This is a genomic window from Enterococcus gallinarum (assembly GCF_021496385.1).
Classification (GTDB): Bacteria; Bacillota; Bacilli; order Lactobacillales; family Enterococcaceae; genus Enterococcus_D; species Enterococcus_D gallinarum.
This window is the reverse complement of sequence record NZ_CP050816.1, coordinates 894,377-952,047: the sequence shown is the minus strand read 5'-3', so window position 1 is coordinate 952,047 and position 57,671 is coordinate 894,377. Positions and strand designations below refer to the sequence as shown.

The window sequence follows — 57,671 nt, the reverse complement described above, 5'->3', positions numbered from 1 at the left end:
CTGTGAAAACTGCTTCTGTCAATTCTTGAAACAAACCAGTGGCAAAGAAGAATTCTGCCGTCTCCTGTGCATAATAAAATAAGCTAGAGCCACACTGGCGGCAAAATCATCTTTGCGCCCAATTAGAAGAGTTATACCGTTGAATCAAGGATTCGCCAGTAAATGTGATTTGATCACGGGAACAAGCGGCCAGCGCTAAAAAAGGACCACCATGAAATTTCTGACACATTGAGCAATGACAAGCAGTCACTTGGGGATGAACCTCCGTTAGCTCAATCGTAACTTGACCACAAAGACACCTGCCGGATAGATTCATTTTTCCAGCTCCTCCGGAAATTCTTTTAATAACTTGGCAACCGTATTAACAGGGAAGCCAACGATCGTATAAAAATCCCCTTGGATCGCTTCAACAAACACTTTTGCTGCTCCTTGGATCCCATAGCCCCCGGCTTTGTCTTGATATTCCCCAGTTTTCAGATACTCGGTAATCATTTGCTCCGTCAACAGACTAAAGGATACTTGTGCAGAAACCAATTTTTCTCGTCGTTTTTCTTGTTTTTGTAAAACGACCGCAGTATGGACCCAATGAGTCTTTCCACTCATCTTCTGCAACATCCGTCTGGCATCTGCTTCATCAGCAGGTTTGCCGAAAATCTCCTGGCCCACCACTACGGTAGTGTCACTGGCGATCACAAGATCTGTGGGAAAGCAGGCTGTGACAGTTGCTGCCTTTTCCCGCGCCATTCGCTGCACATACTCCTCTGGTGCCTCTCCAAATACCACAGACTCATCGATATCTGCCGGCTGTATCTGAAAAGATGGGACCAATTCCGCTAATAATTCTTTTCGCCGTGGCGATTGAGAAGCTAAGACAATCATTCCATTCCACTCCTTGCACGATGCGGATCTTGGATCCGTTTAAACATTCGCTCCATATCACTATTGGTAAAATGAATCAATACCGGACGTCCATGAGGACAATTGAAGGGATTCTCACACTTTGCAAGATCCGCCAACAGGATTCGTGCTTGCGCCTCATTTAGATAATGATTGGCTTTGATCGAACGTTTGCAGCTCATCATGATCGCTGTTGCTTCCCTGAATTTCTTGACGCTGACTGAACCTGTCTCTAAAAGCATGTCGATCATTTCTCGAATGATGCTTTCTTCTTCTCCTGCTGGGTACCAAGTGGGATGCGCCCTTACAATAAAGCTGTTCGCCCCAAACTCCTCCAAATGGATCCCAACTTCTTGTAATTTTTTAGTTTGTTCCTTCAACTTGATCGCATCATTATTGGGATAATCTAAGACGATCGGTACCAATAATTCTTGCAGATCGTCACTCACTTCTCCGATTTTTTCCCGAAAATATTCATATTTGATCCGTTCTTGGGCCGCATGCTGGTCCACGATATAAAGTCCTTCGTCGCTTTGAGCAAACAGGTACGTCCCATGCATCTGTCCGAAATATTCTAAATGAGGGAAACGTTGCTTGGCAGGCGTTTCTTCTAACAAACGATCCACATATTTCGTATAGTTTTTCTGTCCGGCATGCAGTTCAGGATGCAGCCGTTCTTGCGCCTGCTCTTCGATTAACGACAAGTCCTGCTGACTGGCATCCTCGAGAACAGACGCTGCTGGTTGATCAACTTCTTGGACAATCTCTGTCACAGGTACTGTCGCAGCAAAGGGATCTCGCAACGTTTTATTGGGCAGTGTTTCTTCCAGACTATCGAAAACTGCTTGATTTTCCACAGAATATGCCGAAGACTCCGGAGCCTTTTCCCTTTGCTCCGCGCTTTCTGGAAGTTTTCCACCTTCCTCCACAGGGTTTTCCACAAAGTTATCCACAGTCTGTTGATAACCTGATGACGCCACTTGAAACTTTCCTGTCTCGCGGTTGAAAGTTAATCCCGAAGAAGTCGTAGGACTCGTTCCCAGATCCAGTTTCGTTTGTTCCACAGGTTCAGTGGTCACTTTTTTCTTAAAACGAAGATTATCGGCAGCATTCGGAATCAAATTCTCGTCTCGCAAACTGTCATTGATCGATTTACTGATCAATTTGGTCAGTTCTTCTTCTTTTGATAAACGTACTTCTTGTTTAGTGGGGTGAACATTGACATCGACTAATAATGGGTCCATCGTGATCTCCAGGACCGCAATCGGGAATCGTCCCACCATCAATTTTGAGCCATATCCAGCAACGATTGCTTTATTCAAGGCAAAATTCCGAATGCATCGTCCATTGATGATCGTGGATAGATAATTACGGCTAGCCCGGGTCACTTCAGGCAACGAGACATAACCAGTCAGCTTAAAATCAAGATCTTCACTGTTGATAGCTAACATTTTTTTAGCAGTCTCAACACCATAGATCCCGGCGATGGTTTGTTTCAAATCCCCGCTACCAGTAGTAGTCAGCATTTTATTGCCTTCATGGACCAAGCGAAAAGCAACTTCCGGGTGACTCAATGCAATACGGTTCACGATATCGCCGATATTGGCCAATTCTGTCTGCAATGTTTTGACATATTTCAAGCGCGCTGGCGTATTATAAAAAAGGTTTTCTACAGTGATCTTCGTTCCTTGGCGCAAGTTCGCTGGTATATGTTCTTCCACAGTGCCTCCCTTCAACCGAAGAAATGAGCCTTGGGAAGCATCTTTGACAGCTGTTTCGATTGTTAAAATCGAGACTGAGGCAATACTTGGCAATGCCTCACCGCGAAAGCCAAGTGTCCGTATCCGAAACAAGTCATCGCGGTTATGGATCTTACTGGTGGCATGGCGCTTGAAGGCCGTAACGACATCTTCTTCGGCAATCCCCTCGCCATTATCGATCACCTGGATTTTGCGTAGACCGGCTTCTTCAATGAAGATATCGATCTGTGTGCTGCCGGCATCCACTGCATTTTCCACAAGTTCTTTGACAACAGAGGCTGGCCGTTCCACGACTTCACCGGCAGCGATTTGATTCGCTAGACGTTCAGATAATTCTTGGATCTTGCCCATCTGTTTTCCTTCTTTCTAGATTCGTTTTTGCAATTCATAAAGCTTATTTAACGCATCCATTGGGGTCATTTCTAAGAGATTCAGTTTTTTCAACTGATCGATGACGCCAACTTCTTCTGTGGACACCTCGCTAAACAATGAAAGCTGTTGTGTTTCTTCTATCACAGGCTTTTCGATCGTTGGTTCATGTTCTTCCAGAGCTTTCAAGATCGTTGCCGCCCGTTGTAGTAATCCGCTAGGCAGTCCTGCAATTTTCGCCACATGGATTCCGTAGCTCTTGTCTGCCGGACCTTCCATCATTTTATGCAGGAAGACAACTTCACCGTCTTTTTCTACCGCTCCTACATGAATGTTCCGCAAACGCAGTAATTCTTCGTCCAATATGGTCAGTTCGTGATAATGGGTCGAAAAAAGGGTCTTCGCTTTGACTTCTTTATGGATATATTCAATGATGGCTTGAGCAAGTGCCATCCCATCATAGGTGGCTGTTCCACGCCCTAATTCATCGAATAGGATCAAACTGTTTGGTGTGGCATGACGCAACGCCTGATTGGCTTCCATCATCTCGACCATGAATGTACTTTGTCCAGCAATCAAGTCATCGCTGGCACCGATTCGGGTAAAGATGCGGTCAAAAATCGGCATTTCTGCTGATTGCGCAGGAACAAAACAACCGATTTGAGCCATAATCACTAACAGTGCCAATTGCCGCATATACGTACTCTTACCAGACATATTCGGTCCAGTGATCAGTAAAATATCGGTGTCTTCATGCATCACGATGCTATTAGGAATATATTCTTGGTGCCCCAGCACTTTTTCCACAACGGGATGACGCCCATCGACGATATTCAAGGAGCGCTCTTTTTTCAAAACTGGCCGTACATATTGATAGCGTTCAGCAATTGTCGCAAAACTTTGTAACACATCGACTGCACTAATGGCTTTGGCTAATTTCTGCAAGCGAAGGATACTTTTTTTCACTTCTTCTCGTACTTCCAAGAACAATTGGTATTCCAGATCCACCGATTTTTCTTCCGCTTCTAAAATCACTGTTTCCAGCTTCTTTAATTCAGGTGAAATAAAACGCTCCGCATTAGCAAGGGTCTGTTTTCGTTCATAACGGCCTTCTTCGAGACCAGCCAGATTGGCTTTGGTGATTTCGATGTAATAACCAAAAACACGGTTGAAGCCCACTTTTAAATTCTTGATGCCTGTTTCTTGGCGTTCTTTGGCTTCTAACTCAGCTAGCCACTGCTTGCCGTTGCGCATCGCTTCCCGATACTTGTCTAGTTGTTCGTGAAAGCCATCTTTGATGACATTTCCTTCAGTGATCTGCAGCGGTGCGTCTTCATCGATGGCGCTATCGATCAATGCCACTAACTCATCCAGTGGCTCCAATTCGATCAACAGGTCATTCCACTCTCCACGATTGATGCCTTTGATCAACTGGGCGATCAGAGGAACTTGCTGCAAAGAAGATTTCAGCTGCAGAAGATCCCGTCCATTGACATTGCCAAAGGCAACTCGCCCAACTAAGCGCTCCATGTCATATACTTTTGTCAGTGCGTCTTGTAAGTCTGCTCGTTCAAAAAAGCTGTCCAACAATGATTGAACCATTTCTTGACGTGCAAAGATCTTCTTTGGTTGGATCAAAGGACGATCCAACCACTGCTTCAATAAACGGGCACCCATTGCTGTTTTGGTTTCATCTAATAACCATAAGAGTGTTCCATGCTTTTGGCCAGTTCGAATGGATCGACTCAATTCGAGATTGAACTTTGAGTAATAGTCCATTTTCAAAGAATGATCTGGTTGATATTCTACTGCTTGCTGGATATGAGCCAAGCTGCGTTTTTGGGTGATTGCGAGATAACTCAATAATTTGCCAGTGACCGTCTTTTCATCTTCAGGCAATCCGCTAGTCAAAAAACGGAATTCAGCATTTTCTTCATATGTCTCTTGTTTTGAAAAAACAACACTCAAGCGAGTGGTCAACAGTTCTTTAAGGGAGTCAGGAACTTCGCTGCACAAAACGACTTCCTTGGTTTGTAAGGCAGCGGCCTCATTCAATACCGCATCCTCGTCTTCTAAAAGCGCGGTCTTTAACTCACCGGTACTCAAGTCTGCATAAGCAAAACTGTAACCTTGCGTCGTTTTCATCACAGCCGTCAAGAAGTTATTATCTTTGGCGGACAGCCCTTTGCTATCCATCACTGTCCCTGGAGTGATCAATTGAACGACTTCCCGTTTGACCATTCCTTTGGTGGTTTTGGGATCTTCGACTTGTTCACAGATGGCGACTTTATAGCCTTGTTCGATCAACGTATCAATGTAATTACTGGCGGCATGATAAGGGACTCCGCACATTGGGATCGGTTCTTCCGCATTTTTGTTGCGGCTTGTCAATGTCAGCTCCAAGATTTGTGCAGCTTTGATCGCATCTTCATTGAACAGTTCATAGAAATCTCCCAGACGATAGAACAAAAAAGCATCTTGGTATTGTGCCTTGATGCTTAAATATTGTTCCATCATAGGAGTGTTTTTAGTTTTTTGAGGCATGAGCATCTTCCTCCTCGATGGCTTTATTCACTTGCTTTTGGATTTCTGTTGTGACGTAGTGCAGCAATTCATCTGCTTCCTGAAGTGCCGCACGATAGGCGATCACGAGTGGATGCTGGTCATATTGTTGGGTCAACTCAGCCACTCGTCGCAAAGCATCCTTTTTTGCTTCCGGTTTATCATAATGTTCATACTGAACGATTTCTTTTTGGGTTTGCTTGATTGCTTCTTCTAACTCCAGCAGTTTTTGATTCTTTTGCGCCCGTTGTTGAATCCTTTGAAACTCTTGTACTACCGGGTGTTGTGCCAATAATTGCCGCAACGCAGCCAATTCTTGTGCTACTGCTGTTTCTTTTTCTAATGGGTCCATGATTCTCCTATTCTGTAAAAGGCCGGTCTTCGCTGATTTGGATTGGACGAATCGATTTGGCTTTTCCAGTTTGTTCATCGATCTCGATCAGACAAGCGGACAAAATACTGCGTCCGTTCTCGATCACTTCAAAGCGTTGCGGCAATGCCGTCAAGAATTTTTCGATGATAGGTTCTCGTTTCATCCCTAAAATCCCATCATAAGGACCAGTCATTCCTACATCTGACAAATAAGCCGTTCCTTGTGGCAAAATTCGGGCATCATTGGTTTGTACGTGGGTGTGTGTGCCGACGACTGCAGAAACTCGTCCGTCTAGATACCAGCCCATGGCTTGTTTCTCACTCGTTGTCTCACCATGAAAATCAACAAAGATAAATGGTGTACGCTTGCGGGCGATAGTCACCAACTCATCCATTTTACGAAAAGGGTCATCAATGTCGACCATGAAAGAGCGTGCTTGCATATTGATGACTGCTAATTCGATCGCATTGACTTTCACAAAGACCATTCCTGTACCAGGAGTCCCTTCTGGAAAATTTGCCGGACGAATCATTTTTTTTGCATCACCAATAAATTCAAAAATATCTCGATTATCCCATGTATGATTTCCTAGTGTGATCACATCGACGCCATCTTGAAGAAATTTCTTATAAATTTTCCCCGTGATCCCCCGACCCGCAGCTGCATTCTCGCCATTTGCGATCGTCACTTGCGGCCGATAGGCTTTCTTCAATTTTGGTAAATACTCTGTCAAGGTATTTCTCCCTAACGATCCAACCACATCTCCAATAAATAATACCCGCACACTTTTTCCTCTTCTCTTTTAACATCTTTCTTTATTATAAGTGTTTTCCTTGAGAAAAAAAAGAGCTATTCCATAACAGCAAACAACCTTAAACTACAGGAATTCCTTCCTACCGACTGCTCTTGTTGCTCTTCTAGGACCCTTTAGAAAATAAAACACTCTCCAAACAACGTTGGTCGTTTGGAGAGTCATCATTATTCAGCAACACGTTTCACGATCGCAACGATTAAGTCCCGCGCCTTTGCCATCGCTTCAACAGTGATAAATTCATATTGACCGTGGAAATTCTCGCCGCCGGTAAATAGATTAGGGGTTGGGATCCCTTTGTAAGTGATTTTGGACCCATCTGTGCCGCCGCGAAAAGGGGCTTCGATCGGTGTGATCCCTAAGTCTTTCATTGCTTGACGAGCAATGATAACACTTTGAGGATTTTCTTTGATTCGGTCGCCCATATTGTAGTATTGATCATACAGCTGATAGGTGATCCGCTCACCATAGTACTCATTCAACTTTTCAATGATCTGCACCATCTTCTCCTTGCGCTTTTGGAAAAGCGTTTGATCGTGATCACGAATGATGTAGGAGAGTTCTGCTTGCCCGATATGTCCAGAAAGATTGTGAAGTAAGTAAAAGCCTTGATAGTCTTTTGTTTTTTCCGGGACTTCTGCTTGCGGCAGTGCCGCATCGATCTGGTTGGCGATCTTTAATGCATTGACGAGACGACCATAAGCCGTCCCAGGATGGACGCTTGTTCCGTTGATTTGGATATCGATCCGCGCAGCATTAAAGGTTTCATACTCCATATGTCCCACACGACCACTGTCCATTGTATAAGCAAAAGCCACTGGGAAATCGGCTGGGTCAAACAGATCCGCCCCTTTCCCAATTTCTTCATCCGGACCAAAAGCGATCCAGACATCTCCCCGTTCTTGTGGATCAATCGTTTGTAAAATCCGCAATGCATCGATGATCTCAGCAATCCCGGCTTTATCGTCTGCACCTAGGAGCGTCGTTCCATCTGTAGTGATCAACGTCTCACCTATGTAGTCTTTGAGGTTAGGAAACTCAGCGACTGTCATCATGATCCCCAACGGCTCATTGAGGCAAACGTCTTTGCCATCATAATTTTCATGGATCTGGGGTTGGATGTTTTCGGCTGCAAAATCAGCGGTGTCTACATGTGCGATAAATCCGACAGCCGTTTTGTCCGGATTTCCTGCAAGACGTCCGATCACAAAGCTATTTTTTTCATGGTACAACACATCGTTAAGCCCCATAGACTGCAATTGATCCCGTAATAAAAGTGCCAGCTCAACTTGTCCAGGGGTAGTAGGAATTGTTTGGCTGCTTGCATCGGAACGGGTATTGATTTTGGCATAACGCAAAAAATCGGCGATCATTGGTTTGTCCTTCACTTTCGTCACTTCCTTCAAAAAGATAATGGTCGATGGTCCGTTTCATGGATGATCTGTCGGAAATCTGCAAATCCTGCATCTAATCCTCGGAGCAGCATTTCTGCTGTACCGATATTCGTAGCCAACGGGATTTCATAAACATCTGACAGACGGATCAATGCGGTCACATCCGGCTCATGTGGTTGCGCTGCCAATGGATCGCGCAAAAAAATCACCATATCCAACGCATCCTCCGAAATCATCGCCCCAATTTGTTGATCGCCTCCTAAAGGACCAGACTTATAGCGATGAACGGATAGTCCCGTAGCTTCTTGGATTCGTTTTCCTGTTGTTCCTGTGGCATATAATTGATGCTGTGCCAAGATTTCGCGATAAGCGGTGACCATCTTCACCATCAATTCTTTTTTGCGGTCATGGGCTATCAATGCTATTTTCATCTTCACTCCTCCTCTTTTTTCCATTGTACCAATACTTGCTGAAAAAAAGAAACTGTGCTCCCAAGAATAAGACATTGCCTAATCTTACACAGAGCTTCCATCATAGAATCAACCGGATCCCTTAGTAAAATAGGTAGGCTGCCACCTTAAGAAGGGGCACCGAAGGAAATCCTTCTGGCAATTTGCGGGGCTGATTTCTCTGATTTGGCTGTTGCAAAAAATTTCAGGTTTGTCTGTTTCTTAGGACACAGTTTGTTTAAATCAAGTCTAGTTCTTTCAATGCTTGCCAGATGCCATCCTCATCATTGCTGGCGGTGACTTTATCAGCAATCGCTTGAATCTCGGGAGCCGCGTTACCCATGGCCACGCCGACGCCGGCAGCTTGCAGCATTTCGCGATCATTTTGGCCATCGCCAAAACAAATCACATCTTTTTGTGAGATTCCTAGTTGGTGTGCCACCGAAAGAATCGTGGCTGCTTTTGAACCATCTTTTGGCACGACATCGACACTGTTTTCATGCCAGCGAACAAAACGTAATTTACTGTAGCGATCGTCAAAATAGTCTTCATACTCTTTCCCATAAAAAGCCAACGCTTGATAGACTTCTTTTTCTTCCGGAAAGTGCATGTCTAATTCAGGCAATTGTGCGCCAAAAGAGCGCATTGCTTCATCCATGATACCAATATTTAAAGAAGAAGCTCGTTTAGCCGTATCCATTCCCACAAATGCGGTATCGATCCCTAACTCGTTTGCTTCAGCAACAAATGCTTTTAGCTGTTCTTCATCTAATAAATTTTTGTACACTTGTTGGTGTGCCAAAAATGCAGCAGCGCCATTGCATAAAATATAATTATCAAAAGCAAGGGAGCGGATGATGTCTTTCGCATGGAAACGACTGCGGCCTGTAGCAACTGTCACGAAATGCCCAGCATTTCGCAGCAACTCCAATGCTTCAATCGTACTTTCCAACGGTTGCTTGTTCGAATCCAGTAACGTGCCATCAATATCAAAAGCAAAGAATTTCCGATTCATATCCATAAAAAACTAAGACTCTCTTTCTGTAAGAAATAACAAGAATTTTTACTTTTGGATCATGTTCTCTCCAAAAAGCATACCCTATTCTTAACATAAAAAGCTGTCTATTTCAATAAGTGGCGGATCTTGGTGAATGACTCTTGCTTACCAATGAAGGTGGCTCATTTTTTGGGGAAACTGAAATATTTTCAACCACATGAAGTGTTTGCCTCAATCGTCTTTGTCTATTTGGCAGTGACTGGTTGAGTGCCCCAGACTTCATCTGCCACTTCAATGATCAGCTGCAATTTCTTCCATTGATCTTCTTCTGACAGAATGTTGCCCTCCTCTGTTGAAGCAAAGCCACACTGCGGACTCAAGCTCAAACGCTCTAAGGGCACGTATTGGCTGGCTTCTTTGATCCGGGCAATCAAGCTTTCTTTCTCTTCCAGAGCCCCATTTTTACTTGTGACTAGACCGAGAACAACTTTCTTTGTTTCTGGGACAAATCGCAATGGCTGGAAGTCCCCAGAGCGATCATCATCAAACTCCAAGAAAAAGGCTTCGACCGCTTCATGTCCCAACAGCGAATCCGCAACTGGCTCATAGCCTCCCGATGCCGCCCATGTCGAATGGTAATTGCCACGGCAAACATGGGTAGTCACGTGCAGGTCGTTAGGCAGATCCACCAATGCACTGTTATTCAACCGCAGATACAATTCTTGTAATTTTTGTGTATCATACTCATCGTTGGTCCTTGACTGCCAGTAATTTTTGTCCACCAGCATCCCCCACGTACAGTCATCCAATTTTAGATGACGACAGCCAAGATCATACAAGGCTAAAATGGTTTCACGATAGGCTTGCGCAATATCAGCAAGCAATACTTCCCGATCCGGATAGATAGCGTTCACTTTTTCTTCGTTGCTGCCTCGAACAAGTTCGACAAACAATTGAGCAGGCGCTGGGATACTCTGGCGAACAGGCACCCCATCTGCTTGAGCCGCGACAAAGCGATATTCCTCAAACACGGGATGTTCTGGATTGAATGCGACTTTCCCAGCTAATCGTGCAGAATCAGCACGGGTTTCTTCCCCATGGAACAAGTAGCCTTGATCCATCAAAATATGCTCTATTCCTTGAAATCCCCAGAAAAAATCCAAGTGCCAATAACTACGGCGAAATTCGCCATCGCTGACATATTTCAAGCCAACTTCTTTTTGTTTTGCGACTAACTCACTGATCGCCTGATCCTCAACTTCTTTTAACTCGGATCGAGTGATTTTTCCTTCAGCGAACGCTTCCCTTGCTTGCTTCAACTTCTCCGGACGCAAAAAACTTCCTACAATTTCATAATGATTGATCACTTGGCACATAGTTTCTCCTCCTTTTTTGGGTAAAAAAAAATCCTTAAGAGTTATCTCTTAAGGATGTAATAAATTTACATGGTACCACCTTAGTTTGCATCCGACTTACGAAGAATGCCTCTACTCCAATGCGACGCTGTTGCGTGATATTGGGGTCTCAGTAACGGGGACATCCGTGCGCTTCTAGAACTTGCGTTCTCGAAACACCCACTCAAAAGCCATTTTCAGATTCGTTTTCTTTCACCCTTTTTCAGCTGTCGGGGCTCTCTGTTAGAAATTCCACAGAATCTTACTTTCTTTTTCTACGTGTTTACTTATTGATTTTTAACAAGGATAGCAGAATGATTTTAGTGTGTCAATATTGATTTTAAAAAAAAGAAGCATTGCTGCTTCTTTCTTCGTTTAATCCACATAAGTTGATTTTGATTGATTGAGCCATGCATAGCCCAGACCCATGATCAAGCCGCCACCGATATAGTTCCCGATAAAGGCAAAGACAAGATTGTGAATCACGCTGCCGACAGTCATACCAGCTAAGTGGCCGCCAGATGCCCAGAAAGCTAACGTAAACGCTGGGAAGTTAGCGATGACGTGTTCATAGCCTAAGAAGGCAAAGATAAAGATAATGAAAATAATCGCAGCTACTTTCCCTGCATCATCTTTCATTCTCATACTTACTAAAACAGCTGTATTAACGACAATGTTTGCGAACATTGCTTCGACGACGATTTGGAGTGTCGGCTTATCAAGTTTTGCGGTAATGGAAGTCAATAAGAAATTATCCGCAGGCAACCCTTGAAAAGGTCCAGTCAAAGAAATAATTGATCCAAAAATCAAACCACCGACTAAATTGAAGAGCACACAAGTGAACAAAATCTTCAATGCCAAAGGAACACTCAATCGTTTGCGATAAACACCGACGGTCATATACAACATATTTGATGTGCCTAATTCTGCGTTCATATATAAGATCATGACAAGGGACCAACTAAACATAAATGCATACAACATTTTTCCTAGTCCATGTGCAATGTCCTCACCTTTCATAGCAATCGCAAAGGCAATCGCTGTTCCTAGCGTCAAGAAAAGACATGCCATCATGGCCCGTACAGCATAGCGTAAATAACTGCTTTTGATCAAATCGACCTTCTTTTCAATGGAAGAATCAATTTTTTCAAATAATGGGGATACTGGATTCATTTTTCTGCTCCTTTTTATGGGTATGATAATTGAGTTCGTTATAAAGTACACAATACCTTCACATTTTAATAACCAAACGCCTATTTGTAAAGTGTTTTCTGAAAAACGTTACTTTTTATATGAAATTTTCATCACATTTTCATTGCAATTGAATTCAATCATACCTTGACTTTTCCTCTTATTTTATCGTATACTGTTCCTTGTGTAAAATAATGCAGCAGGGAAATAACAGCTCGTCACCAGTTCGTTGCCTAAAAGGTTCAATTGCGTAACCGCGGCTGCAAAGGTGAAGATTGAAGAACGAACTGCACGGATGTGAATTTTTCAACGGATTATTTTACTCCAAACTATATTTATTGGAGGAACTAAATTATGTCTCGTTATACAGGACCATCATGGAAAATTTCTCGTCGTTTAGGAATTTCTCTTTCAGAAACTGGTAAAGAATTGGCACGTCGTCCTTACGCTCCAGGACAACACGGACCAAACAGCCGTGGCAAAAAATCAGAATACGGTATGCAATTGACTGAAAAACAAAAACTTCGTCATATGTATGGCATGAACGAACGTCAATTCCGTACATTGTTTATCAAAGCAAGCAAAATCAAAGAAGGTAAACACGGTGTTAACTTCATGATCTTGTTAGAACAACGTTTGGATAACGTCGTTTACCGTTTAGGTCTTGCAACTACTCGTCGTCAAGCACGTCAATTAGTAAACCATGGCCACATTTTAGTAGATGGCAAACGTGTAGATATCCCTTCTTACCATGTTGAAGTTGGTCAAGTGATCAGCGTTCGTGAAAAATCACAAAACATCTCAACAATCAAAGAAGCAATCGAAGCAACTACTGGTCGTACAGCATTTGTAAGCTTTGATGATGAAAAATTAGAAGGTTCATTGACTCGTTTACCAGAACGCGATGAATTGACTGCAGAAGTTGACGAAGCACTAGTCGTTGAATTCTACAACCAAAAACTATAAGAATTTTCACCAGAAGCTGCGACAGAAATCTTGTCACAGCTTCTTTTTTTATAAATTGTTAGAAATAACTTCTTCGGAAAGAAGTCAAAATTTCACAGAAATCCGACAAGCAATTTTCGAACTCTCCTTTTCATCTCTCTTGAAGCAGACTACTTCTGACATGACCTCTTTTTTGAGAAATCAAAAAAACTGTGCTGGTTTCCCGAAGGAAATACCACACAGTTCGCGATTAATCGGCAGGTCGACTTCAAATAATATTGACGACGGACTCTCCGGATGAATTTTTTTGATGATAGTTGAACAACAGCAAATCTTTCTGACGCTTTTTAAAGATTACTTTCCGAATATTGCGTGGCACAAATTTGCGGATATCATCTTCATTATATCCTACTTGCAGTTTGTCGCCATCAACAATGATGGGACGTTTCAATAAATTCGGGTATTGCTCAATCAACGCTAATAATTCTTCTAATTTCAAGTCATCCAAATCAATGGCTAATTTTTGATACACTTTTGAACGTGTTGAGATAATATCTTCTGTCCCGTTTTTTGTCAAAGAAAGAATTTCCAGTAGTTCATCACTATTTAATGGATCGCTAAAAATGTTTCTTTCTTTGAAGGGTAGTTCATTTTCGGTCAACCAAGCCCGCGCTTTGCGACATGATGTACAGCTAGGCGTTGTGTATAGTGAAATCATTGATCATTCTTCCTTTCTGATTTTTCTGCGGATTCTTATTGATTATCTGTGATTTTTTCGATCGTTTCTTGTTTGACGACATCCACGATGCGAATGTTGATTTCTTTGACTTCTAAAGCAGTCAACCGACTAACTTCTTGCAAAACAATTTCTTGGATCTGAGCAAACAACCGGGGAATATCCTTCCCGTAGGCAACAATAACTTCCAAATCAATTGCTACTTGTTCTTTGCCAACTTCCACTTCGATCCCCGATGTCACATTGCTCTGGTCGGCCAAATCTTCCGTCATACTTGAAAAAAATTTTCCATCTGCACTGATTAAGCCATCAATTGACGCCAAGGCTACACCTACGATCGTCTGCAAGACTTTCTCCTCAAAGGTAAGCGAAGCAGTCTCTACATTTGCCGCTTGTTCATTTTCCATTTTTCACACTCCTTGTTTGCATTTCTGAAAAAAGAACGTTTTTTTTAGTAACAGATCCACCAAAACCAACAACCTTTTGCGGTTATCTGCCACCATAGGTAAAAATACCCTCCTCTATTAGCATAGAAGTTTTTTGTTTTTTTTACAAAGAAAAACACTTGTTACCGGATACTTTTTTTGCAAATTACCGAAATAAGGTACGTTTTTTTAATATAAAAAAGCGATTCCAGAAAATATTTTCCTCGATCACTTCTTATATTTTATCTGATTTATCTAAAAAGATTCTTCCTCAATCCTACCGCTCATTCAACCTTGTATAGCTCCGGTCAGAAGACACTTCCTTATAAGCTGGTCGCATGATTTTTTGGGCATTGACTAATTCTTCGATTCGATGAGCAGACCAGCCGACGATTCGCGCAATCGCAAACATCGGTGTGTAAAGTTCTTCTGGCAAGTCTAACATTTTATAAACAAAGCCGCTGAAAAAATCAATGTTCGCACTGACGCCTTTATACATTTTTCGTTTTTGAGCAATCACTTCTGGAGCGATTCGTTCAACAGTTGTGTAAAGTTGATATTCTTGCCAAGCGCCGATGCCTTTCTCTTGTGCGAGTTTGGCTACATAATTTTTAAAAATTGCCGCTCGAGGATCATTGTCACTGTAGACAGCATGTCCCATACCATAGATCAAGCCCTTGCGATCAAAAGCTTCTTTATCCAAAACTGCTTCTAAATAACGACGAACTGCAGCTTCATCTGTTGTATCAGCAATCTGGCGTTTCAGATCACTCATCATCTCCGTCACTTTGATATTGGCTCCACCGTGTTTAGGCCCTTTTAGCGACCCTAATGCGGCTGCGATCGTCGAATAAGTATCGGTACCGCTAGAAGTAACTACCCGAGTAGTAAAGGTCGAGTTGTTTCCGCCCCCATGTTCCATATGAAGCACCAGCGCCATATCCAAGGTTTGAGCTTCTTGAAAACTATAGGCTTTATTAGGACGCAGCATGGTCAAAATCGTTTCTGCCGTGCTTAATTCCTCCGAAGGGCGATGAATATACATACTTCCCTCTTGATTGTAGTGATTATAGGCGTGGTAAGCGTAGATCGCCAGCAGTGGAAAGACACTGATCAGCATCAAACTTTGCTCTAATACATTCTCAATACTGACATCATCGGCTTGCGGATCATAACTGGCTAATGTCAAAATACTGCGAGATAAACTATTCATGATATCCGCAGAAGGTGCTTTCATGATCACGTCACGAACAAAATTGGTTGGAAGCGTACGTTTATCCGCCAATAACTGACGAAATCCCTGCAATTCAGATAACTTTGGCAGCTCGCCAAAAAGTAATAAATATGCAATCTCTTCAAAACCAAACCGATTTTCTTCAACGAATCCTGCAACCAATTCATTGATATCGATTCCTCGATAACGTAATTCCCCACAAGCCTCGAGGGGCTTCCCCGCCACGATTTTTTCTGGATAAATGGTAGAAATGGTTGTTAAGCCGGCTAAGACACCTTTTCCATCTAAATCTCTCAGTCCACGTTTTACGTCATACTCTGAATAAAGATTCATATCGATTTGATTGTGTTTCTGACACAATGATGAAAGATATACGATATTCTTTTCTTTTTCTAATTTTTCCACAGCCATGTTACCTCCTAACATCCTTACGTAAACATGCTACTAACTTCATTTGATTCAAAAAATAAAAACTTTTAAACATTATAGCACGATGTTTATAAAATGAAATATTTTTCATAATTTTAATTGATTTTTCTTTTTATAAACGTATAATTATTCCTAATAGATTGATATTTAAGGAGGATGCTTATGAATTGGCACACAAACCTGATCGTGAATGATCAGCGCTATACGTTTATTGATTTAGCAAAGGTCGCGGCTGACTTTAACGCTGAATTAAAAAGATTGCCTTACTCGATTCGCGTGTTACTAGAAAGTGTCGCCCGTCACCAAGATGAAGAGATCACTGCTGTTTACTTGGATTATTTGGTCAATTGGAACGCTGAACAGCCCACAGGCGTCGTACCTTTCAAACCCGAACGTGTCGTTTTGCAAGACTTCACTGGTGTTCCAGCGGTCGTAGACCTTGCTGCGATGCGAGACGCCATCGTTGCCTTAGGCGGGAATGCAGATACAATCAATCCTGAGATTCCCGTGACTTTGGTTGTCGATCATTCCGTCCAAGTCGATTGTGCAGGGACTCCGGAAGCAGTGGCTTTCAATACGGCGCGTGAATTTGAACGAAACCAAGAGCGCTACCAATTCTTGAAGTGGGCTCAGGGTTCATTTGACAATTTTGAAGTTGTCCCTCCAGAGACCGGTATCATCCATCAAGTAAATATTGAATCACTTTCTGATGTGATTTTGGAAAAAAAAATTGCTGGCGAGCCGTTTCTTTTTCCGGATACATTGCAAGGAACAGATTCCCATACAACGATGATCAATGGTCTCGGTGTATTGGGCTGGGGCGTTGGCGGTATCGAGGCAGAAGCAGCGATTTTGGGCGAGCCGTCATTTTTCCCGACTCCAGAAGTTATCGGTGTCTGTTTTGTGAACGAAATGCCTGCCGGTACGACCGCAACTGATTTGGCGTTGACTGTTACTGAAGTCTTGCGAAAGGAGCAAGTGGTAGGAAAATTTGTTGAATATTTCGGAACCGGTTACCAACGGTTAAGTTTAGCTGACCGTGCGACCCTTGCCAATATGGCACCAGAATATGGCGCCACTTGCGGTTTTTGTCCAATTGATGAAGAGACCCTCAACTATTTAGCTACTACGGGACGAACACCCGAATTGATCCATAAGGTTGCTGCCTACACAAAAGCCAATCATCTCTTTTATGATGCGACGGAGATACCAGACTACACCAAAACGGTCACCATCGATCTAGCCAAGATCCAGCCCGCATTGGCAGGACCAAAACGACCACAGGACCGTATCTTATTACCGGAAGTTGGCACTGATTTCGATCGTTCCCTCACGGCTGACATCGGACCAAAAGGCTTCGGTCTTTCGGAGAAGGAATGGCAAAAAAGCAGCCAAGTTAACTGGCCAAACGAGCCTTCCGAAACATTGCAGACAGGAGATATCGTACTTGCAGCTATCACTAGCTGTACGAATACGAGCAATCCCTTCGTCATGCTCTCTGCGGGATTGTTAGCAAAAAAGGCGGTAGAAAAAGGATTGACCGTGCCAAAATCGGTCAAGACTTCCTTGGCCCCTGGTTCCCAGATCGTAACCACCTATTTGACTGCCAGTGGATTATTGCCTTATCTTGAACAATTAGGCTTTTATTTAGTTGGATACGGCTGTACGACTTGTATCGGCAACTCCGGTCCATTAGAAGCACCCGTAGCAGAAGCAATCGAAAACGAAAATTTACTGGTCGCTTCTGTTTTATCTGGAAACCGCAACTTTGAAGGTCGGATCCATCCACAGATCAAAGCCAATTATTTAGCTTCTCCTCCGTTAGTCGTCGTCTATGCCATTGCTGGAACCATCCGGAAAGATTTGACGAAGGAGCCTCTAGGCGTCGTAGCAGGACAAGAAATTTATCTGACGGATATCTGGCCAAGTAACGAAGAAGTCAATGAATATATTCAAGCTTTTGTTGGACCAGAAGCGTTTCGTGCAGCTTATGCGCATCTATTCGACGCCAATGAGCGTTGGAACCGTATCGATACAACTGCCAGTGATTGTTATGCTTGGGAGGACACATCAACATATATTGCCCACCCACCCTATTTTGATTCCTTGACCAAAGAATTACCTATCCAAACAAGTTTGTCTGATTTGAAAGTGTTAGCCAAATTGGGGGATTCTGTTACGACAGACCATATTTCTCCCGCTGGTAGCATTGGATTAGATTCTCCCGCCGGCAGGTTTTTGCAAACCAAAGCTGTTCCTTACCGTGAGTTCAACTCTTTTGGTTCACGGCGAGGCAATCATCACATCATGATGCGGGGAACTTTCGGCAACATTCGTTTACAGAATCAGCTGGTTCCTGGAAGTACTGGCGGGATCACCCATTATTTTCCTACAGGGGAAACGATGTCAATCTATGACGCTGCCATGAATTATCAGAAAAACGAACAGTCTTGCATTATTTTAGCTGGTAAAGATTATGGGATGGGTTCTTCCCGAGATTGGGCAGCTAAAGGGACCCAACTTTTAGGCGTCAAAGTAGTCTTGGCAGAAAGTTTCGAACGGATTCATCGCAGCAATTTGGTCATGATGGGTGTGATTCCTCTAGAATATCTTGCTGGGCAAACTGCCGCTTCCTTGGGATTGGATGGCTCTGAATCCTTCTTTATCCAACTGCCCGAAGAACCGCAGGTCAATCAGCAGATTGATGTGACAGCCAAACGTACAGATGAAACAATGATCACCTTTCCGACTCGGCTGCGTTTCGATGCACCAGCAGATATCCGTTACTGGAAACATCAAGGAATCTTACCAATGGTCATTCGCAAAAAAATAGAAGCAGGAGGAACTAGCAATGCATTCTGAAGCGTCCTTATCTAACACTGTTCTCACAATTCCTTATATCAGTGGTGACGGCATTGGTCCAGAAATTTGGCAAGCAGCGCAACCTGTGATTGATGCGGCCGTAAAACAAGCGTATGGTCCCAAAAGAAGGATCCACTGGCAAGAAGTTTTAGCTGGTGAAAAAGCATTTAGACAAACCGGCGAATGGTTGCCGCAGTCGACTCTTACCACTATCCAAGAGGCTAAAATCGCATTGAAGGGACCATTGACCACACCAGTTGGCAAAGGATTCCGATCCCTCAATGTCACATTGCGCCAAACATTAGACCTCTATGCTTGTGTTCGGCCCGTTCGATACTTTGCCGGGGTACCTTCTCCTTTGAAGCATCCGGAAAAGACGAATATGGTGATTTTCCGTGAAAATACAGAAGATGTTTACGCAGGAATCGAATTTGCAAAAAATGATCCCCTCACGAAACAATTAATTGAGGTGCTGCAAACACAATTCAGTGTCAAAAACATTCGCTTTCCAGAAAGCAGCGCCATCGGGATCAAACCGATCTCAAAAGAGGGCAGTCAGCGGTTGATCAGCGGAGCGATCGAGTATGCTATCGCACACCACTTGCCGTCTGTCACCCTTGTTCATAAAGGGAACATCATGAAATTCACCGAAGGCGGCTTCAAAAATTGGGGCTATCAATTAGCGGAAACGAATTATGCCGATCAGTGCTTCACGATGAACCAATGGGCAACAATTAAATCTGAGCAGAATATTGAAGCGGCTCAAGCAGCACTTGCTGCTGCACAACAAGCCGGAAAAGTCATTATCAATGATGTGATCGCAGATAATTTCCTGCAACAGATTCTTTTGTACCCAGAAAAATTTTCAGTGATCGCAACTTGCAATCTCAATGGCGACTATCTTTCCGACGCATTAGCCGCTCAAGTCGGCGGAATTGGGATCGCTCCAGGTGCAAATATCAATTATGTAAGTGGTGCCGCAATCTTTGAAGCAACCCACGGTACTGCCCCCGATATCGTTGACACAGGAAAAGCCAATCCCTGCTCGTTGTTGCTCTCTGCTTGTATGCTCTTGGAATATATCCAGTGGGATGAAGCAGCAGTTCTTATTACCACAGCCATCGAGACAGCAATCAAGGAAAAGAAAGTCACAACTGACTTTGCGGCAGCTATGACTGACGCGCATTGTTTGTCTACCAAAGCGTTCGGTGACTATCTGGTCACATTGATCACTCCATAATCATTCACCGCTCTCGTTGACTTGTCATTTTAGACAACTCAACGAGGGCTTGAATTTTTTTGAGACAACTCAACGAAGGCTTGATTGTATTTCAGTTGCTAGTTCCCCTATACTGGAGACACGAAAGGAGGAGTTCACATGAATGAATTCAACATACGGCAAATCGGCCAACGGATTGCCAGCAAACGTCGAGAACTAAATATGACTCAAAGCAACTTAGCAGATCAATTATTGGTCAGTTATCAAGCTATCAGCAATTGGGAGCGAGGCAATACATTGCCTGACATCGAAAAATTGCCCCAGCTAGCAACAATTTTGCAGTTATCCATTGACGAACTATTAGGAAATAGCGGAGTTGCAGTAATGCATTACCACGAGGGAGTCGCCGATTCTCAGGAAATCACCACGTTGGCGCCGATCATTAAACCTAAAGAATTGGCAGCTGCGACTCAAGCCCAGCCTTTTGAACTTGAGTTAGTGGAGCAATTGGCACCTTTTTTGAGCAGTGAAGAATTATTTGCTTTATTGAAACCTATAACAGAACCGCTGACCGAAGAAGCACTAGAAGAATTTTTACCTTTTTTAGAGACAGATCATTTGGAACAATTGATGAAAGAGGACTATACTTTCGCTTTTCTGGAAGAAGCAGCGCCCTACTTATCTGCCACTTTCTTAGCCCAAAAAGTTGAGCAGGCTGTCTCAAACTCGCTGTCTTTGTACGAGTTGGAAGATATTGCCCCTTTTCTCGAAAAGCAAGATCTAGGACGCATTCTTCAAAAGATCCTGGCAGCGTCAGAGAATCCGGAGCAACGGTTGTCAGAGCTTGAAGACCTGCTACCTTTTCTCGATGAATCTACGTTAGTAACGCTTGTCGGATACTTTCCTGTATCCTCTGAGGTTTTTGAACTGTTTACCCCTTTTTTGGCTACAGAAACTTTGTTGCAAGCGTTGCGAAAAAAACGTTGATTTACTCTTTACTTTTCGTTAACCAAGATTTATAATTTCGTTAACCAACTATTGGATTATGTGTTAACGAAAGAAGGATACTATGAAAATACCATTGCGAGAACAAATCTATGCTGCTTTTTTTGCCATCATTATTGCTGGGCTGTCTCAACTAACCATCCCATTAGGATTGATTCCTCTGACAGGCCAAACCTTTGCTGTCGGCTTGGCGGTAACCTTTCTAGGAATGCGCACAGGGACCATGTCGATCCTTATTTACTTATTGCTGGGGTTGATCGGATTACCAGTTTTTGCCGGCGGAGCAAGTGGCATCGGCGTCTTATTCGGACCTACAGGCGGCTATCTGATTGGTTTTATCTTTAATGGACTCTTGACGGGGAAACTTTTGGAAACAGGCCGCGCCGGATATGTGAGAGGGATGTTAGCGAATATCGCTGGTGCATTAGCAACATTGTTTTTTGGTACCTTATGGTTAAAATGGAGCACCGCTATGTCTTGGACTGCTGCCATCAATGGCGGTTTTGTTCTCTTCCTTCTGCCCGGTGTGATCAAAGCCATTGCTGCGGCTTATTTAGGGATTTTCTTGCGGAAAAGATTGCAGCGGTAAAAAAAGAGAAAGTAGCAAACGTGGACTGCTTCAATCAATAAAAAGGAATTGCCGAAAATTGCTGTTTTATTTTTTTGAAATTTCTGCTTATTTCCGAAGAAGCTACTGTTAGTCGTTTATTCGAAAAAAAGAGGGACTGTGCCATAAGTCATCATCCAACAAGTTAAACCGAATAATAGTCTGTTGCTAGGATAGATTCCTCTGACTTTTGCGACGAGGAGTCCCTGCACCGCAGGAGCAATAATCATTAATGTTCGGATAGTTTTACTTGTAGGAGACTTATGACACAGTCCCGCACGCTTTTATCTCGTAGCGAATCAATAGTTGATCCATGTGATTGCTTGCTGGAGCTCTGCTCTTAAATGGGCTGCTTTGTATTGATTGAACGCTGCTTGATTAGTTCGCAAAAGTCCCCGTAGCTTTGTTGGCTGAAAATTTTCTGTCAACTGATTTTCCAGAACAAATCGTCGGGTCAATTGCCATTCATAGTAATAGCCCAAAGGACGACAGCTATAAATCGTCTGTCCAATCACTTGATCTTCAAACCGACGATGGGTATGACCAAAGACTACTTGACGCACATTGTCCGCCTCATCAATAACTGCCCCAAATTCTGGTGAACCTAGAAACGCGTTCAAATGATTCCAACGAACATACTTCCCCGTTTGTTTGACGATAAAGGTTGCTTTCGGAACAAAATGAGTCGTTACGATGACTTCTTTATCTTGAGGGAGCCCTCGCAATGTTTGACGCAGTCTTTCATTGATCTGATGACTGATTTCCGGATCGGTTCCTGTCCGCTGAATCATACGATCATACCAAAAGAGGTGCTTGAGACGAAGGATCTCTTCTGTGCTTTGCAAGTCAGAATAGCCGTAGTCATACCAGCCATTGACACCTAACAAGAGTGTTTTTTCCGATAAAGCGACTGTTTGAAAGTTCAAGAAAGCTGGATCAGGATAGGTTTCGATCAATGATTCTGATAAATCAGCCATTTCATGATTGCCCCAATGAAAGGTAGTAGGCAGCTGTCTTTGAAAGAAATCAATGACGGTCATCGCTGCTGTCTCTTTGTTTGCAATATCTCCAGCTAGATGCAAGTGCGTCGCTTGATTGGCGTCTAGCAATTCGGCTATCAGCTGCAAGTCTGTTGCACTGAAATGATTGATATCGACATGCAAATCGCTGATAACGGCTAATTTCCCCATATCAGTTTCCTGCCACCTTTTTGTCCATGCGCAACAGTTGAACGTTAGATGCCAGCAGACCGCTGTCACTAGTCAACTGCAAGCGCTGATAGTCAGGATCGACCACCAAGCGTGTCCGCTCTTCTAAATACATTGCTGCGCCTTGTTTTAACCAAACTGTTCCAATTGCTGTATCCAGCTTCGTATCATAGATAGACAATCCTTCTTCTGGATAATCTGCTGGTACGAGGATCAAGCGAAAACTAATATCTAACCGGCAAGAGATCGCCGTAGCCGGAAAAGGTCCCACACCATCTTCAAAATCTAGATAAATTCGATCTCCCTCCTGTTTGACTTCTGAGATTTTTGCTACTGCTGCTGCATCCATATCAATCGTTATTTCCATAGCGATTCTCCTTTACATGATTCGTTTTTGCCACTCGTCTCGGGTAATTCCCCGCATCACTTCGTCCACTACTTGCCCACGAAATCTTCGCGCAGCCGGAATCTGTGCTTCCACTTTCATGCCAATTTTTTCCATCACGCGACCAGATCGATGATTTCGCTGATCGTGCAGTGCATAAATACGAACAAGCGCTAATTTTTCAAAACCCAAAGACAAAAGCATCCGAGCAGCTTCCGGTACGATCCCTTGCCCCCAGAAAGCTTTATTCAAGGTATAGCCTAGTTCTGCCACTTCCTTTAGCGGGTCCACCCGCAAGTCGATCGTTCCGATCATATTGCCACTCATTTTCTCTTCAATAGCAAATTTACCTAATGGCGCCGCTAAAAAATACGTTGCAATGGCGATTTTTGTATCCACAAGTGATTGATGCCTCGGAAAAACAAACTCCGTCGTTTCTTCATCACTTGCGTATTCGAATAAATCATTGGCATCTGCCATCGTCACAGGACGCAACCATAATCGTGGTGTCTCGATTCGTTGATTTTCTGCTAAAATCAATAAGTGGTTCTTTTGGATTTCCATGTTTTCACCAGCTTTCTTTCTGATCTTTTTTAGTCTTTCTTATGACCTCACTGAAATAGCTAAATGTTTCTAATAATCGACGCTCCCTTTTTTGTGCTATAATATAAAGCAAGAAAACGCTTAGGAGGATTTTCAATGTCCGATGAATTGGAGAAACGCCTAGATACAGGAATGTACGGGACACCTCGTGTTAATCCAGATGAACAAAGAAAATACTTGGGAACGTTTCGTGAACGTTGTTATCTAAGTATGACGGTAGCAGAAATGAAGAAAAAGGACAACCAAGAAACGTTACAGTCGGTTCTCCCTAACTATCAAGGGGCACTGATCTTGATCAACGGAAAATTGCCCGAAACGCTTCAGACGACCTTTATTTCATTGATTACGAAACAACAGCTCGATTTTCGAGTGGTGACTGACGCCCAGACTGCTGATCCTGACAGTATCGGTTTACTGATCGTTGCCAATGAGGCAGTGAATGAAGAGGTAATCGATATCGAAGAAAAGTATCCTCAAAAGACAAAATCATCTTCCGAAGAAGATCCCATCAAAGAAAAAAAACCATTCTGGGAACGATTCTTCCGCTAAACAAACCAACGGATCAATTACTAGTGATCCTTCACTAGTACGAACAGCAAAAGAAGTTGTATTAGAAATGGTCAGCTTTAAGATATTTCGGCTTATTTCCGAAGAAGCTACTTCTAACCATTTATTCTAAAAAAAGGAACAGTGACAAAAGCCTTGTCACTGTTCCTTTTTCAACTTCTGACTGTTAAGCGGCTGTTAAAATCGTTCCGGAAAAAGCAGCTTGAGGACAGACATGGTTAAGCGGCGGCTTTGTCCTTGGTACGGGTAAATATGCATATGCATAGCGGGATTGAAGTTCGCTTCAATAATGCCGTATGCTCCCGGATCCTCCGCGGGCTTTTCCTTGTCAGGAATAATCAAATCAATCCCACTGATTCGTGCCTGTAATGCGGTCACGGCATCTGCAGCGATTTTTTTGTAGTCATCATTAAATTGATCGGTGACATCGATCGAATCGCCGCCCGTGCTGATATTGGAATTTTCCCGCAAGTAAACGATTTGTCCTTTTTCTGGGACAGAATCTATGTGATAGCCTTGCTCTTTCAACATCAACTGTTCCAATTCACCTAATTGGATCTTCTCCAACGGTGTCCGATGGTGGGTCCCCCGTAATGGATCGGTATTTTTCTCTGCAACTAATTCCTTGATCGTGCGCCGACCATCTCCTATTACATTTGCCGGTATTCGTAGCAAAATTGCTTCAACTTGACCATCGATCACAAAGAAACGATACTCTGTTCCAGCAAGGAATGCTTCAACTAAAATCGACTGGTCTTCAGCAAAAGCTAAACGGACAGCAGCTTGATAGTCCTCCAACGAAGCGCCATCCTTAAAGATCGAGATTCCCACGCCATAGTTGGTTGTTTTGGGTTTGACGACAAAACCTCTGTCAGCAAATTGCGGGTAAGCAGCAAGCGCCTTTTCTACAGTGGCGAATTCTGCTCCTGCAGGAACCCGAAAACCATTCTCAGCTAAAATCTTTTTTGTGACCGTTTTATTGGCCATGATCAAAGGAACGATATAACGATCCTTACTTGTCATATTAGCGTTTTTGACATATTCAACATGTTCATCGATCGATAATTTCAAGAACTGATCAGATTCATCCAACACTTCCACCTTGATTCCCTTTTGAATCGCATCGAACATCAAAATTTGTGTTGACAGTTCCATGTTGGTGAAGCCTGCTAACTGATAAGGTTTTTCCCAGGCAACTTGATGATAGGATACTCCTAGTTCAGTTGCCACTTGAGCCTGACTTGACCTTTGGCTGGCTTGATATAAACGACCGGCAAAAGTTTTGCCGGGATCTTCCAACATTGGCAGCAGTTGATCCAGTAAAGGCATTGTCGGCAGACTGATTTCCTTTGCAAAAGCGATCAATTCTTCCGCAACTACTTTAGCTTCTTCAAGATAGATCGTTTGATTCAATGGGTGTTCCAATGCCACTTGATTGTTTTTGCGATTTCCTTCTTCGACCCAAGCATCGGCATCAGCGCCCTCCTCTTTCGTTGCTAAGTATAACAAGAAAAGGTGCAGAAATTTCACTTGATCTTGCGAAATACCATACATTTCAAAGGGATTGATATCAATATTGCGTAATTCAATGTAACGAATTCCCGCTGTTGCTAAGTCGGCAACCTTTTGCCCCCCTCGCAGGCGAACTGGTGCATAAAACTCTTTTTCCTCAGATAGTTTGCCAGTTTCTACCAGCTCAGCGATATCCGCCAGATAGGTCTCAAGAGAGGCATAAGACACGTTGACATCGGTATGATTCGTGTAGCCATAGCGGCTGTTACGAATGCTGCGGACAGGTTCTTGCGGTCCAGAACCCGCCATAAAATAATTGGCTTCCGTTTGCGGCGTTGCTCCAAAGAAATAAGTCAAAAACCAGCGGTAATGCAAGTAATTTCGGGTAACTTTCAAGTAAAGTTCTGTTTTAAACCTACGATAATCTGTTTCTGACGACTTGGTAAATAACTTTCTTAAAAAATCATCCCCAAATTCAAAATTGAAGTGGATGCCGCTGACCATTTGCTTACGACGCCCATACGTCCTTGCCAAAAACCGACGATAAAGAACATCTTCAAAACGATCCAGCTTTGCGATCACGATATCCTCTTCTTTTTCCGGCAACGCAGGCGGCATACTTAATGGCCAAAGCATCTCCTCAGGTGCCATCGAACGATAAGCAACATCATGGATCGCAGCCAGATAACGAAATAGTTCCTCTGAGCTTTCCGCGACTGGCGTGATCAATTCCAACTGATTTTCAGCAAAATCGGTTTGTATGTACGGATGAAAACTACGATTGCCTAATGCTTCAGGATGATCTGTCCCAGCAAAACTTCCGTCTAAACGTGCACGCTGCGCCTCACGTTCGATCCCATAACGCCCATCAAATAAGTAGGGACGCAGTTCTTCTTGTATAAAAAGTGATTTTAGTGTCATATCATTGCCCTCTTTGTCTTAGATTCTTCCTTATTATAGTCAATAATCCAGCAGAAAAAAATGAAATTGTGCGATTCTCTTTGCTAGTTTTTTAAAAATTACCAAGTTTTTACAAATTACTTGAATAAATTTGATATTTGACCTCTAAATAAAGTATACTTACTATATAATAGTAAATTATTATGTCAATATTACAACTTTTTTGAAAGGAAGAATAGTGAATGAAACCACTCAATCTTACCAAACGCGAACGTCAGATCATGAATATCTTCTGGAATGCTGAAAAACCTTTGTCTGCAAATGACATTGCGGTTCAACAACAGGACTTAAGTAAAAACACGATCCAAGCCGTTGTCAGAAAATTAAAGAACCATGATTTATTGAAAGTAGCTGACATCGGCTACAGCGGTACTGTCTTGACCCGCTTGTATTCTCCAAATGTTTCTCAAGAAGATTTTCTAGCTGCCGAACTCTCTGAACAATCGTTGCTGAATCTAGTCTCGAATTTCATTGAAAACAGTGAGGATGCCGAGACATTGAATGATTTGGAAAAAATCATCAAAGAGCGGCAAGCACAGCTAAAAAACTGATTTCTGAAACAAGTTGTTCTTGTTCACAGAGAAATGTCCACGCTGAACATTTCTGACAAGACAAGGAATCTTTCTTGGAATGATTTCAATTTCAGGAACAGCAGCTACATCCTTTTAGCTGCTGATGGGGAGGTTTTGTGAACCAGAAGTCACACGTCATCTGTTACGTATTCTGCTGTGGTACTTCATGTACATCGCAGCTGTCAAACAAACGTATGCCTATAAAGTTTATTTCCATAACCGATGAGCTTTATGCAAGTTCCTTAACAAAAAATATCCGAACTACTACTGATTACTCCTACCGTTAACGCCATCGCGAGATGATGAAGAGGAATAATCAAACATAGTTCGGATATTTTTGTCTTATTTCAAGCGATGAACAGCATCAACCTTCGTTGATGAGACCTTTAAATAGCCCAACAACAAACTCATTTGGATCAAACGGCTCAAGGTCGTTGATTCCTTCCCCTAATCCGACCAATTTAACCGGTAAACGCAATTCATTGCGAATCGCTAAAACGATCCCACCTTTGGCAGTTCCATCTAATTTCGTCAAGACCAATCCTGTAACATCCGTGGTTTCTTTGAATTGTTTGGCTTGGTTCATCGCATTCTGACCAGTCGTCGCATCTAACACGAGCAACACTTCATGAGGCGCATTCGGCTCTACTCGTTGAATGATCCGTTTGATTTTCTCTAACTCATTCATCAAATTGACTTTATTTTGCAAACGACCAGCGGTATCAACTAATAGAACATCTGCTTGCTCTGCTTTCGCTCGTTCCATCGCATCAAATACGACGGCTGCCGGATCACCACCAGCTTTCCCTCGAACGACTTCCACACCTGCTCGATCCCCCCAAACGACGAGCTGATCGATTGCTCCAGCTCGAAAGGTATCCGCAGCTGCCAACAACACTTTCTTGCCTTCTGATTTGAATTGATGCGCCAGTTTTCCAATGCTGGTGGTTTTACCGACGCCATTCACACCGACAAATAAAATGACGGTCAATCCAGGTTGCATATTTAGTTCGTTGACTTCGTCGACACCCGCTTCACCGTAAAGATCGACTAGTTTTTCAATAATAACATTTTGAACCTCTGCCGGCTTCTTGACATTTCGCAACTTGACCTCTTGACGCAGTGCATCCGTGATCTTGATCGCTGCATCAAAGCCTACATCGGCTCCAATCAATGTCTCTTCGACTTCTTCAAAAAAATCTTCGTCTACAGAGCGAAAATTCGCGAACAGCTCATTGAGTCGTTGCCCGAAAGTTTTGCGAGATTTCGATAGTCCCTTCGTGTACTTATCTTGTACATCCTCTTTGTGAACCGCTGTTGGCTGAGGTTGTACTTCAGGTTTTTTTACCGTTTCACTAGGTGTCACGACGTCGAATGGTTCAGCTGATTTCAGATCTTGTGCTCCTTCTGATGATGAAGTATCAGCCGCGGACTCCTCTGTTTCTGTTGGCTGCAACGCGGAATCGGTAGTAGTTTCTGGACGAGAATCCAGTGTTGGTTCCGTCGATTCTACTGTTTGTTCTTGTGCGGAATGGTCATCTGCGACGGATGACTCATCGACAGATGACTCTGGAGATTCAACTGGTTCCTCTACTTCGCCTTGCACTTTGTCTTGCTCTTTTGATTCACCAATCAAAGCTTTTTTAATTTTGTCAAAAAATCCCATTTCAAACGCCTCCTTTCAAAACATATTTTTCGATGACAGTTGCTACACCGTCTGCTTCATTCGAATCTGTTACCACATCTGCGGCTTCCTTGATTAAAGGCACGGCATTAGCCATCGCTACACCGAGTCCTGCATAGCGAATCATCGGCAGATCATTTTCTTCATCTCCGATCGCCATGACTTCATCGATAGTGATACCTAAATCCCGAGCCAGCAATTCAATCCCATAGGCTTTCGTAATTCCTTTAGGCATAAATTCCAGCAAATTATTCCGAGTTTTGATTACTTCATATTTCTCTCTGATTGCTGAAGGAATTGCCAAAATCTTCGGATCCAGTACTTCTTGATGATAAGCAATCACAGCTTTATTATAGAGTTTCGACTCATCCAGAGCTTCTATCGCATACGGGCGGCAATCCAGCAATGGATTCAGCGAACCATAGATCGACTGATTCGTTGCTGAAGTCGGCAAGCACAAAACGATTTCTTCGGATACGACATCCAGCGGCAAATCCAGTTCTGCTGCGACAGCAACCAATTCATGAATATCAGCCAATTGCAAAGCGGCTTTTTCCATGATTTCTCCCGTATCGTTTTTTTGCACCAGACCACCATTAAAAGTAATGCTATAGTCCCCTGATTCATTCAATGACAACTCTTCTAAATAAGGACGAATTGCCCGTAAAGGACGACCTGTGCAAAGGACGATTTTTACTCCTTGTGCTTTTGCTTGGGCAAGAACTTCTTTATTTTTTTGCGATACTTGTTTCTTTCCATCCAGCAAGGTACCGTCTAAATCAATTGCGACTAATTTGATCATTTTGCTACTCCTTCTTGATCTGCGACAAAATTTCCGCCTTCTTTGACATCTTCCAAACGCACAGAAACGGTCTTAGATACACCGGATTCCTGCATCGTCACGCCATACAACACATCTGCCGCTTCCATGGTCCCTTTGCGATGTGTGACAACGATGAACTGTGTATCATTTTGGAAGTCGCTTAAATAATGGCCAAAGCGTGATACATTGGCTTCGTCTAAAGCAGCTTCAACTTCATCCAGCACACAAAACGGGACGGGACGGACTTGAATGATCGAAAACAGCAGTGCGATGGCTGTCAGCGCTCGTTCGCCTCCAGAAAGTAGACTCAAGTTTTGCAGCTTTTTACCTGGTGGTTGGGCTTCGATCTCAATACCAGTATTTAGTAAGTCCTTTGGATCTGTCAAAATCAATTCCGCATGTCCCCCGCCGAACATATTGGGGAAAACTTGCTTGAACTGCAGACGAATCGCATCAAAAATCTCACCGAAACGTGTTTTGACTTCTTCATCCATCTCGGACATTGTATCGAATAATTGTGCTTTTGCAGAAAGCAGATCATCTCTTTGACTGGTCAAGAAGCTGTGACGCTGTTCCACTTGATCATATTGCTCGATAGCATTCAAATTGACTGGTCCAATCGCATCGATTTTTCCTTTTAGATCTTGGATTTCTCGTTTTGCAGCTTCCGGGTCATCGATTGCTGGATAGTCATTGGCCGCTTTTTCAAAGCTCAATGCATATTCTTCCTGCAAGTAAGCCAACCGATTATCCATCACCAAATCCGCGCGGTTTTTCTCAATTTCTACATTGGTCTTTTCGGATAGTTTTTCTTTTTGTTGCAAGTTTGCCAAACTGAGAGCTTCATCCAACTGTCCAATTTCCTGTTGGACGATTTGTCTTTGTTGCCGAATGTCCGCCAATTCTTGTGTCAGTGTTATTTTTCGTTGAGTAAAATCACTGATTTGCTGATCCAGGCTTTCTTCCGAAATTTCATGGTCACTCACATTCGAATTGATTGCTGCTAACTGCCGTTCTAGCGACTGTTGGCGTGCTTCATTCTCCGCTAACGCTTCCGCATTCGCAGCAATTTTTTGTCTTAAATGTTCCACTTGTTCTTTTTGAACAGCAAAATCAGCTTGTAATTGGGCGGCTGTCGCTGCTAACTGGCTTCTTTTTGCTTCGATTAAATCTTCTTCTGCATTCATGCTTTGAATGTCGTGATCGATTTTTTTCAGCTGCTGCGCAATGGTTTGCTGTTCCGATTCCAACCGAGTCTTCTTCTCGTTATACTCTTCAAAAAAGGCCTGAATCTCGCGATTTTCAAAGTCAAAGACTTGCTGCTCTTTTCTCAACCGTTCCAACTCGTTGGTGAGGTTTTGCAGTTGATTTTTTAGTTCGTGTTCCGTCATTCGAGCCGTTTCACCGGTGGTTCGCAGCTCTTCCAAGGCTGCTTGAGCATCTTTTGTCACCGTTTCGAAGTGCTGCACTTGTTTCTCTGTTTTTTGCAGGCGTTCATCCAATTGAACGGCTTGAGCCGTTAATTGCTGCAACTCATTGCTTTGACTAAATAGGCTGCCGGCATTTTTCTTCGTCGCTCCACCGGTCATCGAACCCCCGGCATTCATCACGTCGCCTTCCAGTGAAACGACACGATAGCTATAGTTCAGCGCTTTAGCTAATGCATTAGCACTTGTCAGATCTTCTGCGATGACGATACTTCCCAATAGATTTTCGGCAATGTTTTTTACATCTTCATTGAAACGCACCAGCTCACTAGCAACGCCGATAAATCCTGGTACTTGTTGTGCTTGAGAAACAGCATAACTAGGTAATTGGCGAGACTTGATTGTCGTCAACGGCAAGAATGTGGCCCGACCACCACGATTTTGTTTCAAATAGGTAATCGCTGCTCTGGCATCACGTTCGGTTTCTACTACTACGTGCTGGGCAGAAGCGCCCAGTGCTGTTTCGATAGCAACTGTATATTCTTCTGGTACTTCGATCAATTCTGCAACAGCACCCACGACACCGGTTAGCTGCTGCTTATTTTTTAGAACTAGTCTGACGCCTTGATAAAAGCCAGCATAGTTTTCTTGGATATCCTGTAAACTCCGTTGTTTTGCCCGCACTTGTTGGACTTGGTTCATTAACTGATACATTTTTTTCTGTGCATCATCAAATTTTTCTTTGTTCTCTTTGGCTTTCTCTTGTAAATGGATATATTGCTTCCGCTGTTCGTCCAACTGTTGCTGCACGGCTTGCAAGCGTTCATTAACGATTTCTGCGGCTGTCGCTTTTTCTTTGATCGCTGTCGACAGTTCTGTCTGCTTCGTAACGGCTGTTTGATTTTTTGCCGATTCTTGCTGGTATTGGCGCTCAAGATATTTGAGCTCATTGCCGACCGTTGCTTGCTCCTGCATTGCTTCAACATATTGACTGCGTAATTCTTCGATGATCTCTTTGGCCGATTTCTGATACTTTTCTTGTTCCGCTCGACAATCAGCAATCGCTACTTCTGCCTCTTGGACACTGCGATTCTTTTGCGACAGTTCATGAATCAATTCAGCTTTTTCGTCATTCAACTGTTGGAGGCGTTCACTGACGGCATCCAAGGTCTCTTGATATTCTGCTGTGCTTTTTTGCGTATGCTTGGAGCGCTCCAACAGTACTTCTTTTTGGCCTTCGGCTTGCTTCAGCCCTTCCGTTACTTGCAACAGCTGCTGATTGAGCTGCTCCAATGATTCATCGAAGGCTGCTCGACGCTGCCGCAATTGCTGCACACTGCGTTCATCGGTATTGATTTGCTGCGTGATTTCAGCCAACTGATGATTTAATAGTTCCAGCTGTTCTGTAGCTGTTTCCCACGCCCGTTTGGCTGTCTGGATCTCCATGACAGAAAAAGCCACGTCTACTTCCGTTAATTTTTCCTTCAATGACAAAAATTGTTTGGCCGCTTCACTTTGAGCAGCTAACGGAATCAATTGATCCTCTAACTCATAAATAATATCTTGTAGACGGTTAAGGTTGTCTTCTGTTTCAAACAATTTCTGTTCTGCTTTTTTCTTACGCTGTTTGTATTTCAAAACACCGGCAGCTTCTTCAAAAATACCGCGACGATCTTCTGGTTTGCTGCTGAAAATCGCTTCGACTTTCCCTTGAGAAATAATCGAAAATGATTCTTTTCCTAGCCCGGAATCCATAAAGAGTTCCTGGACATCTCGCAGGCGGCAACTTTGTTTGTTCAAATAAAAGTCGCTTTCACCGGTTCTCCTTAACCGGCGAGTCACACTGATCTCACTGTAATCCATTGGTAAATAGTGATCGGTATTATCTAAAATAATCGTTACTTCCGCTACATTTAATGGCTTGCGAGTGTCAGATCCTGCAAAAATGATATCAGGCATCTTGCCACCACGCAGGCTTTTGGCAGACTGTTCTCCTAAAACCCAACGAATCGCTTCAGTAATATTGCTCTTGCCGCTGCCATTTGGTCCTACGACCGCAGTCACACTATTTTCAAAATCAATGATCGTGCGGTCTGCAAAGGATTTGAAACCGGCAATCTCTATTCGTTTTAAATACACTCCGCCATTCCTTTCTTATTGATCAAGACTTGCTAAGGCATTTTCTGCCGCTGCTTGCTCTGATAATTTCTTTGATTTTCCTTGCCCCTCGCCAATCAGCACATCGTCACAATAGACTTCTGTCCAAAAGATTCGTTCGTGGGCAGGACCTTCTTCTTTCGTTAAACGATAGTTGATGGACACATCGCCAGATCGCTGCAAGACTTCCTGCAATCGGGTCTTGTGATCCATCTCATGGGAAAAAGCACCTGCTTTTACTTTTGGAAAAACAACAGCCGTCAAGAAACCGTCGACGCTCTCCAAACCTTGATCCAAGTACAACGCACCTAAAAAAGCTTCAAAAAGATCGCATAACAATGAGGGACGCTTACGTCCGCCAGAGTTTTCCTCTCCTTTGCCTAACCGAATATATTGATCAAAACGGCAATCTTTGGCAAACATTGATAAGCTATCTTCGCGAACGATTGCTGCCCGCAGCTTTGTCAACTTCCCTTCAGGAAGGTCCGGCAGTTCACGGTACAAATACCGTGAGACGATCAATTCTAAAACAGCATCTCCTAGAAATTCTAGGCGCTCATTATCGGATAGGTGCAAATTGCGATGCTCATTCACATAAGATGAATGCGTAAACGCTTGTTCGAGTAAATCTACATCATGGAAGACAATGCCGTAATCCTCTTTTAATTCGTTCATTAGCTGTGTATTCATTTGCCACATTCCTTCATTAGTTTATCGACACTTCCCTATTATACTGGTTTTTGGCTAATTATGAAATGTTTCGTCCAAAAACTTGAAGCCTCCATAAAAAAATTTTAACCGTTTATTCTCCTGCTCTTTGTTTCCATGACTGATTCATTGTTTTTTATTGATTTTGCCGCGAACAAAATAAAAAAAGACGTTCCCGAAAGAACGTCTTTTCCTAAATTAGCGAGATTCTGCTGTTACAGAAACTGTTGCCCATGGATTGTGATCTGCATCATATGCCCATGTGAAATCTTTGACGCGATTAGATACTGGTAATACTTGGTTACGGTAAAGCGAAGGAATAACAAATGCTTCATCCGCAGCGTATTCTTGCCATGCATCAAATGCTTCTTTACGTTTTGCTTCATCAAATGATTCTTTAGAGTCGATTGCTTCTAATAGCTTCGTATTTTCATCAGATTCAAAACGAGTGTAGTTAAATGCTGAGTTTGGTCCATAAAGTCCGGTTGGTGAAGGATCTGAACCTGTTCCCCATGCACCTTGATACACATCGATTTCAGGATCATCATTTTTCAATTTATCATAGAATGCTTGGAAATCAATCAAACGACCAGTTGTGTATTTCACATCTAAGCCGATTTCATTCCATTGTTGGATGTAGTAATCAGCCAATGGTTGAGCTGTTTCGCCACCTGACATTGAAGCAAAATTGATGGTTAATTTTTCACCGTTTTTGTCTTCACGCATGCCGTCGCCGTCAACATCTTTGTAACCAGCATCGTCTAACAATTTGTTTGCTTTGTCGATATCTTGTGTGTAACCTTTAACTTCTGTATCGTGCAATGTTCCAAATACCGGTGGGATCAATGTTGTCGCATTTGAACGTAGGCCATTATAGAAACGGCTACCGACAGCATCATTATCTAGTGCGTAACCCATTGCTTGACGCAATGATTTGTCCGCCATTTTTGATTCAGGATTGTAGTTAACTTTTCCTTCTTTATCATCCCAAGTACCTAACTTAAATCCAATATACGTATAAGCTTGCTCAGGACGGCCCAAGATTTGGTAGCCATCTGCATCTTTGTAAGTTGGGTAAGTATCTGTTGGCATTGACAATGCTAAATCATATTGCTTCGCTTTTAAACCTTCTACGATTGAAGCTGCTGGAACTGCTTTAAATGACAATTTATCCATTTTAGGTTTGCCACCGTAGTAATACTCATTTGGTACGTATTCTACAGATTCACCGGCTACGATGTTTGACATTACGTAAGGTCCGAAAACGATTGGTGTTTTACGAACAGGATCACTTGATTCCATATCTTTGACTGCAATACCTTCAAACGCATGTTTTGGTAAAGCAGAAGACCAGATACCGCCGCCTGCTTGCATCATACCAGGGTGAACTTCTTTGTATTGAATTTTAACGACTTTGTCGCTTTCTTTTGTGATTCCTGAGATTGTGTCAGATTTGCCATCGTGATAATCTTCCATCCCAACAATATTTGTAAAGTTGTTGTCATAACGGATTCCTGTGTAATCTTTGTTACCGATCACTTCATAGGAGAAAATCACGTCATCTGCTGTTACATCTTCGCCGTCTGACCATTTCAAATTGTCGCGTAATGTAATCGTTGCTGTGTTATTATCTTCATCTAATTTAAGATTTGCAGCCCCACCATCAACAATTCGAAAATCAGCATCTGTTAAGAATAAACTTTCATTACTTGGTTGCATGAACTGAGAATCATAATTGTCTTGATAAAATTCAGTTTGGAACAAACCTTGGAATTGTGTATCCATAACTACTGCGACGTCCAATGTACCGCCTTTGATTGCTTCTGCGTCATTTTTGACTTCAACCGGCATAGAGCTAATATCTTCTGTTTCAGTTGCTGAGTTGCTGCCGCCTGATGAATCTGTTCCGCCACTATTGCCGCCACAAGCTGCCAATGCTAAGACTGACAAAAGTGTGACCATACCAAAAATATTTTTCTTCATCCTGTATCCTCCTTGTTTTAACCTAGTCGTTGACGTGCATCGGCTGAACGCTTAAATGCCTGACCAACGTAGTTTATACTCAACATCAATACTAAAATCAATATTGACGCGGGTAACCATATCCATTGTCTGTTGACCAGCACATCACCGCTGCTGGCGTACCCAATCAATGTTCCCAAACTTGGAACATTCGTTGGCAGACCAAAGCCCAAGAACGTTAGAGTTGTTTCGATACCGATATTTGCTGCAAAGTTCATCGTCAAGTTGGTGATGATCAATGAGCTTAAGTTCGGCATGATTTCGCGAAACATGATCACAAAATCATTGGTCCCTAATGTTTTTGACGCACTCACATAATCTCGGCACCCTTCAGAAAGGGTCTTACTGCGGAAGAGTCTCGCTTTTCCGACCCAATAAAAGGCACTCATGACCCAGATAAACGTCCAAACATTGTAGCGAGGTATGATCGAAACAATAACGATAATGATCAACATGATCGGTAAGATCATGACAAAATCGACGATACGCATCAAGATATTATCAATCAACCCGCCATAGTAACCTGAAATGATCCCCAAGCCAACTCCGACGATCGATGTAATGATCGTGATGGAAAACCCAATCAAAATCGAATTACGCGCTCCAATGATCAATTGTCCCCAAACATCACGGCCACCTTCATCCGCCCCTAATAGGTAGGTGCCGCCATTTGGTGAGACTGCTCCTGGTGCAGCATATTTATCTAGAATACTTACATGCATGACTTGGCTTTGATCAATGACTGCCGAGCCGATGAATACGAAAAGCAGTACTGCTACCAACAAGACCAACGAAAAAATAGCGATCTTGTCTTTTAAAAATTCACGAAAAATCATTTGTAATCCCATAGGTGGGATACTTTCTTGTTTTAACACTTTTTCTTTCTTTTCAGACACGTTTATCCCCTCCTACTGGATTCTGATTCTTGGATCAACAATACTCATAATGATGTCTGATAGCAATGTACCGATCAATGTCGCCAGACCTAATATCAAAGTCAACGAAGTGATCACGGCATAATCCCGCTGTACAATACTATCGATAAATAATTTTCCGACACCTGGGTAAGCAAAGATTTTTTCAATGACCACTGAACCAGCGATCAATGAAGTGATCTCATACCCCATTTGAGATGCGATCGGCAAGGATGCATTTCGGAACACGTGACGTGAGAAGACTTTACTAGTTGGCACCCCTTTCGAACGAGCAGTTCGCACGAAATCCAATGATTTGGAATCAATCACTTCACTCCGCAGATACTGGATCGTCACAGCGGTACCTAATAGCGCAGAAGTGATAGCCGGTAAGATCAGATGATACAGACGGCTCCAAAACTCAGCCATTCCCGTTACGCCTGGTGCTACAGACCCCCCAGTTGGGAACCAACCTAAACGATAACCAAAGATAAACAGTGCAATCAATGCAAAGATAAACAATGGTACCGCAAAACTAAAGAAGTTATACACGACAACGACTTTATCTAAAATCGAATTTTGGTAACGTCCAGCCAACATTCCTAAAGGAATCGCGATCACATACGTTAAGATAACTGTTAACAAAGATAGCCACAATGTGTTGCTGATCCGTCCTGAAAGTAATGTTGCTACTGGTAGTTTATAGATAAAACTTTGACCAAAATCTCCTTTAAGTGCATTTCCGATCCAACGGAAATATTGTGTATACCAAGGATCATTCAATCCGGCTGCTTCCCGCATCCGTTCAATAACTGCTGGATCTTGGTTCGGATTAATCAATCCTGTAAATGGATCCCCGGGCATTGCTTGTGCAATCAAGAAAATTAAGACACTCAAAATAATGACTTGCGGGATCATTAATATCAAACGACGTAGAATTGTTTTCCACATTATTCAGCACCCCCATTTTTCAAAGCGACTTGATGTGTTCCTGTGATGGTTCTAAGGTCATAAACACGACCTGTTTCATCATAGTAATCTTTTTGGTGAGTGACATATTCCAACTCTACCCGACGGCGGTTTTCTTTATGCGCCTCACGATTTTTCACATCAATTTGAGGAATAGCTGACAATAACCGCTTCGTATAAATATGACGCGGATCTTGATAAATATCTTGGCGTGTACCGATTTCAACAAAACGACCTTTATACATGATGGCGATATTGTCGCACATGTGTTTCACAACACCCAAGTCATGAGAGATGAATAAGAAACTTAAGCCAAACTCTTGTTGGATTCGTTTCATAAAGTTGAGCACCTGTGCCTGTACAGACAGGTCCAATGCAGAAACAGGTTCATCAGCAACGATCAATTTAGGGTTCGATGCCACTGCGCGGGCAACCCCCAAACGTTGTCTCTGTCCACCAGAGAATTCATGAGGGTATTTGTATAAAGCATCTTCTGGCATCCCAACGATATCCAAAAGCCGTTTCACCCGTTGTTTTTCTTCTTGGTCACTCAAACGTTCAAAATTCCGTAGCGGTTCAGCAATAATATCCACTACCCGCTTTTTAGGATTCAGACTTGACATAGAATCTTGAAAAATCATTTGAACATCCTTGTTGTAATTCATTTTTTTGCGGACAGAGCGCTTTGTGACATCTTGTCCTTCGTAAATGACTTCACCGCTGGTAATCTTTTCCAAGCCAACGATTGCTTTCCCTGTTGTTGATTTTCCAGAGCCTGATTCTCCTACCAGACCGTAAGTTTTTCCCTTTTCGATGATGAAATCCACACCGTCAACAGCATAGACATAGTCCGTTACGCGGTTGAAAAAACCGCTGCGAATCGGATAGTGGACTTTCAGATCTTTGATTGTGATTAATTCTGACATCTACACTTCTCCTTCTTCGTCTCTAAAATGAAAATGCTTATAGCAAGTACAGCGAACTAAATGATCTGGTGCAACTTCATGCAGGACAGGATTTTCTTCGTGGTCACTAGCTGGGATCCAAGGGATACGAGCAGCAAAACGGCAACCAGTTCTTGGCATGTTTTTCAATGAAGGAACGACGCCTTCAATCACGTGCAGTTCACTGTCTTGAGAATCTTCTTGTGGAATTGAGTTCAGCAAAGAGCGTGTATAAGGGTGTTTTGGATTTGCAAACAACTCTTCCGCTGTGGCAACTTCAACAAACTGACCGCCATACATAACGGCTACACGATCAGCCATTTCTGCCACTACACCTAAGTCATGGGTGATCAAAATGATTCCCGTTTGTGTTTCAGCCTGCAAATCTTTCAACAAATCTAGGATCTGTGCTTGGATGGTTACATCCAATGCAGTGGTTGGCTCATCAGCAATAACAATTGGCGGTTTGCATGCGATGGCAATGGCAATGATCACCCGTTGCCGCATCCCACCGGATAATTCGTGGGGATACTGGCGACCCACCCGTGCTGGATTTGGAATTCCTACTTGATCTAGTAATTCAAGGGCCCGGGCTTGTCTCTGTTCCGCATTCATATTTGTATGATAAGATAAACCTTCTTTGATTTGGTCTTCAATACGCATGAGTGGGTTCAAAGCGGACAATGGATCTTGGAAAATCATCCCAATGTCGTTCCCGCGAATTTTGTTGTAAAGTGTTTCATTTAAGTTTGACAAATTCAAGTCTTTGTATAAGATTTCACCGGTGATTTTGGTATTGTTTGGATCATGCAATCCCATAATCGTTGTAGCTAAGGTACTTTTTCCACATCCGGATTCGCCTACGATCGCTAAAATCTCATTGCGTTCCAACGTAAAAGAAACACCGTCTACAGCGTCATAGTAATCATCTTTAATACGAAAACCTGTATGTAGGTTTTGAACATCTAGTAATTGATTATCAGTTGACAATCGAATACCCCTCTCTTTTTTATAAGATGAAGTGCCCTCTAATGTAAAAAAGTAGGAATTATAAGTCAAATTCCAAATGCTTTCTTAACATCGTGTAATATTTTCTTAATAATTATATAGAATCACTCACTAGATTGCAAGTCTATAAATTTTTAAGATACTGAATTTTCAGAATACTTACATTTCATTTACATTTTTTCAGGATGGTGCAAAGAAAAGGCACTTTTTTTCGAGAAACGAATGGTTATTAAACAAATTCTGATAAAGAAAGAGCTGGGTCATCTATGACTCAGCTCCTGTATCTGTCTTAAGCAAGATGGCTTGAAATATAATCAACTGCTCCGCCGACTGTTTCAATCTGTTCGGCATCTTCATCAGAAATCTCCGTACCAAATTCATCTTCTAATTCTAAGACGAATTCCATCACACTGATTGAATCAGCATTTAAGTCGTCTTTAATACTCATTGTATCCGTTACTTTATCTGCATCGATCTCAAAATGGTTTGCGATCACTACTGCAACTTTCTTGAATACTTCTTCTCGCGTCAATTGCCTTCACCTCCACGCGTTCGCACAAAACATAGAATGGCTAACAAACATTGTACTGCTTACATGCAAATTTGTCTAGTCCTTTTTTGCATTTTCATTACAATGATTGCAGTCTCATTGCGTTGGCTCTTCATGCTTAGATGTTTCTTCAAAATGAGCCACCAATTGAGGAACCACATCTGCCTGCAACATGGTATAGATTTGTTTGATGGTTGCTGCCACGGCATCTGGTCCAGTCGCTCCATGTGTTTTGATCACTGGTGCTTTCAGACCAAACAAGACAGCCCCTCCGTGTTTGGCATAATCCATCTCATTTTTTAAATTGCGCAAGGCATCTTTCAATAATAAAGCCCCTAATTTCCCTTTGGTTCCGGAATTCATGATGGATTGTTTCAATAACGACATCATATTCAATGCGGTTCCTTCAATGGATTTCAAGACGGCGTTCCCAGTGAATCCATCTGTGACCACAACATCCGCTGCACCGTTCAAAAGTTCCCTAGCTTCAACATTTCCGATAAAGTGAATCGATGATTCTTTGGTCAACAATTCAAACGCTTTTTTGGTTAACTCGCTGCCTTTGGTCTCTTCCGTCCCATTGTTTAGCAACCCTACTCGCGGTTGTTGAATGCCTCGGACTTTTTGAGCGTAAAAAGAACCTAACACAGCATATTGAACGAGATGTTCTGCTTTATTGTCAGCATTCGCTCCTAGATCCAGCATATCAAAGCCAGTTTCTTTCCCAAGTACAGGCATCGTCGACATTAAGCCAGGACGTTCGATTCCTTTGATACGACCTACGATAAACAAACCTGCAGCTAACAAAGCACCGGTATTTCCAGCAGAGAAAATGGCATCCGCTTGACCTTCTTTGACCGCTTGGGCTGCTAAGACCATCGATGCGTTCTTTTTGCGGCGGATCGCTTTAACAGGTTCATCATCACTGTTGATTTTTTCATCGGTATGAATGATTGTAAGCTGACTTTCGTCTGTCACATATTTTCTGATTTCATCTTCTTTTCCGTATAATAGAAATTCGATTTCTGGATATTCTTTTTTTGCTAACATGACGCCTTCAACGATCGCTTTTGGTGCGTTATCGCCACCCATGGCATCTACGGCAATTTTCATGACATACGCCACTCCCTTCATTTTTCCAAGTTAGTATACCATATTCTTTAATCAAAAAATTGATTGTCTCGTTTTTCTGCTGCTAAATAATCGGCTAGCGCTTGATACTCCGGTAAAATCTGCCATTGGTGCTTCTGCCAGATTTGAGTTGCTTCTACTTGTGCAACTTCAAGAATATGGGCATCGGCTACTAAATCGGCTGCGGCGAATTCAGGTAAACCTGATTGACGATTACCAAAGACTTCCCCGGGACCTCGCAATTGCAGATCTTTTTCACTGACGACAAAGCCATTGGTGGTTTCAGTCATGATTTTCATCCGCTCTATTCCGGTTTCATTTTTGGGATTTGCCACCAAAATACAGTAAGAAGCATCTGCACCACGGCCGACACGCCCCCGCAACTGGTGCAACTGAGCTAACCCAAAACGATCTGCATCAATAATCAACATGACTGTCGCATTGGGTACATTTACCCCTACTTCAATAACTGTCGTTGATACCAAGATCTGTAACTGGTTGTCCTTGAACTCTTCCATGATCTCGTCTTTTTCTATATTTTTCATTTTGCCGTGGAGAATGCCCACTTGGTAGTTAGGGGCAAAATAAGCCTGCAGCTGCTCGTAAATCTCCGTAGCATTCTTGACATCTAACATTTCTGATTCTTCAATCAGCGGACAGATCACATACATTTGATGTCCTTTCGCTAATTCCTGACGAGCCCAGTCCAGCACAGATTCCAATTGAGGTGGTCGTACCCAACGCGTTTCGACCGGAATCCGGCCAGCTGGCATCTCATCGATGATGGAAACATCCATCTCACCATAGGCCGTGATGGCCAAGGTTCGTGGTATCGGCGTCGCCGTCATGAACAAAACATCCGGCAAATATCCTTTTTCTCGCAATATTTTTCGCTGATTGACACCAAAGCGATGCTGCTCATCTGTGATGACTAAACCTAGACGGGCAAAATTGACCCCTTCTTGGATCAACACATGCGTCCCTACGACAATATCGATCTCACCTGCAGCCAATTGCTCCAAGATCACTCGCCGTTCCTTTGTCTTGGTGGACCCTGTCAGCAGTGCCGTTGTCACTTCTAGCGGATCAAATAACTGGTTAAGGCTTTCCAAATGTTGTTGTGCCAGAATCTCAGTTGGTACCATTAACGCCCCTTGAAAGCCAGCTGTCATAGTGGCGTACAGTGCGATAGCAGCCACAACTGTTTTGCCGCTACCGACATCTCCTTGCAGCAGTCGCTGCATATGTTGCGGACTTTTGAGGTCATGACAGATCTCGTTGGTGACTCGCTTTTGAGCAGCAGTCAATTCGAAAGGCAGTGTCTGGGTGAAAGCTTTTAACCGCTGAACATCATAGTCAATGGCTAAGCCGTTCTTTTCAGCCTTTTCGGAAATTTTCAATCCTTGGATCTGCATTTGAAATAGGAAGAACTCTTCAAAGATGATTCGCCGCTTTGCTTGATGACTTTCTTGCGGATCTTTTGGAAAGTGCATAGCTCGCATAGCAGTCTGGCGATCCAATAACCGATATTTCTCCGTTAAAGTTAGAGGTAAGATTTCCTCGATCTGGTCTCCGTATGATTCAAATGCCTGCCTGATCAAGTCAACCAGCACGCTTTGCCGTACCGATTTGTTTACATGATAGATAGGAGCGAAATCACCTGGCTTCTTGCTGCCAAGAATCTTCATCCCAGCTAGTGATTTCCGTTTCGCATCCCATTTCCCGTAAACCGCGATTTCTTCAGACAAAACAACTTTATCTTTTAAATAGGGCTGATTAAAAAAGGAAACATTGAATACATCATGATCTTGCATCATTCGAAACTGCAGCCGACTCTTTTTGTAACCAAAACGATTTACAACAGCCGGGGAAACAACGATTCCTTTGATCGTGACTTTTTCTTGATCTTGTATCTCGTTCAATTGACGCTCTTGAATATCTTCGTAGCGAAAGGGGTAATATCGCAATAAATCTTCGATTGTCTGGATTCCAAGCGCTGCGAGATCTTTTGCTCGCTTTTCTCCGACACCAGACAAAACAGTGATTGGCTGATCAAGCATTTCTTCCCTCCTCAAAACTAGTTGTTTGCAGATTGCTTTCTTTATTTTACTCTTCTCTGTTTAAATTACGAAGAATTTGAATGAAAAAAGATGAGCAAAAACAGGCTGTTTCTCTATCAATCAAAAAAGAGACGGAAACAAAAATCGCCCTGCGACTTTTGCCCCGTCTGCTTTCAAGTTTTATTCAGCCGAGAAAAGATACGGATAAACAGGTTGATCTCCTTGATGGATCTCCACTTCGATCTCCGGATAGATTTCTGTCAATGCTGCTTCGATTTTTGCTGCTTCTTTTGCTTTTCCTTCTTCGCCGATAATAATCGTAACGATTTCTGTTTCATCTGAAATCATCTTCTGCAATGTATCCATGGAAGCAGAGAAACAATCGGGTACAGAAACCACGATTTTCCCATCAACCATTCCCAAGAAATCACCTTCTGTGATTTCAATTCCATCGATCGCTGTATTACGAATCGCGTGTGTCACCGAACCACTGACAACACTTGACAAGATTTCAGTCATCGCTTGTTGATTTTCCGCTAACGTTGCTTGTTCATTGAAGGCCAACATTGCTGTCATCCCTTGTGAAATCGTACGGGTCTCAACAACAGCGACTGGGATGTCCGATACTTCTGCTGCTTGTTGTGCAGCCATAAAGATATTCTTATTGTTTGGTAAGACGATAACCTGATCTGCGTTCACTTCATTGATAGCAGTCACGATGTCTTCCGTGCTTGGATTCATCGTTTGACCACCGCTGATCACATAGCTTGCACCTAAGCTGGTAAATAGTTTATTTAATCCATCACCGGCTGCGATAGCAATGATTGCATAAGGTGTACGCGGACGTTTCACTGCAGCAGAGGGTTGATCGTGCTCCAGAATTGTTTCATGCTGTACACGCATATTATCCACCTTGATCTTGATCAAAGAACCAAATTTTTGGCCATAGTTCATGACTTCACCTGGATGTTCTGTGTGTACATGGACTTTGATAATCTCATCGTCATTGACGACTAAAAGAGAATCTCCAAGTTCGTTTAGATAATTTCGGAATGTTTCATAATCAAACGTACTGTCCACTGTTGGTCCTTCACCAATTTTGACCATGATCTCTGTACAATAACCGAATTTGATGTCTTCTGTAGCCATTTGTCCTTGAACGCTGCGATGATGTTCGGCATTGACCATTTCATCCATTGCTGCTGGTGTTGGTTCATAGACCTCATTGGCTTGATATTCTCCAGTCAGTGCATTTAAGAACCCTTCATAAATGAACAATAATCCTTGGCCACCACTATCGACTACACCAACTTCTTTCAAGACTGGCAATAGATCTGGTGTTTTGGCTAGCGCACGTTTTGCTCCGTGAACGACTGCTTTCATGACTTCTACACAGTCATCACTAGTTTGTGCTTTTTTCTCACCGTATTCTGCAGCAATACGTGCTACTGTCAGAATCGTTCCTTCTACGGGTTTCATGACTGCTTTATAGGCGGTTTCGACCCCATGTGTAAAGGCTTGTGCCAATTCTGGCGCAGTTAATGTTTCGACCGTGGGGATCGCTTTAGCAAATCCACGGAACAATTGAGACAAAATGACGCCTGAGTTTCCTCGTGCGCCCATTAGTAGTCCTTTTGAAAGAGTTGTGGCAAGATCGCCCACTTTTTCTGAAGTGGCATCTGCTACTGCTTTAGCACCGCTTGTCATTGATAAATTCATATTCGTTCCTGTATCTCCATCAGGTACTGGAAATACATTCAATGAATTGACAAACTCTGCATTTACTTGTAGACGAGCCGCGCCTGCCTGCACCATCTCTTGAAACTGACCTGCGCTGATATTCGTTACCTTCACTGATAATCCTCCTTAAAATCATCCGCCGCAAGCGGATCACTTGCCTAATCTGGCAGTACACGTACACCTTGGACAAAAACATTCACTGAATTTGCTGAAACGCCTAGCATTGTTTCAAGATTATATTTCACTTTTTCTTGCACATTGCGGGAAACTTCAGAAATTTTTGTACCATAGCTAACGATCGTGTAGACATCCACTGCAATACCGTTTTCTTCTTGACGAACAACGACACCGCGAGAATAGTTTTCTTTGCGTAAAATTTCATTGATGTTGTCCTTGATCTGTTTCTTGCTGGCCATGCCCACAATACCAAACACATCTGTTGCTGCGCCACCGACAACTGTGGCGATGACCTCGTTGCTGATTTCAATAATACCTGATGAGGTTTTGATTTTTACAGCCATAATATAGCCTCCTTAAGCGGGATATTCCCATCTTTCTTCTCTCACATTTTATCATAGCTGCTAGTCAAATAAAAGGATGTGACTTATGAAAAGGGGCTTGGCATCAGATATTCTTGTATTCTGACCTTGTTTAATTTACAATGTTTACTGCTAAAAGTCAATCTTTCTTGAAAATTACCCTTGCATTTTCTAACTTTCTATGATAAATTCAGATGGTATGAGCTGAAATAGCGCTCCAACATCAAGGCAAAGGAGGAAATAACCACATGGCTAAAGTTTGTTACTTTACTGGACGTAAAACTACAAGTGGAAACAACCGTTCACACGCAATGAATGCGACAAAACGTACTGTGAAACCTAACTTGCAAAAAGTTCGCGTTATGATTGACGGAAAACCTAAAAAAGTTTGGGTGTCAACTCGTGCTTTGAAATCTGGAAAAGTTGAGCGCGTATAATCTTAACCACACATTTTCGGCCGTTCTTGCGAGCGGTCTTTTTTGTTGTCTTCCGTTTCATTCCTCCTTTCCTTTCTTATGTCCTTTGTTTTTTCTTTAAACAGCTAATGACATTGTTTTTTTAATCCTTTGAATTATGGTACACTAATAAAAAATTCATAAGGATTAGGTGACTATTCTTGGCTACTATCAAATCATTCATCAAACAACATTGGCCTTATATGACCGCCAGTTTTCTGCTGCCGTTACTGATTATGGCAGTCATTTATTTAACGATCGGAATCTATCCCGGCAGCAGCCGCAGTGTCTTAGCGAGCGATGCCTTTTCGCAATTTTCGAATTTCCATGCCAGTTTTCGTAATGTCTTATTAGGCAAGCAGAGTATCTTCTATACTTGGAATGCCTCTTTAGGGTTGAACTATCTTGCACTGATCTCTTACTATTTAGGTGGTCTTTTTACGCCGCTGGTTTTATTGTTTCCCAATCAATTGATGCCAGATACGCTCTATGTGCTGACACTTTTGAAAATCGGCAGCGCCGGACTCGCATTTTGGTTTTACGCGAGTCAAACATTTAAAATCCAACGGTGGCATCATGTTACGCTTGCTGTCTGCTATGCGTTGATGTCCTTTATCACTGCTCACTCCGAATTGATCATGTGGCTAGATGCACTTATTTACCTGCCATTAGTGATTCTAGGGATTGATCGGCTCTTGCAACAAAAAAAACCGACTCTTCTGTTTGTCAGTTACCTACTGTTATTTATCTCAAGTTTTTATATGGGATTCATGATCGGAGTGTTCTCCGTCTTGTATCTATTCGTGCAATTAGGTCGCGATTGGAAGCAAAACAAGAAAGCAATCATCCCTTACGGCATCACTTCTTTATTAGCCGGTGGGGCTTCCATGATCATCATTTTGCCTGCTGTACTTGATTTACGTTCAAATGGGGAAGAATTGTCCACTATCACGAAGTTCAAGACAGAAGCTACTGGTGTTTTCGATCTTGTAATGAAAAATATGATTGGCGTATATGATACAACTAAATACGGTTCGATCCCGTTTATTTATATTGGCCTACTGCCATTACTACTTTGTATTTTATACTTTGTTTCTAAGAGAATTCCTTTAAAAGATAAACTGCTATATGCTGGATTGTTTAGCATTTTGATCGCCAGTTTCTATATCGTTCCCTTGAATCTCTTCTGGCATGGGATGCATGCCCCAAACATGTTCTTGTTCCGCTATGCCTATTTGTTCTCCTTTCTAGTGATTCTTTTGGCTGGTTATGGTTGGGAACAGCTGCAGCAAAAAGACCGAGGTCTGTTTGTGATTGTCGGACTATCTACGATTGCTCTCTTTGCACTTTCTTATGGACTGGGAGGAAACTCGTATGAATTCGTCACCACAGCCTCTTTTGCGTTAACGATTGTTTTCTTTGCCCTTTACTTGCTGTGTATCGGTTTCGGTCAACTTGGTATGCTAACTAAAAAGAAAGTGGCACTTCTCTTGTTGGTTTTCGTTTGCGGTGAAATGGCGATCAACACGAGTGGGATGGTTCGCGGAATCTTAAATGATTGGAATTACGCCTCTCGAAGTCTGTTCACTGATCCTTATCCTTCAATCAAGCAATTGGTGGATCAAGCCGATAAAGACAATGAGACCTTTTTCCGTTTGGAAAATCTGGATCCCGTTTCTTCCAATGACAGTATCAACTATGGTTACAGCGGTGTCAGCATGTTTTCTTCAATCCGCAACCGCAACTCCTCTAGTTACTTAGATAAATTAGGTTTTCGTTCAAGAGGAACGAATCTTAATATCCGTTATCCGAATAATACATTGCTAATGGATGCTTTCACCGGCATCAAATACAATATTAGCAAACAAAACTTAACAAAATACGGTTTTGAACGCGTAGGAGAAGCTGGAGACTACAAGCTTTATCAAAATAGCAACGCTCTTCCCCTTGCCATGTTAGCAGAGCCTTCGATCAATAAGATCCAACAGCCTGCCAACGACAATCTAACCAGCCAGAAGAATTTGATCAACGGTTTGGCAAACATTGAACAAAACTATTTTGATTTTCAACCGATCACTGTCATTCACAGCAAAAACACCGATATCACTGAAAATGGCATGTACACGACATTCCAAGAGCAAGAAAGCAATGTGGCGAAAGAGATTACTTGGCAAGTAGAAGTACCTGCTCATTCCCAAGCCTATCTTAGTCTGTATCCGGCAAACTTCGGTGAATTAGAGAGTTCTACAGCTACGATCACTGTGAACGGGGAACAGCGGGAAAGTCAAATTGGAATCAATGGTCAATATTATGATCTAGGCTACTATGATACGGCAACGACCGTGCAGTTTACGGCAAGTTTCTATGGCACTCAGTCAATTTCTTTCCAAAACCCACAGGTGGTGACATTAGACACTACCGCCTTTCAACGGGCAATCGATGCCATTCAAGAGAGAGGTGTTGCGATGACTGTCGGCAAACAAAATGCCGAAGCCGATATCACTACTGAGAAAGAACAGCAGCTTATCACTACGATTCCTTATGACAAGGGCTGGTCTGCCAAACTGGATGGCAAACCTATCGCTATTGACGCTTTCCAAGATGCGTTTATCAGTGTGAAGATCCCAAGCGGTACCCACCATCTTGAACTGACTTATTTACCGCAAGGTTTTGTGATCGGAGTCATTTTATTCTTTAGCTGCCTACTGCTCTTTATTTTGTTCCGCTATTTCTATCAAAGAAAAGTAGCAGCTGAGATAGAACACACACCCACAGACAAGCCAGGCAGATGAGAGCAATCGATACCTTCTTTATCTGCCACAATAGCAGTCAGCTGCGAAAAGAAGCGCCCCCCAACGGATCGATACGAATCGAACCTTAGGAGGCGCTTCTTTCTTTTAGTTCTCTTTTATTCATAGGCTACGCGAACCAAATACAACCCTTCCGGATGAGCAGTAGGTCCAGCGGCATTGCGGTCTTTTTGGGCAATAATGGCGGGAATGCTATCTGCTGGTAAGCGTCCATTACCGATCTTCAACAGGGTTCCGACCATGATGCGGATCATTTTATATAAGAAGCCATCGCCTCGAAAGGTAAAGAGTAGTTCGTCTCCGGCCTCATTCACTTCCATACTAGCTTGGTGAATCGTCCGGACTTTATCTTCTACGGAGCTGCCAGTGGCACAAAAACTGGTAAAATCATGCGTACCTAATAAATCGGGTAAAGCTTGCTGGATTTTCATTAGGTCCAACGGATACGGGTAATAGCTTGCGTAATATCTACGAAAAGGGCTTCGTGGTTTGCCGATATCTACGCGAAATTGATAGGTCTTCTCCCGCACAAGATAGCGGGCGTGAAAGTGTTCATCGACGATTTCCACCTGTTTCACAGCAATATCTTCCGGTGTTTGTGTATCAAGTCCAAAGCGCATTTTTTCTAATGGACGTTCGTCAAAGTCAAAATGAATCACTTGACCTAAAGCATGGACACCCGCATCGGTCCGTCCTGAACCGTGGATTTGGACTGCTTGTCCATTTTTCATGCGAGTCAATGTTTTTTCGATTTCTTCTTGTACTGTGCGTCCATTGGGTTGGCGCTGAAATCCTTGGAAATTGGTGCCATCGTAAGCAATCGTTGCTTTATAACGTACCATATTCTCACCTGCTTTCATTTTCTCAAAAAAATCTGAGGAGCCGATTGCACTCCCCAGACATTTACTTTTATCCTCTTAATAATACTAAACCTACTGTAAAGAGCACAAAGACCAACACTACGAGTGTGTCGCGGTTGTGCCAGTGAAGAATCCGATACTTGGTCCGCCCTTCACCGCCTTGATAGCCTCTAGCCTCCATGGCTGTAGCTAGGTCCTCTGCCCGGTTAAAACTGCTGACAAACAAAGGGATCAGCAATGGGACGATAGCTTTCATCTTTTGCAACAACCCGCCTTCTCCGAAATCGACTCCGCGGGCACGCTGGGCATTCATAATTTTCTCAGTCTCATCCATTAATGTCGGCACAAAGCGAAGTGCGATCGACAGCATCAAAGAAATTTCATGCACGGGAAATCGGATGGCTTTTAATGGGCGTAATATATATTCGATTGCATCTGACAACTCCAAAGGTGGTGTCGTCAACGTCAGCAATGTCGACATAAAAATAATCAAAACAAAACGGCAAAAAATGAACGCACCATTCTGCAAACCAAATTCGGTAATATTGAAGATCCACCAGGACCAATAGACTTCTCCACCCGTCGTAAAGAGAATCTGCAATGCTACAGTGAATAAAATCAGCCAGATCAACGGGCGAACACCACGAACGAAAAAACCCAAATCAATTTTGGAAAGAAAAATGCTAAATAGCGTAAAAACAGCTGCCAAAAGATAGCTCTGCCAATTGTTTGCCAAAAAAATGATTCCAATAAAATAAAAACTGGCAAGTAATTTCACCCGTGGATCGAGTTTATGGATAAAGGAATCTCCTGGAATAAAGCGGCCAAAGATTAGTTTATTCATCATTTGCGGTCGCCTCCTTTGCTACCAGTTGATCCGCAAGTTCTTCTGCTGTCAATGGCAAGTGTTCGAAATGCAACCCTTTCGCTTGCAACAACGCTGCAAAAGCAGTTGCTGTTGGTACGCCTAATTGTTTTTCTTGTAGCCATTCGATATCTTGAAAAACATTCTTCGGTGCACCCTCTTTAACGATTCGTCCTTTTTCTAATACATAGACATAATCTGCAAAATTAGCCACATCATCCATCAAATGGGTCACTAAGATGATGGTCATATTTTTCTCTTGATGGAGTCGCTGGAACATCTCCATCATTTCTTTGCGTCCTTGTGGATCTAAACCCGCTGTCGGCTCATCTAATACCAATACTTCCGGTTCCATTGCTAAGACCCCGGCAATGGCTACTCGGCGCATCTGTCCTCCTGAGAGATCAAATGGGGAACGTTCAAGAAAGCTTTCATCTAAACCAACGAGTTTAATGTACTCTTTCGCTAATTCAGCTGCCGCTTCTTCACTCACACCAAAATTTTGGGGACCAAAAGCGATATCTCGAGCCACAGTTTCTTCAAACAATTGCGATTCAGGAAATTGAAAGACGATTCCTACTTTTTTACGCAATGGTTTTAAATTCTTATTATCAGTTTCAGGAGTGATCACGCGATCACCAATCGTCACTTTGCCCGCTGTTGGCTTTAATAATGCATTCAAGTGTTGTAGTAATGTTGATTTGCCACTACCAGTGTGACCCACCAATGCTGTATACGAGCCTTCTTTGATTTCGAGATCAATATCGAATAACACGCGTTGCTCAAATGGGGAATGCGGTTGATAAGTAAATGCTACTTTTTCAAAACGGATGTCCATAGCCAATCCACCATTCCTTCCTCTGTCAAGTACGCTGCAGGCACAGAGATGCCGCGCTGCTTCAAAGCTGCCTTCAATTTTTCTGGAAAAGGCAAATCTAGACCCAATTCGATCAATTCTGGGCCAGCCGAAAAGATTTCTGCCGGCGTCCCTTCACGAACCAGTTCTCCTTGGCGCATGACCATGACCCGATTGGCATTGGCTGCCTCATCAATATCATGGGTGATTGACAGAACAGTTAAATTATTTTCTTCCTTGATTTTCTTGATCGTTGAAATAACTTCTTCTCTTCCTTCAGGATCAAGCATACTAGTTGCCTCATCTAAAATGATGATATCGGGACGTAATGCCACAACACCAGCGATGGCTACTCGCTGTTTTTGTCCCCCAGAAAGTCTGGCTGGTTCTCGTGTTGCAAATTCTTCCATCCGGACTTGTTCTAGAGCATTTTTGACTCTGATCACCATTTCGTCACGAGGAATCCCTTGGTTCTCTAGACCAAATGCCACATCATCTTCTACAGTTGAACCGACAAATTGATTGTCGGGATTTTGAAAAACCATTCCGACCATTTTACGGATATTCCAAATATTTTCTTCATTAAGCAGCATGTCTCCCACTGCAACGCTTCCTTCTTGCGGTAAAATCAAACCGTTGATCGTTTTGGCCAAGGTCGATTTTCCTGAACCGTTATGACCGATAAGCGCAACCCATTCTCCTTGCTCAATGGACAAAGAGACATTCTTCAACGCCGGACGATCTTCTTCGGTATAACGAACGGTGATAGCATTCAATTCAATGATCGGCTTCATGATATACTCCTTCATTCCAGTTAATTCTTACTTACACTACCAAAAAAGTAAGTTATTTTCAATCATTCCGATGAGATTTCCAAACAGAACTTTGTTTTCACTTGCCATGACCTGTCAAGACAGATCATCGAAAGTAAAAAAAAAGCACTTTATGATGAGTGCGTACACCTCGAAATACATCGAGGTGTAGGCGCTGAGCTAGACTCGGAAAGTTTCTTCCAACATCATAACACTCTTAATAAACATCTATAAAGTGATGATAAGTGTGATTTTAAACAAGTTCTAGGATAACCATTGGTGCAGCATCTCCGCGTCTTGGTTCTGTTTTCAAGATGCGAGTGTAGCCACCTTGGCGATCTGTGTAACGAGGAGCGATGTCATTGAATAATTTTTGCAAAGCTGATTCAATAACTACTTCTTCGTTTTCTTCACGAACGCTAGCAACTTCATTACGAACAAATGCGGCAGCTTGGCGACGTGCATGCAAATCACCACGTTTACCTAAAGTGATCATTTTTTCTGCAGTTGAACGAACTTCTTTCGCACGAGCTTCAGTCGTAACGATGCGTTCGTTAATGAATAAATCAGTTGTTAAATCACGCAACATCGCTTTACGTTGGCTAGATGTGCGTCCTAGTTTACGATAACTCACGTGGTTTCCCTCCTTCACTTTCGTATGTCGTCTCGATCAGACGAGCCGAAACTAACGTAATCGAAGACGTATTAATCGTCTTTACGTAGTCCTAAACCAAGATCGTGTAATTTCACTTTGACCTCTTCAAGAGATTTACGGCCTAAGTTCCGTACTTTAATCATTTCTGGTTCAGATTTATTAGTCAATTCTTGTACAGTATTGATTCCTGCACGTTTTAGACAGTTGTATGAACGAACAGACAAGTCTAATTCTTCAATCGTCATTTCCAACATTTTTTCTTTTTGTGTTTCTTCTTTTTCCACCATGATCTCAGCGTTTTTCGCTTCGTCCGTTAGGTTTACAAAGATGTCTAAATGTTCGGTCATGATTTTTGCAGCTAAACTCATTGCTTCCAATGGTTCAATTGAGCCATCAGTCCATATTTCCATCGTTAATTTGTCAAAATCATCACGACGACCAACACGAGTATTTTCTACTTGGTAGTTCACACGACGTACTGGTGTATAGATTGAATCGACTGGAAGAACACCGATTGGCATGTCTTCTTTTTTATTTTCATCTGCTTGAACGTAGCCGCGTCCAGGTTTCACAGTTAAGCGAGCATGGAATGAAGCTCCTTCAGAAACGTTGCAGATATACATATCTTTGTTAAGGATTTCTACATCACTGTCTACGATGATATCGCCAGCAGTTACTGTAGCAGGTCCTGTAATATCGATTTCCAGGGTTTTTTCTTCATCCCCGTACATTTTTAATGCAAGACCTTTGATATTCAAGATGATTTGAGCAACGTCTTCCCGAACGCCCTTAACAGTTGAGAATTCGTGTAAAACTCCATCGATTTGAATATTGGTGATTGCTGCACCAGGTAAAGAAGATAATAAAATACGACGTAAGGAATTTCCTAAAGTAGTTCCGTATCCTCTTTCAAGAGGCTCAACGATGAACTTGCCATAATCTTTTTCTTCATCAATCTTTGCGATTCTTGGTTTTTCGAATTCAATCATTCTTATCTTTTACCCCTTTCAAAACGAAAAGTGTCTTGTTCAATGACGTAATTGTTACACTCAAAATGAGCAGCACTCATTAAACACGACGGCGTTTTGGAGGGCGGCATCCATTATGAGGGACTGGAGTCACGTCACGGATTGCAGTCACTTCCAAACCTGCTGCTTGTAATGAACGAATTGCTGCTTCACGTCCAGAACCAGGTCCTTTAACTGTTACTTCTACAGTTCTTAATCCGTGTTCCATTGCTGCTTTGGTAGCTGTTTCTGCTGCCATTTGAGCGGCAAAAGGAGTAGATTTTTTGCTTCCTTTGAAACCTAATGAACCAGCTGATGACCATGCTAATGCATTCCCATGAGTATCAGTGATCATAATGATTGTATTATTGAATGTTGAGTGAATATGTGCAATACCCGCTTCAATATTCTTTTTCACACGGCGTTTACGACTCACTTTTTTTGCTGCCATGAAGTTTTAACCTCCTTCACTTAGGAATTATTTTTTCTTGCCTGCGACTGTTTTAGACGGGCCTTTACGAGTACGTGCATTGTTTTTCGTGTTTTGTCCACGAACTGGCAATCCACGGCGATGACGGATACCACGGTATGAACCGATTTCCATCAAACGTTTGATGTTCAAGTTCACTTCACGACGAAGGTCACCTTCAACTTTTAATTTATCAACTTCAGCACGGATAGCATCTGTTTGTTCATTCGTTAGATCACGAACACGAACTTCTTCAGAAACGCCAGCGTTTGCTAAAATTTGTTTTGCAGTCGTGTTACCAATACCATAGATATAAGTAAGTGAAACGACCACACGTTTATCACGAGGAATATCTACTCCTGCAATACGAGCCATATTTGTTACACCTCCGATTATCCTTGACGTTGTTTATGTTTTGGATTTGCTGGGCAAATCACCATAACGCGTCCTTTACGACGAATTACTTTACAATGTTCGCACATTGGTTTTACTGATGGTCTTACTTTCATGATAATACCTCCTGTGGTTTTACGGAGTACAATTATTTAAAGCGATAAGTAATGCGGCCACGGTTCAGGTCATACGGTGATAATTCAACCGTCACTTTGTCTCCAGGTAATATACGAATGTAGTGCATCCGGATCTTACCAGAAACGGTCGCTAGAACTTGGTGTCCGTTTTCCAATTCGACTTTAAACATTGCATTCGGCAAAGTTTCGACGACTGTACCTTCGACTTCAATCATATCTTCTTTTGCCACGCACAGTACCTCCTTGTACTTGTGATTTTCACACGATAAAATGGCGGAAACGGGGTTCCCACCTGATATTCTCAAACTATGCTTCTACTTAATAACAGTAGAAGTCGGACTGACATATTTTATCATACTCTGTCAAAGGTTTCAAGAGAAAGTTTTGTAGCTGCAAGTCGGTGACGGGCAATCTATGATTAGTCAATGATGTTTTTAACATCTTTAAATACAGCATCGATGTCGCGATCACCATCAATCGACTGCAATAAACCTTTTTCTTTGTAATAAGCTAAGATTGGTTCACTGCTTTTGATATTGACAGCTAGACGATTTTTGACCGTCTCAGGCTTATCATCTTCACGTTGGTAGAAGTCATGACTTCCACAACGATCACATGTTCCTTCCACTTTTGGCGGATTGAACAATTTATGATAAGTTGCCCCACAATTGCGGCACATGAAGCGGCCGGCTAAACGTTCTACGAGAACTTCTTCAGGAACATGAATATCAATGACAGCATCTAGTTTTTTGTTTAGGTCTTTCAACATTTCGTCCAATGCTTCAGCTTGTTCCAAAGTCCGCGGAAAGCCATCCAATAAGAAGCCTTTCTCTGTGTCTGGTTCAGCTAAACGCTCTTTGACGATACCGTTGGTGACCTCATCTGGAACCAAAGCGCCTTGATCCATGTAAGATTTTGCTTTCAGGCCTAATTCTGTTTCGTTCGCCATTGCAGCCCGAAACATATCGCCTGTTGAAATATGAGGAAGACCGTATTCAGCAACGATACGTTCTGCCTGAGTACCTTTACCGGCACCAGGTAGTCCCATTAAAATGAGGTTCATTCTAATTCCTCCTGTAAGTTTTTGAATAGTGTTGAGGAAGACCTCAACACTTCAATAACTTTAATTGATAAAACCAGTATATTTCCGTTTCAGCATAAGTCCTTCTAGCTGCTTCGCAGTATCCAGAGCTACCCCGATAACGATCAATAAACTTGTTCCACCTAAACCGATTGATTGCGGCAAGTTCCAAACCATCTGAGCGATGATCGGCAACAGCGCAACTAGTCCTAAGAAGACCGATCCTACTGTACTTAATCGCATAAGCAGACGTGAGACGTATTCTTCTGTTCCTTTACCAGGGCGCACACTTGGAATGTAGCTTCCTTGTTTTTGTAGGTTTTCCGCTAATTTCTCAGGGTTAACTTGTACAAATGCATAGAAGAACGTAAACGCCACGATCAAAACAGTATAGATGATCGCACCAGGTACGGTGTTATAACTAAAAATCGTTTGTACTACTTCATACCAAGTTTCGCCTTTGTACGAACTACCTAATGCTTGAATGATCGCATTTGGTGTTGTAATAAACGAACTAGCAAAGATAACTGGGATTACACCGGCAGCGTTGACCTTCAATGGAAGATAACTACTTGTTGGCGCACCAGCTACTCGCTTCGTATATTGGATTGGAATCTTTCGTTCTGCTTGTTGTACATACGTCACAAATGTGATGATGACCAAAACAGCAACGACAAGCAAGACCATAAACAATGCATTCATCCAAATATCTGATGGATCCACGTTGATGAAATAATCTTCTACCAATTCCTTGATACTAGCGGGTAAGCGTGAAATGATCCCTGCAAAGATAATCATTGACACACCATTTCCAATTCCGCGTTCTGTGATTTGTTCTCCTAACCAAGTAACGAGCATCGTACCTGCTGTTAAGATCAAACCAATCACCACAAACGTCGAGATATTTGGATTGTTGACAAAGCCAAGTTGTGTATAATAGTTGAACCCTGCAGTTAACGTCATCGACTGAACAAAGGCCAAAACCAATGTTAGGTAACGAGTTGCTTGATTCAATTTCTTACGACCAACTTCCCCTTGCTTCGACCACTCAACAAATCTTGGCACAATATCCATCTGCAACAACTGAATAACGATTGACGCAGTAATATATGGTGACACACCCATTGAG

Annotated in this window: 53 protein-coding genes and 1 other annotated feature (1 of these 54 cut by a window edge); of the genes, 9 read left to right on the top strand and 44 right to left on the bottom strand. The window is 42.6% G+C overall.

The genetic code is table 11. The features are described 5' to 3' along the window. Nucleotides 1-106: 106 nt before the first annotated feature. The 11 genes from HED61_RS04710 to HED61_RS04660 all read right to left on the bottom strand — a co-directional run bounded on the left by HED61_RS04710 (nucleotide 107) and on the right by HED61_RS04660 (nucleotide 12,179). Entirely contained in the window at nucleotides 107-316 is a 210-nt protein-coding gene (locus tag HED61_RS04710; RefSeq protein WP_003128094.1) for a GFA family protein, read from the bottom strand. Further along, entirely contained in the window at nucleotides 313-879 is a 567-nt protein-coding gene (locus tag HED61_RS04705; protein ID WP_005470071.1) for a Maf family protein, read from the bottom strand. The genes HED61_RS04710 and HED61_RS04705 overlap by 4 nt, the downstream gene beginning before the upstream one ends. Then, the gene (gene mutL, locus HED61_RS04700) at nucleotides 876-3,008 is read right to left on the bottom strand and encodes a DNA mismatch repair endonuclease MutL (protein ID WP_005470069.1); all 2,133 of its coding nucleotides are present in this window, start codon (nucleotides 3,006-3,008) and stop codon (nucleotides 876-878) included. The genes HED61_RS04705 and mutL overlap by 4 nt, the downstream gene beginning before the upstream one ends. A gap of 15 nt (nucleotides 3,009-3,023) precedes the next feature. After that, complete coding sequence (gene mutS, locus HED61_RS04695) at nucleotides 3,024-5,570, bottom strand: DNA mismatch repair protein MutS (protein ID WP_005470067.1); 2,547 nt, start codon at nucleotides 5,568-5,570, stop codon at nucleotides 3,024-3,026. Then, nucleotides 5,554-5,940, bottom strand: a complete 387-nt coding sequence (locus HED61_RS04690) for a YlbF family regulator (RefSeq protein WP_005470065.1) — start codon at nucleotides 5,938-5,940, stop codon at nucleotides 5,554-5,556. Before HED61_RS04690 ends, mutS begins: the two co-directional genes overlap by 17 nt. A 7-nt stretch (nucleotides 5,941-5,947) precedes the next feature. Further along, the gene (locus tag HED61_RS04685) at nucleotides 5,948-6,745 is read right to left on the bottom strand and encodes a TIGR00282 family metallophosphoesterase (protein WP_003128088.1); all 798 of its coding nucleotides are present in this window, start codon (nucleotides 6,743-6,745) and stop codon (nucleotides 5,948-5,950) included. A gap of 194 nt (nucleotides 6,746-6,939) precedes the next feature. Continuing rightward, nucleotides 6,940-8,145, bottom strand: coding sequence for a peptidase T (gene pepT, locus HED61_RS04680; RefSeq protein ID WP_005470063.1), 1,206 nt, complete (start codon nucleotides 8,143-8,145; stop codon nucleotides 6,940-6,942). Between the two features lie 29 nt (nucleotides 8,146-8,174). Then, on the bottom strand, nucleotides 8,175-8,597 hold the full coding sequence (gene mgsA / locus HED61_RS04675; RefSeq protein WP_003128085.1) for a methylglyoxal synthase: 423 nt from the start codon (nucleotides 8,595-8,597) through the stop codon (nucleotides 8,175-8,177). 256 nt (nucleotides 8,598-8,853) lie between these two features. Further along, a complete protein-coding gene (locus HED61_RS04670) occupies nucleotides 8,854-9,630 on the bottom strand; it encodes a Cof-type HAD-IIB family hydrolase (RefSeq protein ID WP_003128084.1) in 777 nt (258 codons plus the stop codon). A 227-nt stretch (nucleotides 9,631-9,857) separates the two neighbouring features. After that, nucleotides 9,858-10,988, bottom strand: coding sequence for a 5-methyltetrahydropteroyltriglutamate--homocysteine S-methyltransferase (locus HED61_RS04665; protein ID WP_003128083.1), 1,131 nt, complete (start codon nucleotides 10,986-10,988; stop codon nucleotides 9,858-9,860). A gap of 47 nt (nucleotides 10,989-11,035) precedes the next feature. After that, nucleotides 11,036-11,293, bottom strand: a binding site (T-box leader). 88 nt (nucleotides 11,294-11,381) lie between these two features. After that, nucleotides 11,382-12,179, bottom strand: a complete 798-nt coding sequence (locus HED61_RS04660; RefSeq protein ID WP_003128082.1) for a formate/nitrite transporter family protein — start codon at nucleotides 12,177-12,179, stop codon at nucleotides 11,382-11,384. A 372-nt stretch (nucleotides 12,180-12,551) separates the two neighbouring features. Here HED61_RS04660 and rpsD point away from each other — a divergent pair, with 372 nt between their 5' ends. Continuing rightward, nucleotides 12,552-13,163: a 30S ribosomal protein S4 gene (gene rpsD, locus HED61_RS04655; RefSeq protein ID WP_003128081.1), complete on the top strand. Its 612-nt coding sequence runs from the start codon at nucleotides 12,552-12,554 to the stop codon at nucleotides 13,161-13,163. A gap of 247 nt (nucleotides 13,164-13,410) precedes the next feature. Here the strand turns inward: rpsD and spx are convergent, their stop codons facing one another. The 3 genes from spx to HED61_RS04640 all read right to left on the bottom strand — a co-directional run bounded on the left by spx (nucleotide 13,411) and on the right by HED61_RS04640 (nucleotide 15,942). Continuing rightward, nucleotides 13,411-13,860, bottom strand: a complete 450-nt coding sequence (gene spx / locus HED61_RS04650) for a transcriptional regulator Spx (protein ID WP_003128079.1) — start codon at nucleotides 13,858-13,860, stop codon at nucleotides 13,411-13,413. 35 nt (nucleotides 13,861-13,895) lie between these two features. Next, entirely contained in the window at nucleotides 13,896-14,285 is a 390-nt protein-coding gene (locus HED61_RS04645) for an Asp23/Gls24 family envelope stress response protein (protein ID WP_003128077.1), read from the bottom strand. A 295-nt stretch (nucleotides 14,286-14,580) separates the two neighbouring features. Beyond that, entirely contained in the window at nucleotides 14,581-15,942 is a 1,362-nt protein-coding gene (locus HED61_RS04640; protein ID WP_172956408.1) for a citrate/2-methylcitrate synthase, read from the bottom strand. 186 nt (nucleotides 15,943-16,128) lie between these two features. Here HED61_RS04640 and acnA point away from each other — a divergent pair, with 186 nt between their 5' ends. The 4 genes from acnA to HED61_RS04620 all read left to right on the top strand — a co-directional run bounded on the left by acnA (nucleotide 16,129) and on the right by HED61_RS04620 (nucleotide 21,641). Then, entirely contained in the window at nucleotides 16,129-18,828 is a 2,700-nt protein-coding gene (gene acnA, locus HED61_RS04635; protein WP_219645211.1) for an aconitate hydratase AcnA, read from the top strand. Next, complete coding sequence (gene icd, locus HED61_RS04630; RefSeq protein WP_003128073.1) at nucleotides 18,818-20,068, top strand: NADP-dependent isocitrate dehydrogenase; 1,251 nt, start codon at nucleotides 18,818-18,820, stop codon at nucleotides 20,066-20,068. Before acnA ends, icd begins: the two co-directional genes overlap by 11 nt. Before the next feature lie 138 nt (nucleotides 20,069-20,206). Continuing rightward, entirely contained in the window at nucleotides 20,207-21,034 is an 828-nt protein-coding gene (locus tag HED61_RS04625; protein WP_003128072.1) for a helix-turn-helix domain-containing protein, read from the top strand. 82 nt (nucleotides 21,035-21,116) lie between these two features. Continuing rightward, nucleotides 21,117-21,641, top strand: a complete 525-nt coding sequence (locus HED61_RS04620) for a biotin transporter BioY (RefSeq protein WP_021150612.1) — start codon at nucleotides 21,117-21,119, stop codon at nucleotides 21,639-21,641. A 317-nt stretch (nucleotides 21,642-21,958) separates the two neighbouring features. Here HED61_RS04620 and HED61_RS04615 read toward each other — a convergent pair whose 3' ends face one another. The 3 genes from HED61_RS04615 to HED61_RS04605 are packed head-to-tail and all read right to left on the bottom strand — an operon-like array spanning nucleotide 21,959 to nucleotide 23,816. Further along, entirely contained in the window at nucleotides 21,959-22,849 is an 891-nt protein-coding gene (locus HED61_RS04615; protein WP_003128069.1) for a metallophosphoesterase, read from the bottom strand. Between the two features lies 1 nt (nucleotide 22,850). Then, nucleotides 22,851-23,234, bottom strand: a complete 384-nt coding sequence (locus HED61_RS04610) for an iron-sulfur cluster biosynthesis family protein (RefSeq protein ID WP_003128068.1) — start codon at nucleotides 23,232-23,234, stop codon at nucleotides 22,851-22,853. A 12-nt stretch (nucleotides 23,235-23,246) separates the two neighbouring features. Further along, nucleotides 23,247-23,816: a GNAT family N-acetyltransferase gene (locus HED61_RS04605; protein WP_021150613.1), complete on the bottom strand. Its 570-nt coding sequence runs from the start codon at nucleotides 23,814-23,816 to the stop codon at nucleotides 23,247-23,249. A gap of 135 nt (nucleotides 23,817-23,951) precedes the next feature. Here HED61_RS04605 and HED61_RS04600 point away from each other — a divergent pair, with 135 nt between their 5' ends. After that, a complete protein-coding gene (locus tag HED61_RS04600) occupies nucleotides 23,952-24,404 on the top strand; it encodes a YueI family protein (RefSeq protein ID WP_041119905.1) in 453 nt (150 codons plus the stop codon). 195 nt (nucleotides 24,405-24,599) lie between these two features. On the opposite strand, the gene gshAB is transcribed toward HED61_RS04600, so the two are convergent. Beyond that, nucleotides 24,600-26,855 carry a bifunctional glutamate--cysteine ligase GshA/glutathione synthetase GshB gene (gene gshAB, locus HED61_RS04595; RefSeq protein ID WP_003128065.1) on the bottom strand — a complete coding sequence of 752 codons (2,256 nt, stop codon included), beginning with the start codon at nucleotides 26,853-26,855 and terminating at the stop codon, nucleotides 24,600-24,602. Between the two features lie 221 nt (nucleotides 26,856-27,076). On the opposite strand from gshAB, the gene HED61_RS04590 reads away from it, so the two are divergent. Next, complete coding sequence (locus HED61_RS04590) at nucleotides 27,077-27,445, top strand: BlaI/MecI/CopY family transcriptional regulator (protein ID WP_003128064.1); 369 nt, start codon at nucleotides 27,077-27,079, stop codon at nucleotides 27,443-27,445. 385 nt (nucleotides 27,446-27,830) lie between these two features. Here HED61_RS04590 and ftsY read toward each other — a convergent pair whose 3' ends face one another. The 14 genes from ftsY to HED61_RS04520 form a co-directional block, all read right to left on the bottom strand. Then, nucleotides 27,831-29,132 carry a signal recognition particle-docking protein FtsY gene (ftsY, locus tag HED61_RS04585; RefSeq protein ID WP_060813268.1) on the bottom strand — a complete coding sequence of 434 codons (1,302 nt, stop codon included), beginning with the start codon at nucleotides 29,130-29,132 and terminating at the stop codon, nucleotides 27,831-27,833. A 1-nt stretch (nucleotide 29,133) separates the two neighbouring features. Continuing rightward, nucleotides 29,134-29,952 (bottom strand): Cof-type HAD-IIB family hydrolase, encoded by an 819-nt coding sequence (locus HED61_RS04580; protein ID WP_003128060.1) that lies wholly within the window; start codon nucleotides 29,950-29,952, stop codon nucleotides 29,134-29,136. Beyond that, nucleotides 29,949-33,539, bottom strand: a complete 3,591-nt coding sequence (gene smc, locus HED61_RS04575; protein ID WP_005470043.1) for a chromosome segregation protein SMC — start codon at nucleotides 33,537-33,539, stop codon at nucleotides 29,949-29,951. Before smc ends, HED61_RS04580 begins: the two co-directional genes overlap by 4 nt. Nucleotides 33,540-33,554: 15 nt before the next feature. Then, on the bottom strand, nucleotides 33,555-34,247 hold the full coding sequence (gene rnc, locus HED61_RS04570) for a ribonuclease III (RefSeq protein ID WP_003128057.1): 693 nt from the start codon (nucleotides 34,245-34,247) through the stop codon (nucleotides 33,555-33,557). A gap of 216 nt (nucleotides 34,248-34,463) precedes the next feature. Beyond that, a complete protein-coding gene (locus tag HED61_RS04565; RefSeq protein WP_003128056.1) occupies nucleotides 34,464-36,248 on the bottom strand; it encodes an oligopeptide ABC transporter substrate-binding protein in 1,785 nt (594 codons plus the stop codon). Between the two features lie 17 nt (nucleotides 36,249-36,265). Beyond that, nucleotides 36,266-37,135, bottom strand: a complete 870-nt coding sequence (locus HED61_RS04560; protein ID WP_258015184.1) for an ABC transporter permease — start codon at nucleotides 37,133-37,135, stop codon at nucleotides 36,266-36,268. Nucleotides 37,136-37,195: 60 nt separating this feature from the next. Continuing rightward, a complete protein-coding gene (gene opp4B / locus HED61_RS04555; protein ID WP_005470040.1) occupies nucleotides 37,196-38,152 on the bottom strand; it encodes an oligopeptide ABC transporter permease in 957 nt (318 codons plus the stop codon). Further along, nucleotides 38,152-39,096 carry an ABC transporter ATP-binding protein gene (locus HED61_RS04550; RefSeq protein ID WP_021150619.1) on the bottom strand — a complete coding sequence of 315 codons (945 nt, stop codon included), beginning with the start codon at nucleotides 39,094-39,096 and terminating at the stop codon, nucleotides 38,152-38,154. The genes opp4B and HED61_RS04550 overlap by 1 nt, the downstream gene beginning before the upstream one ends. After that, a complete protein-coding gene (locus HED61_RS04545) occupies nucleotides 39,097-40,104 on the bottom strand; it encodes an ABC transporter ATP-binding protein (RefSeq protein WP_003128052.1) in 1,008 nt (335 codons plus the stop codon). Nucleotides 40,105-40,411: 307 nt separating this feature from the next. Beyond that, a complete protein-coding gene (gene acpP, locus HED61_RS04540; protein WP_003128051.1) occupies nucleotides 40,412-40,654 on the bottom strand; it encodes an acyl carrier protein in 243 nt (80 codons plus the stop codon). 114 nt (nucleotides 40,655-40,768) lie between these two features. Beyond that, the gene (gene plsX, locus HED61_RS04535) at nucleotides 40,769-41,785 is read right to left on the bottom strand and encodes a phosphate acyltransferase PlsX (protein WP_219645212.1); all 1,017 of its coding nucleotides are present in this window, start codon (nucleotides 41,783-41,785) and stop codon (nucleotides 40,769-40,771) included. A 47-nt stretch (nucleotides 41,786-41,832) separates the two neighbouring features. Further along, nucleotides 41,833-43,896 (bottom strand): ATP-dependent DNA helicase RecG, encoded by a 2,064-nt coding sequence (recG, locus tag HED61_RS04530; protein WP_289481336.1) that lies wholly within the window; start codon nucleotides 43,894-43,896, stop codon nucleotides 41,833-41,835. Nucleotides 43,897-44,043: 147 nt separating this feature from the next. Further along, nucleotides 44,044-45,717 carry a DAK2 domain-containing protein gene (locus HED61_RS04525; RefSeq protein WP_003128047.1) on the bottom strand — a complete coding sequence of 558 codons (1,674 nt, stop codon included), beginning with the start codon at nucleotides 45,715-45,717 and terminating at the stop codon, nucleotides 44,044-44,046. 44 nt (nucleotides 45,718-45,761) lie between these two features. Beyond that, nucleotides 45,762-46,124: an Asp23/Gls24 family envelope stress response protein gene (locus tag HED61_RS04520; RefSeq protein ID WP_003128046.1), complete on the bottom strand. Its 363-nt coding sequence runs from the start codon at nucleotides 46,122-46,124 to the stop codon at nucleotides 45,762-45,764. Nucleotides 46,125-46,390: 266 nt separating this feature from the next. Between HED61_RS04520 and rpmB the strand changes: the two genes are divergently transcribed. Then, nucleotides 46,391-46,579, top strand: coding sequence for a 50S ribosomal protein L28 (gene rpmB, locus HED61_RS04515; protein WP_003128045.1), 189 nt, complete (start codon nucleotides 46,391-46,393; stop codon nucleotides 46,577-46,579). A 179-nt stretch (nucleotides 46,580-46,758) separates the two neighbouring features. Further along, nucleotides 46,759-49,389 carry a YfhO family protein gene (locus HED61_RS04510; protein ID WP_003128044.1) on the top strand — a complete coding sequence of 877 codons (2,631 nt, stop codon included), beginning with the start codon at nucleotides 46,759-46,761 and terminating at the stop codon, nucleotides 49,387-49,389. 116 nt (nucleotides 49,390-49,505) lie between these two features. Here HED61_RS04510 and truA read toward each other — a convergent pair whose 3' ends face one another. The 12 genes from truA to secY all read right to left on the bottom strand — a co-directional run. Then, nucleotides 49,506-50,249: a tRNA pseudouridine(38-40) synthase TruA gene (gene truA, locus HED61_RS04505; protein ID WP_219645214.1), complete on the bottom strand. Its 744-nt coding sequence runs from the start codon at nucleotides 50,247-50,249 to the stop codon at nucleotides 49,506-49,508. 67 nt (nucleotides 50,250-50,316) lie between these two features. Then, a complete protein-coding gene (locus HED61_RS04500) occupies nucleotides 50,317-51,114 on the bottom strand; it encodes an energy-coupling factor transporter transmembrane component T family protein (protein ID WP_003128042.1) in 798 nt (265 codons plus the stop codon). Then, nucleotides 51,104-51,970: an energy-coupling factor ABC transporter ATP-binding protein gene (locus HED61_RS04495; protein WP_005470033.1), complete on the bottom strand. Its 867-nt coding sequence runs from the start codon at nucleotides 51,968-51,970 to the stop codon at nucleotides 51,104-51,106. The genes HED61_RS04500 and HED61_RS04495 overlap by 11 nt, the downstream gene beginning before the upstream one ends. Beyond that, nucleotides 51,946-52,782 (bottom strand): energy-coupling factor ABC transporter ATP-binding protein, encoded by an 837-nt coding sequence (locus HED61_RS04490; protein ID WP_003128039.1) that lies wholly within the window; start codon nucleotides 52,780-52,782, stop codon nucleotides 51,946-51,948. The genes HED61_RS04495 and HED61_RS04490 overlap by 25 nt, the downstream gene beginning before the upstream one ends. Before the next feature lie 271 nt (nucleotides 52,783-53,053). After that, on the bottom strand, nucleotides 53,054-53,434 hold the full coding sequence (gene rplQ, locus HED61_RS04485; protein ID WP_003128038.1) for a 50S ribosomal protein L17: 381 nt from the start codon (nucleotides 53,432-53,434) through the stop codon (nucleotides 53,054-53,056). 71 nt (nucleotides 53,435-53,505) lie between these two features. After that, entirely contained in the window at nucleotides 53,506-54,444 is a 939-nt protein-coding gene (locus HED61_RS04480) for a DNA-directed RNA polymerase subunit alpha (protein WP_003128037.1), read from the bottom strand. A 79-nt stretch (nucleotides 54,445-54,523) separates the two neighbouring features. Beyond that, complete coding sequence (gene rpsK / locus HED61_RS04475) at nucleotides 54,524-54,913, bottom strand: 30S ribosomal protein S11 (RefSeq protein ID WP_003128036.1); 390 nt, start codon at nucleotides 54,911-54,913, stop codon at nucleotides 54,524-54,526. A 27-nt stretch (nucleotides 54,914-54,940) separates the two neighbouring features. After that, on the bottom strand, nucleotides 54,941-55,306 hold the full coding sequence (gene rpsM, locus HED61_RS04470; RefSeq protein WP_003128035.1) for a 30S ribosomal protein S13: 366 nt from the start codon (nucleotides 55,304-55,306) through the stop codon (nucleotides 54,941-54,943). 17 nt (nucleotides 55,307-55,323) lie between these two features. Next, nucleotides 55,324-55,440 (bottom strand): 50S ribosomal protein L36, encoded by a 117-nt coding sequence (gene rpmJ / locus HED61_RS04465; protein ID WP_002288710.1) that lies wholly within the window; start codon nucleotides 55,438-55,440, stop codon nucleotides 55,324-55,326. Between the two features lie 32 nt (nucleotides 55,441-55,472). Further along, nucleotides 55,473-55,691 (bottom strand): translation initiation factor IF-1, encoded by a 219-nt coding sequence (infA, locus tag HED61_RS04460; RefSeq protein ID WP_002288695.1) that lies wholly within the window; start codon nucleotides 55,689-55,691, stop codon nucleotides 55,473-55,475. Nucleotides 55,692-55,879: 188 nt separating this feature from the next. After that, nucleotides 55,880-56,524, bottom strand: a complete 645-nt coding sequence (locus HED61_RS04455; RefSeq protein ID WP_003128018.1) for an adenylate kinase — start codon at nucleotides 56,522-56,524, stop codon at nucleotides 55,880-55,882. Between the two features lie 60 nt (nucleotides 56,525-56,584). Then, a protein-coding gene (gene secY, locus HED61_RS04450) for a preprotein translocase subunit SecY (protein WP_003128017.1) crosses the window boundary here: on the bottom strand, nucleotides 56,585-57,671 show its 3' portion. It continues 209 nt past the right edge of the window; the window shows 1,087 of its 1,296 coding nt (coding positions 210-1,296); the start codon falls outside the window, past its right edge; it ends in the stop codon at nucleotides 56,585-56,587.

Excerpts from the sequence above, each read along its gene's own strand:
- HED61_RS04710 (WP_003128094.1), bottom strand. The coding sequence starts at position 316 with ATGAATCTATCCGGCAGGTGTCTTTGTGGTCAAGTTACGATTGAGCTA.
- HED61_RS04705 (WP_005470071.1), bottom strand. The coding sequence starts at position 879 with ATGATTGTCTTAGCTTCTCAATCGCCACGGCGAAAAGAATTATTAGCG.
- mutL (WP_005470069.1), bottom strand. The coding sequence starts at position 3,008 with ATGGGCAAGATCCAAGAATTATCTGAACGTCTAGCGAATCAAATCGCT.
- mutS (WP_005470067.1), bottom strand. The coding sequence starts at position 5,570 with ATGCCTCAAAAAACTAAAAACACTCCTATGATGGAACAATATTTAAGC.
- HED61_RS04690 (WP_005470065.1), bottom strand. The coding sequence starts at position 5,940 with ATGGACCCATTAGAAAAAGAAACAGCAGTAGCACAAGAATTGGCTGCG.
- pepT (WP_005470063.1), bottom strand. The coding sequence starts at position 8,145 with ATGATCGCCGATTTTTTGCGTTATGCCAAAATCAATACCCGTTCCGAT.
- mgsA (WP_003128085.1), bottom strand. The coding sequence starts at position 8,597 with ATGAAAATAGCATTGATAGCCCATGACCGCAAAAAAGAATTGATGGTG.
- HED61_RS04670 (WP_003128084.1), bottom strand. The coding sequence starts at position 9,630 with ATGAATCGGAAATTCTTTGCTTTTGATATTGATGGCACGTTACTGGAT.
- HED61_RS04665 (WP_003128083.1), bottom strand. The coding sequence starts at position 10,988 with ATGTGCCAAGTGATCAATCATTATGAAATTGTAGGAAGTTTTTTGCGT.
- HED61_RS04660 (WP_003128082.1), bottom strand. The coding sequence starts at position 12,179 with ATGAATCCAGTATCCCCATTATTTGAAAAAATTGATTCTTCCATTGAA.
- rpsD (WP_003128081.1), top strand. The coding sequence starts at position 12,552 with ATGTCTCGTTATACAGGACCATCATGGAAAATTTCTCGTCGTTTAGGA.
- spx (WP_003128079.1), bottom strand. The coding sequence starts at position 13,860 with ATGATTTCACTATACACAACGCCTAGCTGTACATCATGTCGCAAAGCG.
- HED61_RS04645 (WP_003128077.1), bottom strand. The coding sequence starts at position 14,285 with ATGGAAAATGAACAAGCGGCAAATGTAGAGACTGCTTCGCTTACCTTT.
- acnA (WP_219645211.1), top strand. The coding sequence starts at position 16,129 with ATGAATTGGCACACAAACCTGATCGTGAATGATCAGCGCTATACGTTT.
- icd (WP_003128073.1), top strand. The coding sequence starts at position 18,818 with ATGCATTCTGAAGCGTCCTTATCTAACACTGTTCTCACAATTCCTTAT.
- HED61_RS04625 (WP_003128072.1), top strand. The coding sequence starts at position 20,207 with ATGAATGAATTCAACATACGGCAAATCGGCCAACGGATTGCCAGCAAA.
- HED61_RS04620 (WP_021150612.1), top strand. The coding sequence starts at position 21,117 with ATGAAAATACCATTGCGAGAACAAATCTATGCTGCTTTTTTTGCCATC.
- HED61_RS04615 (WP_003128069.1), bottom strand. The coding sequence starts at position 22,849 with ATGGGGAAATTAGCCGTTATCAGCGATTTGCATGTCGATATCAATCAT.
- HED61_RS04610 (WP_003128068.1), bottom strand. The coding sequence starts at position 23,234 with ATGGAAATAACGATTGATATGGATGCAGCAGCAGTAGCAAAAATCTCA.
- HED61_RS04605 (WP_021150613.1), bottom strand. The coding sequence starts at position 23,816 with ATGGAAATCCAAAAGAACCACTTATTGATTTTAGCAGAAAATCAACGA.
- HED61_RS04600 (WP_041119905.1), top strand. The coding sequence starts at position 23,952 with ATGTCCGATGAATTGGAGAAACGCCTAGATACAGGAATGTACGGGACA.
- gshAB (WP_003128065.1), bottom strand. The coding sequence starts at position 26,855 with ATGACACTAAAATCACTTTTTATACAAGAAGAACTGCGTCCCTACTTA.
- HED61_RS04590 (WP_003128064.1), top strand. The coding sequence starts at position 27,077 with ATGAAACCACTCAATCTTACCAAACGCGAACGTCAGATCATGAATATC.
- ftsY (WP_060813268.1), bottom strand. The coding sequence starts at position 29,132 with ATGGGATTTTTTGACAAAATTAAAAAAGCTTTGATTGGTGAATCAAAA.
- HED61_RS04580 (WP_003128060.1), bottom strand. The coding sequence starts at position 29,952 with ATGATCAAATTAGTCGCAATTGATTTAGACGGTACCTTGCTGGATGGA.
- rnc (WP_003128057.1), bottom strand. The coding sequence starts at position 34,247 with ATGAATACACAGCTAATGAACGAATTAAAAGAGGATTACGGCATTGTC.
- HED61_RS04565 (WP_003128056.1), bottom strand. The coding sequence starts at position 36,248 with ATGAAGAAAAATATTTTTGGTATGGTCACACTTTTGTCAGTCTTAGCA.
- HED61_RS04560 (WP_258015184.1), bottom strand. The coding sequence starts at position 37,135 with ATGGGATTACAAATGATTTTTCGTGAATTTTTAAAAGACAAGATCGCT.
- opp4B (WP_005470040.1), bottom strand. The coding sequence starts at position 38,152 with ATGTGGAAAACAATTCTACGTCGTTTGATATTAATGATCCCGCAAGTC.
- HED61_RS04550 (WP_021150619.1), bottom strand. The coding sequence starts at position 39,096 with ATGTCAGAATTAATCACAATCAAAGATCTGAAAGTCCACTATCCGATT.
- plsX (WP_219645212.1), bottom strand. The coding sequence starts at position 41,785 with ATGAAAATTGCCGTAGATGCCATGGGTGGCGATAACGCACCAAAAGCG.
- HED61_RS04520 (WP_003128046.1), bottom strand. The coding sequence starts at position 46,124 with ATGGCTGTAAAAATCAAAACCTCATCAGGTATTATTGAAATCAGCAAC.
- rpmB (WP_003128045.1), top strand. The coding sequence starts at position 46,391 with ATGGCTAAAGTTTGTTACTTTACTGGACGTAAAACTACAAGTGGAAAC.
- truA (WP_219645214.1), bottom strand. The coding sequence starts at position 50,249 with ATGGTACGTTATAAAGCAACGATTGCTTACGATGGCACCAATTTCCAA.
- HED61_RS04500 (WP_003128042.1), bottom strand. The coding sequence starts at position 51,114 with ATGATGAATAAACTAATCTTTGGCCGCTTTATTCCAGGAGATTCCTTT.
- HED61_RS04495 (WP_005470033.1), bottom strand. The coding sequence starts at position 51,970 with ATGGACATCCGTTTTGAAAAAGTAGCATTTACTTATCAACCGCATTCC.
- HED61_RS04490 (WP_003128039.1), bottom strand. The coding sequence starts at position 52,782 with ATGAAGCCGATCATTGAATTGAATGCTATCACCGTTCGTTATACCGAA.
- HED61_RS04480 (WP_003128037.1), bottom strand. The coding sequence starts at position 54,444 with ATGATTGAATTCGAAAAACCAAGAATCGCAAAGATTGATGAAGAAAAA.
- rpsK (WP_003128036.1), bottom strand. The coding sequence starts at position 54,913 with ATGGCAGCAAAAAAAGTGAGTCGTAAACGCCGTGTGAAAAAGAATATT.
- rpsM (WP_003128035.1), bottom strand. The coding sequence starts at position 55,306 with ATGGCTCGTATTGCAGGAGTAGATATTCCTCGTGATAAACGTGTGGTC.
- rpmJ (WP_002288710.1), bottom strand. The coding sequence starts at position 55,440 with ATGAAAGTAAGACCATCAGTAAAACCAATGTGCGAACATTGTAAAGTA.
- HED61_RS04455 (WP_003128018.1), bottom strand. The coding sequence starts at position 56,524 with ATGAACCTCATTTTAATGGGACTACCTGGTGCCGGTAAAGGTACTCAG.